Origin of the sequence: Sphingobacterium sp. SGL-16 (assembly GCF_011043515.1) — a bacterium.
Classification (GTDB): Bacteria; Bacteroidota; Bacteroidia; order Sphingobacteriales; family Sphingobacteriaceae; genus Sphingobacterium; species Sphingobacterium litopenaei.
Window position 1 is genome coordinate 1 of record NZ_JAAKGQ010000016.1, and the last position, 57,671, is coordinate 57,671.

Here is a 57,671-nt window from a genome sequence, read left to right on the forward strand (position 1 = left end):
TGCTGCACCATTCTTGCCATTTTTGCTGCACTCATAATTACCAAAAATTGTGTATTCTGAATTACCGATTACATACGGATTTTTCTGCACTCCTGCAATCAAAAAGGCTGTTTCCCGGGCAAAGAATAACGTTTTTTCTGTATGCTTTTCACAACCTGGACGCCCTCTACGAGTAACACCAGATCGCTCCACGATAGCTCACCTTTTTTAAGTGCAGATGTACCAAAAGTACCCTGTTCCAACCGTTTGTAATAGAGTACAAAGCCTCCGCGCTCCCAGTGCAGCAGTTTGATAGGATGGATACGTTTATTCTTCTAAATTCATAAGGATTAAAGTTATCTCATCATTCACTCCTATAGAACACATTGTTATATAATAATGTTTTCCATCAATAATAATAAAACATTAAAAAAATGTGGAATTCTATTATTGATGAACTCCACATTTTAATATTTACAGACTTTATAAGATAATGTACTGTATGTAATATCCTTATTGTTTAAATACCATTAACAATATGTAAATTGTCTTCCCCAGATTTTACTTTTGTAACCCAAGTAGTTTTTTAAGCTTACTGTAAAAACCGTATTTAATATTACTTTCACCATAGCCATAGCCATAGCCATAGCCATAACCGTAACCACGCTTAAAATCGACGTCATTAATTACCACAGCCATGTTTTTCAATTTACCTGATATATATAATTCTTTTGGTACATTTAATAGTCGTTTATCAAGAAAGTTTGCTCTAGCAACATATATAGTTAAATCGGAATATTCCGAGATTAAAATAGTATCTGTCACAAGACTTACAGGAGCTGTATCTACTATTATAAAATCATATTTTTCTCTTCCATATTGAATTATATCTTCGAAGTGACCATTCATTAATAACTCCGCTGGATTAGGTGCTATATAGCCTGAATAAATAATATCAAAATCATAAGGTGCAGGTTTCTTTATTATAATTTCTGATATGGGCATTTCAGGATTAATTAAATATTGAGTGATTCCAATATTAGTATGTTGTAAATGAGAAAGCCCTAAATAATCTAATACTTTAGGAGAACGGATATCTGCACCTAATAATAAAACCTTTTTACCCGACATAGCCAAAATCTTAGCTAAATTTGTGGCAATAAAAGATTTACCCTCCCCTGAAGTTGTTGACGTAACATAAATTACAGCACTTTCATCTTTCTTATTTGAAAGCATAAAAGATAAATTTGTACGCAATATACGAATTGCTTCAGCTAGTGAGGATCTATCATTATCTTTAATTATTGGGTATTCCGATGTAGGTATTTCTCCTAAAATAGGAGCATTGAAAATTAATTCAACATCTTTTCTAGATTGTACTTTATTGTCCAATATAAATCTAATATACAATATAACAAAAGGAATAATTAATCCAATTAAAATAGTGCCTAATAATGTGATTGATTTTTTAGGTGAGACCGGAATCGACGAACTATATGCTTTATCAATGATTTTCAGGTTTGCTGGGGTTGCTGCAGCTTTTATTTCTGTTTCTTCACGTTTTTGTAGTAAAAATAAATAAAGTGATTCAAAAATTTGTTGCTGTCTTGAAATATCTTTAAAATCTTTCTCTTGATTAGGTAAACTGTTAAGTTTATTAGAATACTTATTAGTCTGAGATTCAATAGATCTTACATTGGTCGAAAGGATATTTCTATAATTCTGTAATGACGTATATAGATTAGATTTAATATCCTTTATATTTTTTTCAATATTTACAACAATTGGATTATCTGGTGTCGCTGATTTCAATAAATCCTCTCTCTCTAATATTAAATCATTATACGATTTCACCGTGGATTCTATAGCTGTATTATTTAGTCCTATATTTGTTGGAATTAAAGAATTTTCATCAGATACTGTTTCTCTCATCATATCTGCAAGACGTAATTGAGTTTGTAATTCAATTAACTTCTTCTCATTTTCTGAAGCATTTTGCATATACATTTGTACCTCAGAACTCATATCTACTAAATTATTTCTATCCTTATAATCTGCTACTTTCGAATCAGAGGTAGATAAATCATTAGAAATTAATGATAATCTATTATTAATAAAATCCGAAGTGACTTTCGTTATTTTTACTTTATCCTCTGTGGCATCTAAATCATATTGTTGTACTAAGGAATTAAGTATTAAAGCTGCTTTAACTTGATTAGGGTGTTTCAATGATATATTAACAATTAAAGATTGTTTTTCCCTATTTGGAATAACCTGAATATTTGATATTAATCTATCGACAACTTTTTGGACGGGTAAAAAATCAATATCTAAATCATGATTAAAGCGTCTTGAATTATTCGGAACTAACATTATAGGTCCTATTTCTGTAAGGATATTTTTTCCAAACACATAATTATTGATAATTTGATTTTTGTCACTAACAATAATCTCATTATTCACGATTTTAATATTAAGACGATATGGAATAGAATCTAGTCTCTTATTATTAGGATCTAATAGGACTAATCTTACCGGTGATTCTTCCTCAATAAGTTCTGATTTTTTAATTGCTCCTTTTAAATTATATATAATATTTAATTTATTTTGTTCAACTACCTTTGTTAGAATTCGTCTTGATTTTATTATATCAATTTGATCGGAAACAAATGCAGACGTTGAATTACCACCTCCAGTAATTGAAGCTAGTTCTGTTAATCCTGCTAAATCCCCTGATGCTTGCTTTTCATCTTGTAATAATATTTTTGTCTCTATATTATAAATTTTAATTGCATATCTTAAATATAATAAACCAGCGGTTGTACATATTACAACTGATAATAAAAACCACTTCCAATAATATGCATACTGTTCAAATATTTGTCTAACATTCAGTTCTTTTTCTGTTTCGACATTTTTTTCAGACCCTTCAATCATTTAAATATAAATTAATTAATAAATTTACCTAGTTAAAACCGATATCATTGTTATTACCAAACTCGCTACTGATACGAAAACCGAAGTATTTTGAGTATATTTTGAAGATTGCACCCTAGCTCCATTTGGCTCTACATATATCACATCATTTTGTGCGAGATAATAAACAGGAGAATTTAAAGTATTTCTTGATGTTAAGTCTACTCTATATTCATTCTTTTTACCGTTTTGTTCCCTTATCACAAGTATATTATTTCTAATACCATTAATAGTCAAATCCCCCGCCAATCCAATAGCTTCTAATAAAGTTATTCTATCATTATTAATATTAAAGGTCCCGGGAGTTTTTACTTCTCCTAAAACTGTAATTCTAAAATTACGTAATTCCATACTAATACCAGGATTCAGAATATACTGACTAACCTCACTTTTTAAATAATCAATAGCTTCTGTCCTTGTTTTACCAGCTACTTTTACCTTACCTAATTTTGGAAAATCAATATATCCATTAACATCTATTGAATAGGTCGGGATAAAAGGGTTAGTAGATTGTAGAGTCCCACTAACACCTGCATATGACGAAATTGGGTTAAAAGGCTGCGTAGCTCTTACATCATCAGCGGTAACAGATATTGCTAATATATCCCCAGGCTGCAATTTGGGGGCATTCATTTCGTAAGTAGTTTTTAAAATTATGCTATCTGCTGGCTGAAAATAAACCAAATCCTTACGCGATGCACAAGAAATAAACAGCATATTTAAAATAAAGATTGTATATATTATTCTTTTCATATTATAGAGGTTTTTACAATATAAACTAAATCCGCAAGAACAAAAATAATCTAATTTCCAGATAGAATAAATTAAATTAATCCATTGTATAATACATTATTATTTAAATGCCAGATTAATTTGATAATCTAATTTAATATAAACTTAATAGTTTCAGCAATTCTATTTTTATCATTCTCACTTAAATTGGACCCCGAAGGTAAACATAAACCATTTTTAAATAATTTTTCGGCAGTATCATTTCCATAATACTTACAATCTATAAATACTGGTTGCATATGCATAGGTTTCCAAATAGGCCGGGATTCAATATTAAATGACAAGAGTAAGCTTCTTAAATCCTCTCTATTAAAACCAGTAATATTTTCATCAATTTTAATAGCAGTAAGCCAATGATTAGAAAAATAATCTTCATTAGGCTCACATAATAAAGATATACCATTACTGGATTTAAATAAATTTTTATAAAACAGATTATTTTCTCTTCTAGCAAAAATTCTATCTTTTAAAACCTCCATTTGACCCCGACCAATACCGGCAGAAATATTTGACATACGATAATTATAACCTACTTTAGAATGTTGATAATGGGGAGCTTCATCTCTAGCTTGGGTAGATAAAAAAACAGCCATATCTTTATCTTCTTTTCTTTTACACACTAACGCTCCTCCACCTGATGTAGTAATGATTTTATTACCATTAAAAGAAAGAATTCCAAAATCTCCAATTGTACTTGTATAACGTTTTTTATAAGAAGATCCCAATGATTCAGCGGCGTCCTCAATTATTGGAATATCATATTCCTTTGCTATTTTCATAATCTCATCCATTTTAGCTGGCATGCCATATAAATGGACAACAATAATTGCTTTAGGTACATTGTTCAATGAGTTTAAATCCTTTAACGCCTTATTAAGAGCTTCAGGACACATATTCCATGTATCTAATTCAGAGTCTATAAACACAGGTTGAGCTCCTAAATATGCAATTGGATTTGCAGATGCAGAAAATGTTAATGACTGACAAATAACAAAATCTCCTCTTTTAACTCCACATTGGATTAAAGCAAGATGTAAGGCAGCTGTACCTGAAGATAGAGCTGCTATATGTACATTTTGACCTAAAAATTGTGTTAAATCATCTTCTAATCCATTTACATTTGGACCTAGAGGAGCTACCCAATTTTCTTCAAAAGCAGAATTAATGTATTTAATTTCATTTCCACTCATATGAGGAGAAGATAACCAAATTTTATCTTTCATTTTATATATACTCTTTTTGTAACTAATTTACTTTTAACAACCGATCACATTTTGAAAACATTATACCCTCTTTATAATTACTTAGAGACTTAACATCTGTATTACCTTTTAACCATTCAATATACACAGCAGCAGTATTACTTCCTGCTTCATGAGAAAATGGATATCCCCCTCCAAAACGTGGATTAATTTCTAGAACATATAATTCATTCTTATATTCAAAAATATCACAGTCTAAATTTCCTATATGTTTCAAATTATTTCCTATAATTTTACCCACATTATTAAATCTTTCATCTATCACAGAGATTGCTTTGTCAGTTTCACCTGCTCGCATTTGTAATTTCTTTCTTACAAATGTGTCAACGTAATTACCTGAAAAATCATTTAAAATATCTACACCATATTCGGTACCCTTTAATTTTTCCTGAATTAATATAGCATGATCAATATCTTGCATACTGGCTTCTGATAAAATTGATCTCTTTATTTTTAATAATAACAACTTATATGCTAATTCTAATTCATCTAAATTTTCAGTAAATTCAATACCTATAGAGGCACTACCCCATCTAGGTTTAAGTACTATGGGAAATTTCAAATCTCCATTATTTATAGCCATTTTTGCCTTTTCGAGGTCAATAAATGTTATAGGTGATTTTATATTTATATCATTTAAAAATTTAACTGTTTTCCATTTGTCGAATGCTGTATTAATTATATGCTCATCTGATACAATTAGTTTTGCTCCTAAAGATTCAATATCTGATTTAGCTTTACTAAGAATAGGTAATTCAAGATCATTTAATGATATAATACAATTAATCTTATATTCTTTTATTAGATTAAGTATGGTTACTACATAATCTTCGCTATAAATTGGAGGAACTTGTAGAGCCACATCTGCATCAATTAAAGCTGGTGCTGAAAGTTGCATATCAGCAGCAAAAATAATTCCATTTCCATTTATAGCTTCTTTAAAATAGTTAATTAAATAATTCCGACGACCAGCGCAAGTAAAAAGTATATTCATTATTATATATTCAAGTTAATATTTACATTAAAATATTTTTGATTTTTCCAATCTTCTTTTAATAATCCAAAAATATTTCTATCTAGGTACTCACCATTTTTAAACTTATGCTTTCTTAAAGTTCCTTCATGTTTAAATCCTAATTTTAAATACAAATTATTTGCCCTGTTATTCAAAGAATTGGTATAAAGATATATTTTCCGTATGTTATAATTTGCAAAACAATAGTTAATAGTATACTCTGTAGATTTAAGACCAAACCCTTTGCCTTGATGGAAGGGATTTACCATAATATAAAATTCTATTAACCCATTTTCAAGATCAATATTTGTTAATCCTGTCATCGAAACAATTTCATCATTTTCAATGAAAACTAAATCGATTCGATTTGTATTATTTACAACCCTATTATACCAAGAATTTATATCTGTCATAGTAATAGGATAAGATATATTCATATGTTTGAAAACATCAGGATGATTAAGCCAAATATATCTTTCGGATAAGTGTTCATAGTCTAATTTTGCAACTTTCATTTTTTTAATTTTTCTTCTAAAAGGGTTTTTACAGGATTTATATTTATGTCTTTTGCAGTAAATACCTTTTTTATTGTTAATAACAGAATTTTAAAATCTAACTTAAAACTTAAATTCTCTACGTAATAGATATCAAGAGCAAATTTTTTAGACCATGAAATTGAATTCCTCCCATTAACTTGTGCCCATCCTGTTATTCCTGGTCTTACTAAATGTCTTTTCCTTTCTTGGTCACTATATAATTCTAAATATTTAACAAGAAGTGGACGAGGACCTATCAAGCTCATATCCCCTTTAAGAACATTTATTAATTGGGGTATCTCATCTAAAGATGTTTTACGAATAATATTTCCTACAGCGGTTAAACGAAGTTCATCTGGTAAATAATTTCCGGACTCATCTTTTCGGTCATTCATTGTTTTGAATTTAATAATTTCAAATATTACATCGTTTTTTCCTGGACGTTTTTGGTAGAAAAATGGTTTTCCATTATTACTTATAAATAAAGCTACAGTTATTAAAATGAAAACTGGAGATAAAACTAGTAATCCAAGAAAAGCACATATAATGTCAAAACTCCTTTTAAGATATTTCTTGTACATTTATCTTATATTTAATTAATTAAATAGATCTTTCACTTGACTCTAAAACTTTTACTAGCTCTTTGCACAATATAGATTTATCGAATAGTGTTTCTGCTATTCTCCTCGCATTTTTACCCATAAACTTTACATGCTCCGGATTATTCTTTAAGTATTTAACTGAATTTACAAATGTAAGCGGATTATTAGGATCGACATACATTCCACATTCATAATTTTCAATAATATCTTTTGTCCAACCATCGCTATTAACAATTGAAGGTTTACCTGCCGATAGACTATCAAATAGTTTATTTGGGGAATTTGTTTTTAATATTGGAACATTTGAAAATGTACAAATCGAAACATCACAATTATTAACTAATTTTGATATAATTTCCATAGGTTGTCTTTCTAGAACACTCAACCTTACATTTTTCAATAACAGGCTTAATTCTATTAATTTATTTTTCATGACCCCCTCTCCTACAAAAACAAATTCCAAATCAGATATGTTTTCTTGATCGAGTAATTGAATTCCTTTCATCAAGTAATCAATTCCATTAGCAAATCCCATTGTACCAAAATATATTAGCTTAAATGTATGATTACCGAGGCCGAAGGCTTTATTAAAAGAATAATCTATATCTCTCATATAAAATTGATCAATTTTAGCCATATTAGGAATCATAGAAGTTTTACTTTTATTAATATAATTTGTAACCCCTTCTTGCATTCCAGGAGATAATGTTATAACATGTTCAGCTTCATTATACACCTTTTTTTCAAACCATTTTAAAAATTTGATAAACATTTTATTTTTTATAAATCCCAATTGGATAGGTGCTTCAGGCCAAAGATCTCTTACTTCAAATATATATTTAGTGCCCTTTAATTTTTTTCTTATTAAAGCGGGAACAGCAACTGTTAAAGGTGTTGAAGAAGAAAAAACTAAATCAATTTTTTTTTCAACCAATGCTATATATGAAGAAAAAACCATGAATTTAAAGAAAGACCACATCCTTTCCTTTGGTCCCATGGAATTAGTATATTTATTTCTTATAGATATTACTTTTATTCCATCAATTTTATTTGTTGAGATTAGCTTTTTCTGTTGATTTCCAAGAGCAACATTAGCATGACAAATTACTGTGACATTGTGACCATTTCTGATTAATTCTTTTGAAACCCAATAAGATCTAGTACTTCCAGGCTCATCTGGCGTTTTAAAATATTGTTGAATATAAAGTATGTTCATTTTTCTAAATTCTGATAATATAATTTAATATATGAATGAGCTATTGCATTCCAGTTATGGTTTTTCGCAATTAAATCTGTTTCAAAATATTTCTTTGAATTAATTAATTTTAAAATTTTACTTTGAATCTCTTTTAATGAACTATCATTAATTTTCTCCCCTATTGACTCGTCATAAAAACCATCAATTCCCTCATGAGCAGTATATAAAATAGGTAATCCTTGTAATAATGCTTCTATATAAACTAAACCAAATGTCTCGGCTTTAGAAGGCATTAAAAAAAAATCTGACTCACTATAGTATTTCCGCAATTGATTTAAGTTATTTATCTTGCCAATATATATTATATTATTATCCTTTTCTATCATTTTTAGCACTGCAGGCATATGATTACCACCACCACCAATTAAAGTAAGTGATAATTTATTTTTCGTTTTGATGTTTAGAACTTGTATAGATTTAATTAATTTCAATATATTTTTTCCAGCAGTAAATTTACCTACATAGAGCATTTTGATATTATTTTTATCTCTGATAATTTTTCTTTTAGAAACTCTATTATCTATCCAAAATTTATCAACCCCATTAGGTATTACATTGATTTTTTCAGTCAAGAAATTTATATGGGATTTAAGAACACTACTATGTTTAATACGATCTTTATAAGCTATAGAGATAGGAACTATTTGTTTTGAATTGAGTAATATCTGCTTTCCATAATTTCTTAGATTAAACATATACTTAAGAAACACGTTTAAATCAGTGTTTCTAATATTTGTTATATAAGGAATTTTATATATTTTGTTCAATTCATAAGCAACACCTCCATCACTAAACCAAGTATGTGCATGAATAAGGTCAATTTGACTTAAATCAATTGTATTTTCAATATCTTTTACAATTTTCCTTATCTTCTTCTTATAATATATTCTATCAATATAAGGAGATAAAATAAATCTATAATAGATTTTCGAATTTGAAATATTAAATTCCAAATTATTCCTATCTTTTAGTTTTATATCTCTTATAGGCGTATATACAATTTGACAAATGCCTAAATTATCTATTTCTTTAAATAAGTTCTTATAAACTGTTGAGCCAGAAAAATCATTAGTTATATGTAAAATGGTCATATAATTATAAGGATAACAAATTATTCATTAATATAAGCTTCTGATTATTACGCTTTAAGAGTTTTTCATTTTTAATAAAATTCATAAAAATAGTTTTAGATTCATCGCAATACTTGCTTAATTTAACCCATCCGTCTCCCACGATATTTCCTGAACCTAAGCGTTTTTTATTTGTAGTACCATCGACGTTTTCACGAAAGGAGTTAGAATGCTTATTATAAATATATTCTAAAGTCTTGCAAAATTTAACTATATCAGTTCTTTTCCAATTATTATTTCTTAACTCATGTGCTAATATTACATAAGAGATAACATGGTTAGCGTGGGCGGCATCTTGAATTTTATTTATATTAATTTTTTCAGCATCTGTATTTCTTACATCGTTGTAAGTACTATTCCATACATATCTATTATTAATAACTTTTAAATTTCTTTTAAGCAAAATATCGTATTCCGAAACCAAGGTTAAACATTGACTTTTAACTTGGGGATCGGGAGTAATTAAATATAATACTTGAGCAATTCCAGCCCAATGAGATCCCATATGTGTCCTGCTTCTTAAAAAAGTACGATTATACTTCCTGTGAGCCAAGTAACTTCTTTCGCGCCATTTTGTCCATATATTTTGTTCGATAAAATTTAAAGTATTTCTCCACCAATCATAATTATTTTTTGATTTTGAAATCCAATTATTTGATTTAATTATATACAGAAATTCAGTTACATAAAAGAAGACATAACTCTCAAAAAGAGGAACTTCCATAAAAAGAGTATTATTGTTTGCAGAGTTTACAGAAGTTGCCACCCACCCTAAGTATGAATCTTTTAAATTAAATTTATTATTCAAAATATATTTCGATTGTTGTGACGTCTTAATTAGATTATCAATTAATTTTATTTGTAAATTGATAATATCATCATCATTATTACTTTTTTTTAATAAAGAATTTAAACTACCTATATAGTTTCTCAATTCCATAAAATTATATGAATTTCCTGATAATGATAATTCTATAGCTTTTGAATATTGATTTTGATCAAATAATAAATTTTGACAATAAGTTTTAGCAGGTAAAAATAAAATACCTAATAAAAATATCCAACTAGTATACCTAGTGATGAAAAAATGTTTAAAATTTTTCATTTTATACTCCTAGATATTCCTTGACCCTTATTGGATTTACGGAGTTTTAAAAAACTAGAAACTGGATTAATTAAATAGTTAATCATATGAGTAGAGGAGATAAAAGATAAAATAACAAAAATAAATAATGAGAAAACAATTAAAACATACAATTCAACAGATAACTTAAAAATATCTATCATTTTCTGCATTCCAATAATGAAAAACCCATGTAATAAATAGAAAACTATTGTCTTAGATCCAAGCCTAGCTAAAAAGTCAAATGTTGGTAAAAGATTTAATATTGAAATACCGACAATTGTTGCTCCAAATAAATATATTACTCGAAAACTAAAAGATAACCAAATGTTATCAAAAGTTATGAAGTAAGAATGAGCCCCTGAAAACACTAGAGACAGGTCCATATTATGATTAATAAAGATTAAAACAACGAATAATAAAATAATAGTGGAAATAATTTTATTATATGACCTAATATAGTATAATTGCTTTTCATTAATATAATATCCAAGAATAAAAAAAGGAAGAAAAACAAAGGATCTTGATAAGGATAATTCATATCCAACATTGGTAAATCCAACTAACAAGCATAATATAATGGAAATAATAACTATGTAGATTGAGAATTTCTTAGGTAGATAAAAAACTATTGTCTTCCAGAATATTAAACTTAACAAATACCATAAAATCCAATTAGGTGTATATAAATAACTTATTTGAAATTTTGAATAATATAATTTAGGGATTAAATATAATATTTGAAAAAATATCAAGGATTCAAGTATACTAAATAAACTTTTTCTAAACTTATAAAAGTCTTTGCTTTTTGAAAAATAACCTGAAATAAAAACAAATAAAGGCATATGAAATAAATATATTATATTGCGCATCATTTGGTTTCCATTATTTGATTCACGATAAGGACCAATTACGTGGCCAAGAATTACTAAAAAAATTAATAAAGCCTTAGCAGAATCCAAAAAATTATCCCTTTGATAAGTCATTGATTAAAGATTAACTTCCCCTTAGATTAAAGAAATTATAAGTATATATAATAATCACACCACTCCAAAACATTGGTAATCCATATATAGTTTTAAATATTGGCGCCAAGAGAGTTGCAAATATCAACCAAAAAAATATATTCCTATTATTTGAAGAAAAATTTTTGATAGATGTATAACAAGAATATAATACAAGAATTATTATGCTTAATAATGATAATATACCCGTCTCTGATAAAACATTTAAATATCCGCTATGGGCATCTTTACCTACATATTTAACAAAGTTATCTGGTCCGATACCAAAAAAAATGTTATTCTGAAAATATTCAAAACCTTTATTATATAAATATGCTCTATAAGCTGTCGAGCCCTCATCATTATCCACTTGATTTTGGGTTCTATTCAAAAAATTCTCAATAAATACCTCTGATTGAATCATTTTATAAAACACAAATCCTAATACAATACTTACAACTAAAGCTCCAAGATATTTATATTTAAAAGAAGAATATGAAAGTGTTCCGAATCCAATCAGTAATATTGTCAATAAAATAAAACCTTGTCTAGTATAGGAACTTAAAACAAACCAAAAGGAGAAAAATATACAAATAAATGCTAGATATAGAGAAAATTTATTTTTATATACAGAATAATAAATAAGGATATATGAATTAGCGAAAACAACCCCATTTGTAATTCTGTTTAACCCAGGGGGTAAATCATCAATACCATATCTCAATGCTGTGTTTTGAAAAGCAAAAAAACTATATTTTTGAATACAATAAATAAATAATATTAAAACTAATAAAAAGCTAAATAAGGCTAAATAGTGATAAAATTCATAAAGTATCTGTTTATTTTCTATAATAGATATTAAAATAAGTATTATAATAAACAAAAAAATCCAACTTGTTACCCGGCTAACTTCAGTCATATTATAAATTGCACTTAAAAGTACAGCAACTGTTACCAATATAAGACTTATTATTATTGGCTTAATATATTTTGGAATGGAAATATATGAATTCTGTAAGCCTACTTTAAGAACAAATCCTAAAATAACAAAGAAAAAACCTACTTTTGTAGTAGAGAATGATCCAATAATTGGGAAGTCTAAAAGAAAAAGAGAAACTCCGAATGCTGACAAACATGCTATTATTTTCATTCTTTCTAGTTTATCTGTTATAATATAAGGCTATTTTCTTAGCAGCCATATTCCAATTATTATCATTTCTAAACTTATTAAAATTTTCAGCAGCAATTTCATTGCCTACACTTTCAATAAATTTTTCAATAGACTCAACTACATACCCTATTTTATAATATTTTATTATATCAGGCAAAATTCCGTAATTCTCCGTTATAATAGGTATATTATATTCAGCAGCTTCAAATATTGAATAAGATATTGAATAATCATCAATAACTCTATAATAATAATTAGCAAAATCTAAAATTATTTTGGGGTCAATATAATGTTTAGTTGGAATATTAAAAATATATTTACTCTCATTAACGGGATGCCCTACTACAACACCATACCATCTATAAATATTATCTATATTATTTAATTTTAAAATAAAAGAATTTATGAGTTTAAAATGTGTTGCTTTATCAGCAGGAGAACCAATACAAAATAAAAATTTAACATTTTTACCTTTTTTTTGATGTAACCAATCTCTTAATTGATTATTGATTTTTTCATCAGAGACAAATTTTTCTGATAATTTACCAGAAATATATCCCAATGATAGAAAATCAATATTTTCTACCTTTAATGTTTGTTTTGCAAATGGTACTAATAATTTATTTGTAGTAAATATTTGGTTCGCATTTCTTAATACATTTTGTCGTCTTAATTTAGTAATTTTCGGATAAAAGCTAGTTGTTTCCTTATCTACATTATGGCATAACCACCAAATTTGGATATTAAGCAATTTACAAAAGTTTATGAGAATTATTTCCGAAATATATCGTAAATAAGCTAAAACTAATGAATTGCTATCATTTATATATCTAAAAACAAAATATTTAACTTTCTTTCCTAAAAATACTTGTTTTAAAAGATATAGCGGTGCTCCAATAGGATGACCAATTACTGCTGTAGAATCTATACCTAACATTTTTAATTCCTTATGAAGACATAGAAATTTAGTATCATTATGTTGAAAAATAATCATTCTATTAGATGGAATCAAAATTTTTATTTATATTATTTTGAGTACTTATCCAGTCTGGTTTACCAATATGCCAATCCTGCCCATAAATATTTTCTATATATTTCTGGGACTCTGCAGGTCCATTAAGATGGGTATTCTCAAATTTAATCGGCGCTAAATTTTTATAATAATTCAAAGGTATTGCTTGAACTTTTAATGTACCTTCCTGACTAGAACTTTTCAAGTTACTTAAACTGTCAATTAAACTATATAATAACCCTTTAGGAATATTATTCAAAATTGTACTTATAAAACCAAGTGTAAATCTATTTATAGATGAAGAATTAGGACTCTCTTCTTTTAAAATGATATTATCAAATTTTATAGTATATAAAAATTTATCACCATAATTTAACTTAGTATAGTAAAATTCAGATGGTAACGAATAGCCATTTTTTAAAATTGTTTTTATCATTTTTGAAATTGGATGAACAGATGCCTCTCGCTCATCAAATTTTTTTAAAAATTTCACAACTTTTTCTATAAAACTTTTTTTCCCCCTATTAAAAGATACATAAGCTGTATTATCTTTAATATGATACGTATGTATATCTATAGTATATGCACCTATTAATAAATCTTTGTGTAATAGTTTAATTCTATCTTTAGAAGAAGTGTTAACATGAAATCCCATTTCCTTAAATCTCTTTAATAAAAAATCTTTATTTGAAAGAAAATCATGGTTCCACATTCCTACATCAAACTCAGAATCCCAGGGAATAAAGCCACTTTCTCTTACAGCTCCTAACATTGTACCGTATTCTATCCAATAATCAATCTTAAGATTACTAAATAAATCTACTATTAAATTAAAATGTTGGATGGCTTTACCTTTATTTTCAGCTATATTGATTTTATAATTTTGAATTTTGTACATACTATTTCACTTTATCAGTTAAAACGGTCCTCAAAAGAGTACTTGAGGTTGATTCCGTATAAGGAAAATACACTATTTCAGTTCCGACGCTACTAAAAATCTTTTCTATTTCATTCCATTTATCAGAACCTTTCCAATCACTTCCTACAAACATTTTGTGAAATTTATACCGTTTCCACGCCGCAAATTTATCCATATGTTCTTGTATTACAACCTCATCAACAACTGATAAATTATTAATTATTTGCATTCTTTCTGATAAAGGTATAATTGGGATTTTACCCTTACGTTTTAATGATAATTCATCGGTAGTAACTCCAACAATTAAATAGTCACACTGTTCTTTTGCTTTTTTAAGTAAATTTAAATGGCCTATATGAAATAAATCATAAACCCCAGTGGTATATCCAATAATCGGTAACTTTTTAGAGGAAATATTATTCAGATAATTTAAAACTTTAATTTCTAACCCCTCTTCCTCAATATAGTTTGTTATATCAACTGGGTTTGGCCAATAAACATCAGTATATATATTATTTAAAAATCTTTTTTCATTGCAATAGCGGGGAATTACGTGGAAATGGACTTGTTTATCAACAAGCATTAACGCTAGATAATTAATTTTATCAAATGAAAAAGCTTGATTAAGAATATCTTCTGTCTTCTTAAAAACTAAAGATAATTCTCTAGTCTCAGTTTCACTTAATTCACTTAAATTTTCACAATTACGTTTTAAGGATATTAATAAAGTACCTAAAGTAATCTGTTTCGGCCTAACGCTAAGGGTCCAATATTTAAAATTCAGTATTTCTAATTCTTTTATTCTAAATTTATTTAAAAAATTCATGTTCAATAATTTTGAGTAATAACATTCTGAAAAATAAAAATGCTTAATCTTTATTTTTAAATAATTTGATTTTCGACATATTATTCCAAAGAAATTTTCTGTCCAAAGAGTTCAAACCTGTATAGAAACTTACAATTAAAATAACTATAAACGATACTAATCCTAATAAAATAAGCCATACCCAATTAGTTATTAATATTAATTCACCTATTTTGTAGGTAACAAAATATAAGGAAACAATCGCAACTAACATTCTTATTATCCTTAGGTTAAAGGATAACTTATCTTGTAAAATGTTTGCAACAATTATCGGATAAGCAATAGACATAATTAATCTTCCACAAATAAGTGCAATTCCTAAACCTAAAATTTCATACTTTTTTATTAAAAAGTATGACAAACCAATTGTTATTAAAGCTGAAAATGCTCCATAAACAACTTTTCTCTTTATATTTAATGAAATGTTAATTAAGATCCCATCGTTATAGGTAAACATATATTGTACTGTAATTATTATTAATAATAAATTTACAAGCTGACCTCCAAAATGCCCTTCACCAATCCATAAGTAAATAAATGATTGATTAAATAGTAAACCCAAACATCCCATTACGCAACAGAATAACCATGTTAAGGAAAATACTTGACTTTTTACAATTTTTAATTTATCAAATTCTTTATTACCGTATAATTTACCAATTCCAGGTAAGGTGCTACTTATAACTTGGCTCACTATATCCTTAATAGTATTTGGAAGGTACATAGTAAGTACATATTGAGAAACTAAAATTGGGGATGCTAAGGCTCCTAATAAAACTTTGTCACTATTTGTCATGACCATCTGGATAGTTGACCAAGCCATAAACCAACCACTTGTTTTCATAAACGCTTTAGATTGCTTTATTTTAAATCTATTAATTCCAAACCAGGAAACATTTTTTTTAATTACAATCCATAACGACAAACCTATAAAAATTGTCGAGATAAGGTAAACAGTGGCTAAACCAACTAAACCATACCCAAGAATAACAGCTATTACACTTAATCCACCACTTAGTACAGTTATACTTGCTCTTAACCCCATTCTTTTAAAAGAAAGGTTCATGCCCTTTAATAAAGCTTCAAGCACGCCCACAAATTTGTTAATGATAAATGCAATTATTAAAATTATAAAAGTGCATCGAACCATTAATATATTATCAGATTTATTCAACCCTACCAAAACTGGCAAATACCACAAAATTGCTGATGCAATCAACAAAATTATTGGCAACATTAATAATACTAAAAAGAAAGTTGTTGTAAGATAATCTCGTAACTCATCTTCACTAACACTTTCACGATCTCTTGCAACAGCCCAGGTAAGTATTGTAGATGCTCTCAAATCAACAATATTACTATAATTCGTAATCTGTGTCAACATTTGCCAAATTCCAAAAAACTCACCTCCTAAACCTTTTACTATAAATGGATTTACTATAAAAGAACTAAATGCTCTCGACCCATAATCAATAAATGATGTTACAGTATTTAAATAAGCTCTTTGTCTGAGATTTTCCTTTTTCTGTTCCAATTTTTTATAGATAAAATTTTACTAACTCTAGATATAAATATTTTACAATCTGTTATCTACCTTACCACTTAAAACACCTTTAACATCATAAATCACTGAGATTTCTTTTTTCAAACTTTCTAAATTCAATTTTTTAAACTCATTATGTGCAACGCCTAAAACTATTGCATCAAATTTTTGAGAAGGCAATTCCATAATTGATTCTACTCCGTACTCATGATTAACTTCTGCTGGATTAGCCCATGGATCAAATGTAGTTACTTTTACCCCATATTCTTCCAAGGCGGCAATTACATCTACAATTTTAGTATTACGTACATCTGGACAATTCTCTTTAAAAGTCACACCTAACATTAATACTTCAGCACCATTCACGTTAATACCCTTTTTAATCATAGTTTTAACAACTTGAGAAGCGACATATTCACCCATAGAATCATTTAAACGACGACCTGCTAAGATAATTTCTGGATGATAACCATGTTCTTGCGCTTTTTGAGCTAAATAGTATGGATCAACTCCTATACAGTGTCCACCTACTAATCCTGGCTTAAAGGGTAAGAAGTTCCATTTAGTTCCTGCTGCCTCTAGTACATCATGTGTATTAATACCTAGAATATTAAAAATCTTTGCTAACTCATTAACAAAAGCAATATTAATATCACGCTGAGAGTTTTCAATTACTTTCGCTGCTTCAGCCACTTTAATAGTTGAAGCTAAGTGAGTACCTGCTGTAATTACCGATTTATAAACTTCGTCTACTTCTTTTCCTATTTCTATAGTTGAACCTGAAGTTATTTTTAGAATTTTCTCAACTGTATGTTCCTTATCTCCAGGATTGATACGCTCAGGTGAATAGCCTGCAAAAAAATCAATATTAAATTTTAAGCCCGAAATATGTTCTAAAACTGGAATACATTCTTCTTCCGTAACCCCCGGATATACTGTAGATTCATATACAACTATATCTCCTTTTTTTAATACTTTTCCAACGGTTTCAGAAGCCTTGTATAATGGAGTAAGATCTGGTCTATTATTTTTATCAACAGGTGTTGGTACAGTTACTATATAAAAATTAGCTTCTTCTATATCTGCTATCTGATTTGAACAATATAAACCAATTGTATTTGTTGGAAAAGGATTTTCCTTAACTAATACGGCTTCTAAAATATTATCCTCAACTTCTAATGTTAAATCTTTACCTGCACGCAATTCATCAATACGTTTTTCATTAATATCAAACCCTAATACAGGATATTTTGTAGCAAATAAACGTGCTAAAGGTAATCCTACATATCCTAAGCCAATAACTGCAATTTTTTTCATATGGTTCTTATAATCTATTATTAGTTATATTATTTCAAATTTTCCCAATACCATTTTACAGACTCTTTCAATCCTTCACGGATCACATGTGAAGGTTCATAGCCTAATAAGGTTCGTGCTTTATCTACAGACGCTAAAGAATGAGGAATATCCCCTTGTCTATTAGGACCATAAACTATTTCAACATTAGAAATAGAGTCGTCATATTCAGATAGAAACTCTTTTAGATAGCCTACCAATTGATTTAAAGTTGTTCTGTCACCAACAGCCGTATTATATACTGTATTAACTGCTTTGGGGTTAGTAGTTGTTAGGGCAAGTTCATTCATTTGAATAACGTTATCAATATATGTAAAATCTCGAGAGAAATCCCCAGCACCATTTATAACAGGGCTTTCATGATTCATAAATTTCTTCACGAATAAAGGAATGACAGCTGCATATGCGCCATTTGGATCTTGGCGACGTCCAAAAACATTAAAATAACGAAGTCCAATAGTTTCTATTCCATATGTTTTCGAAAAAATATCGGCATACAGTTCATTCACATATTTGGTAATAGCATATGGTGAAAGAGGCTTACCAATAATATCTTCTACTTTTGGTAAGGATTCGGAATCACCGTAAGTGGAAGAAGAAGCCGCATATATAAAGCGTTTAACTCCCGCATCTCTTGCTGCTACAAGCATATTTAAGAAACCTGTTACATTTACATCATTGGATGTTTGAGGATCTTTAATAGAACGAGGAACTGAACCTAAAGCCGCCTGATGTAATACATAATCCATACCTTCGACAGCAATTTTACAATCACTCATATAGCGAATATCACCTTCAATCAAAGTAAAATTAGGATTATTAAAATGTTGAGAAATATTGTTGCGATGGCCGGTAGAAAAATTATCTAATACAACTACTTGGTGTCCACTTATTAAGAAATGCTCAGTAAGGTTAGAACCAATAAAGCCAGCTCCTCCTGTTATTAATATCTTACTCATTCTTTATTTTCTTTAAAAATTTTTAATCCGTTCCAAATAAATCTCTAGTATATACTTTTTCATAAATCTCAGCTAGCTCAGGAGCCTTTCTATTGGAAACAATCACATCACATTCTTCCTTAAATAATTCTAAATCATGACATACCTTAGAACCAAAGAATGTATCTTCCTTCAATACAGGTTCATACACTACTACTTCAATACCTTTAGCTTTAATCCGCTTCATTATACCTTGTATAGCTGATGCTCTAAAATTATCTGATCCAGATTTCATTATTAGGCGGTAAATCCCAACCTTTTTAGGATTTTTAGCTAAAATAGAATCTGCAATAAAATCTTTACGGGTTCTATTTGCATCTACAATAGCTTTAATCAAATTATTTGGAACAGCATCATAGTTAGCTAATAATTGTTTAGTATCTTTCGGCAAACAGTAACCACCATATCCAAATGACGGATTATTATAATGAGACCCAATACGAGGATCCAGTCCCACACCTTCAATAATTTGTTTACTATCTAAATTAAAAATTTGAGCATAACTATCTAATTCATTAAAATAAGCGACACGCATTGCTAAATAAGTATTTGAAAATAATTTAATTGCCTCCGCTTCGGTTGAATTTGTATATAATATTGGTATATCTTTTTTAATAGCCCCTTGTTTTAACAATTCTGCAAAAACAATAGCTCTTTCACTTTGCTCTCCGATAATAATTCGTGAAGGATAAAGATTATCATATAAAGCTTTACCTTCTCTCAAGAACTCCGGCGAGAAAATAATATTATTAAATTGCAATGATTTTTTTAATCCTTCTACAAAACCCACAGGAACTGTTGACTTAATTACTATAATAGCTTCAGGATTATATTCTTTTGCCTCTAAAATAACTGTTTCAACACTGTGTGTATTAAAGTAGTTAGTTTTAGGATCATAATCGGTAGGAGTGGCTACAATGACAAATTTAGCATTTCGATATGCCTCTTTTTTATCTAATGTAGCTTTAAAATTCAATTTTTTATTTTTTAAAAATTCCGTAATCTCCGTGTCCTCAATAGGCGATTTATTATTATTCAACATTTGAACTTTTTCTGGAACAATATCCAAAGCAAAAACTTCATTATGCTGAGCTAATAAAATTGCATTAGATAATCCAACATATCCAGTTCCAACTATTGTAATTTTCATATGATTTATTTACCGATGTGGTTTTTATATTTATTATTAGTCTATAAGCACTTTTTAAGATCGACAAAATTACGTCTTTTTTGGTAGATTTTAACTAACATCTAGATTATTTACTACTATTACTTATTTATAGTGATTTTTTTATGAAATTTTAATTAAATAATCGCCATAACCACTTTTTATTAAAGGCTCTGCTAATTTTACCAATTGATATCGATCAATATAACCCATCCTATAGGCAACTTCTTCTATTGCACCTATTTTCATGCCTGTTCTCTCTTCAATAACTTGTACAAATTGCCCTGCTTGCATCAAAGATTGAATCGTTCCTGTATCTAACCAAGCAGTTCCACGATCAAAAACACCAACTTTAAGTTTTCCACGTTTTAGATATTCCTTATTTACATCTGTGATTTCCAATTCTCCACGAAGTGATGGTTTTATATTCTTCGCAATATCAACAACATCATTATCGTAGAAATACAAACCTGGAACAGCAAAATTTGATTTTGGTTGCTTAGGCTTCTCCTCGATGGAATTTACATTATTATTTTCATCAAATTCAACAACCCCATATCGTTCGGGATCATTAACCTGATAGGCGAACACCATTCCTCCCTCTGGATCTGCACAGGATTGTAATAATTTTGACATCCCTGATCCATAAAATATATTATCTCCCAAAATCAAGGCTACTTTATCATCTCTTATAAATTCTTCACCAAGAACAAATGCTTGTGCTAATCCATCTGGTGAATGTTGCTCCTTGTAATAAAACTTGCAGCCAATTTGAGAACCATCACCTAATAATTTCTGAAAATTTGGTAAATCATCGGGAGTAGATATAATTAATATCTCATTAATTCCGGCTAACATCAATGTAGACAAAGGATAGTAAATCATAGGCTTGTCATACACAGGCATTAATTGCTTTGACACGGCTAGTGTCAAGGGATGTAAACGAGTACCGGATCCTCCGGCAAGAATAATTCCTTTCATCTATAGATTTATTATAGTGAGATCTTATTTAACATTTCTATCAGACTATCTTTCCAATAAGGTATTTTAATAGCGTAAGTATTTTTTATTTTGGATTTATTCAAAAGAGAAAATTTTGGTCGCTTAGCAGGTGTTGGATAAGCAGATGTCGGAATAGCGTGAATAGTGCACTGTAATTTCTTAATTTCTTTTATAGCTACCGCAAAATCAAACCATGAAATTTCTCCTTCATTGCTATAATGATAAACACCAGCCCTCCACGACCCACAGTCTATTATTCCAACAATTAATCGTGCTAAATCTAATGCATATGTAGGTGAACCAATTTGATCATTTATCACCGTAATTTCATCTCTTTCGTTCATAAGACGTAACATGGTCTTAACAAAGTTATTGCCGTGTGTAGAATAAACCCATGCGGTACGAATGATGATGGATTGTGGACAATATCTCTGAATTGCTTGCTCTCCTTTTAATTTTGTCTCTCCATATACATTGATAGGACCTACTTCCGCATCTTCACATAAAGGAGAAGAAGAATTTCCATCAAACACATAGTCAGTAGAAATAGCTATAAGTTTAGCACCATATTCCTTACAATATTTGGCAATTTCTCCTGAAGCCAAATGGTTCACTTTATCCGCTAATTCTATTTCAGATTCAGCTCTATCTACCGCCGTAAAAGCTGCAACATGGATAATAAAATCAGGATTATATTTTTTTAGTACTTCTTTAATAGACGATGTATCGTCTAACGCTAATTGCTCTCTATCTAAAAAGAAGGGTATTAAATCAGCTCTTTCTTTATATAAATCTCGTAATTCAGACCCTAACTGCCCTGCAGCACCTGTTATAAGTATTTTCTTCATGAAAGCTGATTATATAAATGCTCTTGCGTCTTTATCCTTATCGGATAAAATAATCTTATCAATAGGAATTTGCCAATCAACGGCTAATGTCTTATCCAAAGGATGAACCCCATCTTCTGAAGCTTTATTATATTCATTATCACATTTATAGAAGAAAGTCGCTGTTTCAGATAATACTGCAAACCCATGTAAAAACCCTCTTGGAATAAATAATTGTCTATTGTTCTCTGATGATAATTCTACCGCAACGTGTTCTCCATATGTTGGGGAACCTTCACGAACATCTACTGCAACATCAAGAACTTTACCCTCTAAGACACGTACTAATTTAGCTTGTGCATGCTCGCCTGACTGCTGGTGTAAACCTCGTACCACTCCATAGGTTGATTTAGACTGGTTATCTTGTACAAAATTTGAATTAGCTCCAATTAATTCTTCAAATTTAGATTTGTTAAATGTTTCAAAAAAATATCCCCTACTATCTTCAAATATTGTAGGCTCTAAAATAAAGCAGCCTTTTAACTTCGTTTCTTTTACTTTCATCTCTTCGGGCATTTTTACTTACTATATTGTGTCTTGTAATATTTTTGGTAGTCACCTGATGTTACATTATCTAGCCAATCTTGATTTGCTAAAAACCAATCAATTGTTTTTGATAAACCTTCTTCGAATGTAACTGAAGGTTTGTAGCCTAATTCTTGATTTATCTTTGTAGCATCAATCGCATAACGCAAATCATGTCCTGGTCTATCTTTCACAAAAGTGATTAATTGCGCAGCTGTTCCTTCTGTTCTTCCAAGCTTCTCATCGACTTGTTTACACAATTCTTTTACCAAATCAATATTTTGCCACTCATTAAAACCACCGACATTATAGCTATCCCCATTTTTCCCGTTATGGAATACAAGATCAATAGCTTTAGCGTGATCAATAACGAATAACCAATCTCTTGTAAACTTACCATCACCATAAATTGGCAAAGGCTTGTTATTTAAAATATTATGAATACAAAGCGGTATTAATTTCTCAGGAAAATGGTTAGGTCCATAATTGTTAGAACAATTTGTAATGACAACTGGTAGAGCATAAGTGTCATGATATGCTCTTACAAAGTGATCAGAAGAAGCCTTGGATGCAGAATATGGAGAATGTGGATCATATGCAGTGTTTTCTGTAAATAATCCAGTCTCCCCTAACGTACCATAAACTTCATCAGTTGATACGTGATGGAATCTTTTACCTTCAAAATTATCTTTCCAAATTTCTTTAGCCGCATTCAACAAGTTTACTGTACCAATAACATTTGTCATCACAAATGCTGTTGGATTCGTAATGGATCGATCTACGTGAGACTCAGCAGCTAAGTGAATTACCCCATCAGGTTGGTATTTTTTAAAGGTATCTAGTATCTGTGCTGCATCTGTAATATCTGCTTTAATGAAAGTATAATTTTTTCTATTCTCAATATCTTTCAAATTCTCTAAATTTCCAGCATACGTCAATGCATCCAAATTTATGATTTGGTATTCGGGATATTTAGTTACAAACTCACGCACTACATGAGAACCTATAAAGCCCGCTCCTCCTGTGATCAGTATTGTTTTATTCTTCATTCTTTTACTTAGCAATATTTTCCCAATTGGCATTATAAGAAGATCTTATCAAGTTAATATCAGAAGCAACCATTTCTTTTACAAGAGCTTCTAAATCATATTGAGGTACCCAACCTAATTTAGTTTTAGATTTAGTAGGATCTCCAATTAACAAATCTACTTCTGTAGGTCTATAATATCTTGGATCTACGCGAACTACAGTTGATCCAATTTCTAACTGGTATAATGGATTATTGCATTTTACCACTTTCGCGATTTCGTTTTCTTGCTCTCCTTCAAAAGACAATTCTACCCCTATCTCTTCAAAGGCATATCTTACAAAATCTCGAACAGATGTTGTGATTCCAGTAGCTATAACATAATCTTCCGGAGAGTCTTGTTGCAAAATACGCCACATAGCTTCTACATAATCCTTTGCATGCCCCCAATCTCTCAAAGCATTCAAATTGCCTAGATATAAACAATCCTGCTTTCCTAAAGCAATAGCAGCGGTGGCCATGGTAATTTTGCGTGTTACGAATGTCTCACCACGGCGAGGAGATTCATGATTAAAAAGAATACCATTACAAGCAAACATACCGTAAGCCTCACGGTAATTCTTAGTGATCCAAAAACCATATATTTTAGCTACTCCATATGGCGAACGCGGATAAAACGGAGAGTTTTCATCGTAAAAACCCTTTTCATTTTTATTCTCAGACATACCTCCATAGAGTTCAGAAGTAGAAGCTTGATATATTTTGGTTTTCTTTTCTAAGCCAAGAATCCTAACAGCTTCTAAAATGCGTAATGTTCCTAAGCCATCTACATTACCTACATATTCAGGGGAATCAAATGATACCTTCACATGTGACATCGCCCCTAAATTGTAAATTTCATCAGGCTGAACTTCCTGTATGATTCGAATAATATTGGTGGAATCTGTTAAATCCCCATAATGCAATTTGAAATTAACATTTTTCTCGTGCTGATCTATATATAGATGATCTATTCGTTGTGTATTAAAAGAAGAAGCTCTTCTTTTAACTCCATGAACCATATATCCTTTTTCCAACAGTAATTCGGCTAAATATGAACCATCTTGCCCTGTAATACCTGTTATTAGTGCTGTTTTCATTTTTATTTAGATTTTAACTTCTTTGAAGTTGTCTTGATTTGCTAAAAACCAATCATAAGTACGAGAAATTCCTTCTTCCAATTCTACCTGATGCTTCCATCCTAAAGCATGCATTTTCGAAATATCCATTAGCTTACGTGGTGTACCATCAGGCTTACTAGAATCCCAAATTATCTCCCCCTTATGACCAACAATTTTTTGAATAGTCACAGCTAAATCTTTTATCGATAAATCTTTACCTGTACCGACATTATATAAATATTCTGGTAGAATATTCTCTAAAGCAAAAATAACAGATGAAGCCATATCATCTACAAATAAGAATTCACGTAAGGGGGTCCCAGAGCCCCAAAGTGTCACCGAGCTATGATTATCAAGCTTAGCGTCGTGAAATTTCCGAATCATTGCAGGAAGAACATGCGAAGTTTTTAAGTCAAAATTATCATATGTTCCGTACAGATTGGTAGGCATTAAGCTTACATAATCATTTCCAAACTGTTTACGTATGGCCTCACAGGCTTTAACACCTGCAATTTTGGCAAGAGCGTAGGCATCATTAGTTGGCTCAAGACTCCCTGTTAACAAATACTCCTCTTTTAGAGGTTGAGGCGCAAGCTTAGGATAGATACAAGATGAGCCTAAAAAAATAAACTTATCTACTTTTACATCCAGCGATGACTGAATAAGGTTGTTTTGGATCTGAAGGTTTTCCATTAAAAACTGATAGGGATAAGTATTATTAGCTAAAATTCCCCCTACGCGTGCAGCCGCATCGATCACTACAGCAGGCTTAAGCTCGTGAAAAAAATCTTCCACAGCCTGTTGATTTCTCAAATCAAGCTCTTTACTGCTTCGACCTATTAAATTATTATATCCTTCAGCTTCAAGTTGACGCCATATTGCAGATCCCACCATTCCTCTGTGACCCGCTATATATATTTTAACATTTTTATTCATAATTGCAATAAACGTTAGTCAAGGAGTTTGGACTGTAGTTTATCCAGCATATTGTATATTTTCTTTACGTCCTGCGATTTCTCTTTTTGAACAATCAAAAAAGCATCTTTCGTGTATATAAATATAGTGTTTTTTAACCCTACAAATCCTGTGAAAGTTTCCGTTCCGATTACGATATTTCCATTGTCATCTTTAGGATAACCATTTTCTACCAAATAATCATATAATGCTTCGAAGGAGCCTAAATCAGACCATTCAAAAGAGGTTGGAACAACTCGGATACGTTTGGACCTTTCCATCACCGCGTAATCGACTGATATAGAAGGTATTTCCAAAGATAATTCTTCATCTAATATTCCTCCTTTAGAAATTTCCCACGCTTTCTTTGCTTTCTCATAAACTTTAGGTTCATACAGCTTTAACTCTTCTAGAAAAACAGAAGCTTGAAAACAAAACATTCCAGAATTCCACAAAAAATTACCTCTTTCCAGAAAATCTTCTGCCGTATCCAAATTTGGCTTTTCTCTAAATGATTTTACTAAATCATCTTCATATTCAATATATCCATACCCCGTTTCAGGACGAGTTGGTTTTATACCGAATGTCACGACATACCCTTCTTTAGCCTTCTCTACTCCTTTATGTATGGCATCAGCATATGCTTCATTACCAGATATCATGTGATCAGAAGGTGTGACAATAAGAATATCCTCAGGTTCTACGGCTAATGCAGCAAACGCAATTGCAGCGGCTGTATTCCTAGGCGTTGCCTCTACTATATTCTTATACGGTAATCCACAATTTACCATAGCTTTATGGCTTAAATGCGTATTATCCCTATTTCCAACAATTACAACCTTATCCGCAACGCATTGATTCCTCTGAACAGTCATTTCGAATAATGATTTTCCATCAAATAAATCTAAGTACTGCTTTGGTGATTGTTTTCTCGACAAAGGCCATAATCTACTACCCACACCACCTGTTAATAAAACATGAATTATACTCATTATATGATATTTGTTTATTTCTAATATACCCTTTTAACTCAATTCTAGAGTTAATTACAAAATCTAAAGTTAAAAAATTATACTATAACCTCGCGTCAATTTCGGACGGATTATATATTGCTTTGCAGTCAAATACTACGGATTTAATAGCTCTAATTTTGCTGAGATCAAACTCTAAAAAACACGAATGTGCTACAGCTATAATTATGCCATCGTATCGCATTTTTTCTAAGGTTTCGGGATTTTCTAATTCAATACCATACTTATTTTTAGCTAATACAGGATCTACCCATGGATCATATACAGCGGGACGGGTTCCGTATTCCAACAATTCGTTATATATTTTAATGACACTCGTATTTCTTATATCAGGACAGTTCTCTTTAAATGTAAAACCAAGTATGAGAATATTTGCTCCTTTAATATTTATACCTTTTTGAAGCATTTATTGTTTTTGAAGCCACAAATGCCCCCATCTTGTTATTCACCCTTCTACCCGAAAGTATAACTTCCAGGACATAGCCTAATTTGGAAGCTTTATGGGTTAGATAATAAGGATCTACAGATATACAATGTCCACCAACTAAACCAGGTTTGTACTTTAAGAAATTATATTTAGTACTTGCAGCATTTAAGACTTCTGTCGTATCAATTCCCATTCTATCAAAAATCAAAGCCAATTCATTGACAAATGAAATATTTAGATCTCGCTGTGCATTCTCAATAACTTTTGCTGCTTCTGCAACCTTTATCGATTCAGCTTTATAAGTTCCTGCTTTTATTATAGTTTTATACAGATTATCTATCTCTTCAGCAATTTCGGGAGTGGAACCTGCGGTTACTTTAACTACATTTTCTAAGGTATTAACCTTATCACCCGGATTAATTCTTTCTGGAGAATAACCTACAAAAAAGTCGTGGTTAAACACCAAACCAGATTCTTTTTCTAATATTGGAACACAGTCTTCTTCTGTACATCCTGGGTAAACTGTGGATTCAAAAATAACTATATCCTGAGACTTCAGCACGCTACCAACGATTTTTGAAGCGGACTGGATAAAAGACAGATCAGGAGCATTAAACTGGTCAATCGGAGTAGGAACGGTAACGATATACACATTTGCATCATGAAGATCCTTAATATGAGAGGTCACAGTATATCCTCGATCTTTTGATTGCTTGGCTAATTCCTGAACCTCCCGCAATTGATCTAGATTAGCTTCTAATGTTTTATCCACACCTTTGCGCAAATCCAAAACACGCTGTGTATCGATATCTAATCCAACAACCCTAAAATGATAAGCAAAAGCAATTGCTAACGGAAGACCTACATATCCTTGCCCTATTACAGCAATTTTTCTCATAATATTGAATAAATGTTCTGCGGATTCCTATTGAAGCTCAGCCCACAAACGTAAAATGTGGTTTATTATCAATCTTCACATTAATAATAAACCACAATATCACAAAAATACATTAAATATTTATTCAAATAGAATGATAAGCAATAAATCTGCTTTCTTACTTATTAGGAATAATTTCCACAGGAAGTTTTGCTTTGAACGGAGACTTTTTATTTTGATCTTCCATAAGGAATCCTGAAATAGTCACGTTACACTTTCCTAAATTTCTTGAACTAATAGATTTTGATTTTCTTACTCCCACTGATAGAACTACCCCTTCTTTGGGCAATGGAAGTTTGGTAGAAATGTTATTGTAATTTCTTATATGAACCTTGGAAGTGCTTAATTTTAAGTCTTCAATATAGAATGCTCTTGACTCTTTATTAATTTTTTTAATATTAAACAACAATAAGCCATAATGTCCTTTTGTCTTAATAGCTGCTGTCTGATTAAAATCCAATGATACTGTCAAATTTATATAATCCTTAAAAATTTGACGTTTTTTATATTCATAGTAAAGATAAACTCCAAGAATAAGGAGGATGAGGATAGGTATAATAATTTCTAAAGGCATGGTTTGGTAATTTTTACAAAGATACCACTAGAAAGCATATATTTTTAAAAACATTTAAAAAAAATCACAAAAACACTAATGGTTTGATAATATTAATCAAACCATTTATGCTTTATCCTTCTGCGTTCTTTTCATTTTCTTTTTGCGCTACTATTTTTCGTAAACCAGAACTTGAAAATCGATGATCACGGCTGTTAAAATACAACTCTATACCTTTTTCTTCGCAATATTTTCTACCAGTAAAGTCCCTGTCTTTATATTCGTCACCAACAATTCTCACGTCTAATTTGAAAGAACGCAAAATGTCTTCCAAATCTTGTTCAGTAGAATAAGGCACAATTTCATCTACGTATTGACAACCACGCAATTGAATATAACGCTCTACTACAGTTTGAGTAGGCGCATTCTTCTCAGGACGATCCAAAGTGGGATCCATTTGCAGACCACAAATTAAATAATCGCATTGTCTCTTTGCTTCAGCTAACATCATGATATGACCTGCATGAAGTAAATCAAATGTGGAGAATGTAATACCTACTCTTGGGCCTGGATTGTAATCTCTATGCTTATTCTCTTTTTCTTCCATTTTAGATTTATTTTTTACTTATTAGGATTATTGATTTACTAACTGATATTTTATCAACTTATCTTTTGCTGAATCTTTCAACAAAAACAATTCAGCACTAGCTCGCGCATCGGAAAGAGCATCATGGGGATTTAATTGTATTCCCATAATTTCGCAGACTACACTTAATTTAGTTTTCACGAAACCCAATTGTTTATATATCTTACTAGTGCATTCCCACTTTTCCTGTAGCCCTAAGTCTTCATATACTAGTCCTGAATGTTGCATACATCGTCTTAAAACCTTACGATCTAATTCCTCATTGTGCGCAACCATCTTTTGACCGTACACTAAAGGTAAAATTTCAGGAAAAATATCAATAAATGTAGGTGCATTAGCGGTATCCTTTGCTTTAATACCATGCACACGAGTAGTCTGCCACATATATTTATTTTCTGGAGGCTGAACTAGGCTATAAAACTCGTTTACAATCTTTCCATCCACGACACTAACCAATCCCACAGCACATACACTGTTATACTCAGATGTCGCTAGTTCAAAATCAATGGATGTGAATGTATGCATTAAACAAAATTAAAAGTAATAATCAAAACATCAAACTGTTTCCCCTTAAGTATAAAGTAAATTTTCGGACTTAATAACCATATTTGCCTTTCCACTTTTCTTTCAAGGAACTTCGGAGTTTATCTTCAGAGCTGTTCTTTCCAGGATTGTAGAGTGTTGTCCCTTCTACTCCAGAAGGCATAAATTCTTGTTCTATAAAATTGCCAGAGTAGGCATGAGCATATTTATACTCCGTTCCATAATCCAACTCTTTCATCAATTTTGTAGGAGCATTACGTAGATGTAATGGCACAGAAAGATCTCCAGTTTGTCTAACTAACGCTTGTGCTTTATTAATAGCTTCATAAGAAGCATTGCTTTTGGCTGATGAAGCCAAATACGTTACAGTTTGAGAAAGAATAATTCTTGACTCTGGCCATCCGATTACATTGACCGCTTGAAAACAGTTATTTGCTAAAAGCAAGGCATTAGGATTCGCGTTTCCAATATCTTCCGAGGCTAATATTAACAATCTTCGCGCGATGAAAGAAGGATCTTCTCCTCCCTCTATCATCCTAGCTAACCAATATACAGCAGCGTTGGGGTCCGAACCACGTATAGACTTAATGAAAGCCGATATAATATCATAGTGCTGTTCTCCCGTCTTATCATACCTAGCCATATTTTGCTGAACCTGTTTCAACACAAAATCATTGGTGATAGGTATATTATAAGGAACCGCAGCATTGACTACCAATTCCAAAACATTCAACAGCCTGCGTGCATCACCTCCGGATATTCGTAGCAATGCATCATATTCTTTAAGGATAATTTTATCATTTTTCAAAAATTCATCTTCTTTAATAGCCTTATGAACTAATCCAATTAAATCATCCTTATCCAAAGATTCCAAAACATACACTTGACAGCGGCTCAAAAGAGCCGAAATAACTTCAAAAGAAGGATTTTCTGTAGTCGCCCCGATCAATGTAACCAACCCTCGCTCTACAGCTCCAAGCAATGAATCTTGTTGACTTTTGGAAAAACGATGTATTTCGTCAATAAATAAAATGGGCTGTTCCTGATTAAAATTTTGCAGTTGTTCAGCCTTATCAATTACTTCTCGAACTTCCTTGACTCCTGATTTGATAGCACTAAGACTAAAAAATGGTCGATCCAATTCTTTAGCTATTAAAAAAGCAAGACTGGTTTTACCCACCCCCGGAGGCCCCCACAAAATCATGGAAGGCACATTTGTGCGAGATATGGCATTATACAATACTGCGTCTTCACCTAATAAATGACGTTGACCAACATAATCATTAATGCTCCGTGGTCTTAATCTTTCTGCTAAAGGAATACGTGTCGCCATTATACTATATTAAGAAATACTTCCCAAAGTTACATAAAATCATTTGGCTTGAAAGTTGACTACTTTTGCTACATTTGATAATTAGCTTACATCATAATGAGATTTTTCACGATAGCGTTTTTTACTATTATATCAACCGTTTTTTTAGCTTACGGACAGACATCCCAACAAGATACATTAGATCCTTACGGATTCGTCACAAAATATGACACCGGGTTCAACGGAATAGGGCCAAAAGTCTACATCTTGCCTCTTCCTAGAACCCTCAAAGATGAAATGATTGATACTTACAAAGAAATTCAATCCTTCCAGGACTCGATCCGATTAGGTTTTCAGTACCAAAGACTTTTATCAACATTCAAGCATACTACAAACCATCAAATTATAGGAAAAGTTCTTCCAGACACCATATCTACTCAAGAATACAGTAGATTGCTCCAACAATTTGTAGATCAAAAGAATCATGCTGTCCTCTATGCATTTTATAATAGCAAAGCAGAGAATGACCTTCACGATCACAATACGGAAGAAGCTGTAAATGCTTTGTATACGGCCTTATCCCATGCTCAAGCCGCCCGAAATGAACTGGATATAGCCATTATCCAGTCCAATTTAGCGTCAATATTCTTAATAACTAATAGATTGCAAGAGGCTTTAACTTTAGAAACCCTTTACTTAGACCATACGAACAAAACAAAAAACCTAGCGGAACAAGCTGCATCTAATACTCGGATTGCACTGATTCAAGCGTACGGAAAAGACTATAAAGCCGCGGAAAACACCGTGATTCGAAAAGCTATTCCTTTGTTCAATAAATCTAAATTTTACGAAGGTAAGATTGAAGCTTGGATAATTTTAGCAGAAATATATCGTTCTCAAAACAAACATACTGAAGCACAATGGTTTTTGATTCAAGCACGAGATTTAGCTAAAGAAAAAAGTTATAGTGAAAAACTTGCTATGATAGAATACATGTTGGGATCTTCCAAAATGATTCAAGCTAATTATAAAGTAGCAAAGAATGAGTTGGAATTTGCATGGAAACTAGCCGAAGAGAGTTCCAATAAATTCCTACAGCTTGCCATTGCTGAACAATTAGGAAGATCGTATGTTTACTTGAAAGACTATGAGCTAGCAAAGAGCTTTCTAGAACAGTATTGGATACTAAGAAACAATCTTTTTAGCAAAAATATTACATCAATACTATAAACTTTACCGCTTTTTAAAGTCAAAGGATTTAAGATTGATTTTTTTTTAACTAATTTTAGATTCTATAAAACCGAAGAGAATAAGTCAATTCGAAAAATGTTATTTCACAATACAATTTATATGTTTAAAAATTTTTTAGTCTGTTTAGCTTTTATTTCTGTAGTAGCATGTGGCTCGAAACCAAGAGTGGCTATTGAAGAAGGAGGATTAAGTCTTAAACCTTCTTTACAACATGAGATTATTGCTAAAGAAGTGGTAGGGATTTTGGAGAATTATAGCTACAAAAAAGTAGCTGCCAGCGATTCTATTTCTAATATTGTTTATGACAACTTAATAAAATCTCTTGACGAAGGAAAAAATTATTTTCTGCAGTCTGAGATCGACGAATTTGGACAATATCGTAATACTATAAGTCAAGATTTCCGCAATGGCGATTTATCGAGTGCATTTCACATTTTTAATACATACAACAAAAGAGCCTTAGAAGTTCTTCAATACGCGCTTTCTCAAGTAGATGCTCCTCACGATTTCAATAAAGAAGAAAATTACATCAACTACCGTGATAAGCAAAATTGGTTTACCTCTGACGCTGAACTTAAAGAGCAGTGGCGCAAACGTGTAAAGTTTGATTTATTGAACCTAAAGCTTACAACAGCGGAAGGAAAAGACGAAATGGCAAAGCACAAAGAAACATTAAAAAAGCGTTACAACAATTTAATTTCTCAAGCGAAGCAAACAAACTCTAATGATGCTTTTCAATTGATTATGAGTGCCTACACCAATGCAATAGATCCGCATACAACATACTATAACCCTTCATTTGCTCAAAGATTCAATGAAGATATGTCCAATACATTGGAAGGCATTGGGGCTCGTCTGCAAATGGAAAATGAAATGGTAACCATCAAAGAAATTATCGCTGGAGGTCCTGCTTTCAAAGATAAAACGCTAAAGATGGACGATCGCATCATTGGTGTGGCTCAAGGAAATGGTGAATTTGAAGATATTATTGGATGGAGATTAGATGCTGCTGTCGCTAAAATCAAAGGTCCTAAAGGAACAGTAGTACGATTGAAAATATTACCTGCAGGAGCTGAACTTTCTGCTCAGCCTACAATCGTGAAATTAACACGTGAAAAAATAGTCATCGAAGAGGAATCTGCAAAAAGATCCATTAAGACTGTTAAAGGAGATGACGGTAAAAATTATAGAGTAGGCGTGATTACACTTCCAAAGTTCTATATCGATTTTGAAGCTTACCGAAAACGCGATCCAAACTATAAAAGTACAACGCGCGATGTAAGATTGTTGTTAGACTCTCTTAACAAAGAAAATGTTGATGCAGTTGTGTTGGATTTGAGAAATAACGGAGGCGGCTCTTTGCAAGAAGCCATTGAATTAACGGGTTTATTTATTGAGAAAGGTCCTGTAGTACAAGTAAAAGATACACGTAACCAAATTGAGGTGCACCAAGACGAGGATAGCAGTGTTGCTTGGAAAGGTCCTTTTGGCGTAATTATCAACCGATACTCGGCTTCTGCATCGGAAATTTTTGCTGGAGCAATACAAGATTATGGCAGAGGTATCATTTTAGGTTCAACAAGTTATGGAAAAGGAACGGTACAATCTGCAGTAGATATGTCAAGATTCATAAGTTCCGTTAACAAACTAAAATTAAAAGCCGCGGGAGAGAAAGACGCAGATACGCCAAACGGAGCTCCTGAATTTGGACAAATCAATGTAACTATAGCTAAATTCTACAGAATTAATGGCAGCAGTACGCAGCACAAGGGCGTAGATCCCGATATCACCTTCCCTACACAGTTCACAGCAGAGAAATATGGTGAAAGTTCTGAACCTGCAGCATTACCTTGGGATCAAATTCGCTCGACCAACTACAATAAAGTAAGCGATCTTTCCTCTATTAAATCTCAACTTGCAGCTAAGCACGAAAATAGAATGAAAAATTCTGCTGAATATAAGTTCTTATTGGAAGATATTGAAGAATTCACAAAAGCAATGAATACTACTTCTACAATTAACTTGAATGAAGGGAAGTTGAAAAAGGAAAGAGAAGACAATAAAACAAAAAATAGAACTCGTTTAAACAAGTTATTGGAATTGCACAATATGCCGCTTTGGAAAGAAGGGCAACCCCAACCGAAAGTGGAATTTGATTTTATCTTGGATGAAAGTTTAAATGTGATGAAGGATTTTATTAAACTAAAAAATTCTTAAAAATACTTTTATAAAAAGCAAAAGGTGGATCTAGTAAAAAGAATCCACCTTTTTGCTTTTTAAACAACATAAGACATATGTTTATTAAATAATTACCATATCATTCTGTAAAACTTGAAGCATTATAATTTTTATTAATCCAATTCACCATTTCAATCAAATAGGCTTTCATTTTCCTTGCAGTAGAAAATTCGACTGTGGAAGACTTCTTTTGCAGACTTTCGGAGGATATAAAATTTACGCTGGGAGTTTTGAAATATTTAGCGAAAAAGGAAAATGTCTTCCCAACATTTTCCTTGGGAATTAAATTAACTTCCATTAAAAGTTTAATCAATAGTCCAAATTGTGCCACTGGTATATTAAACATAACTTTATCATTAGCTTCTAAAAGTTTCGCATCCATTATTTCACTACGTCTAACATCCAGTTTTTGATTAAGAGATTCTTTTTTGTCTTTAAAAAATATCAGGAGCTGGTCAATAATAGTAGGAGAATTTAAGTCCAAACAATTTTTTTGTAATGGTACTAAGCAATACAATTGCTCTTGAAAACTTATTATATTTTCTATTTGTTTGTGTAAACTAGAATCTTCAAGCATCTGTTGATTTGATTTATTGATATAATATTCCAAATACCTTTTACTATTAAATCCATATTGGAATAAAACCCATTCTAATGACTCAGTCGTTAATTCAGGAGCTTTTGAAAGTTTTTTAAGAAGGATATTAATATATCTTAACTCATTTCGAATTCGACTGTTACTTTGTAACACTGAAAAAAGAGAATCTTGAACCACTCTAATTAATTGGGGCTCCACATCCTTTAAACCTGGCGCATCTTTAAGAGATATTATTTGCTGCTTAAGCTTTGGCTTGATAGTATAATAGCTATAATTTGATAGTGGTACAATTTCTATCAATTTCTTATCGTATAATAAAAGCATATCTATTAGTTTATCAATAGACTCCAGAATTTTTATGTAATTTACCCTTAATTGAGAAATTCCTGGTTTATAATATTTTAAAGCATAATGCAGTGAAGCATATATTCTATTACTTAAGTCAATAAATTTTAAAAATTCAGTTTGGGCATTTTTAAAATTAAAGACAATCAAATAAATAAAAATAGATTTCACATCTTTCATATTCTCATTCAAGAATTCAATACAATCCCGTTGGATTTTAAAAAGATTATTATGAAAATTTAGCTGACAAAATGCGTTTTCTATATTAACTATAAGCTGTGATAATATTTTAGAATTATTTACTGGAGTTGTTAAATTCATAATTTTAAGTTTAGAGATTATTTGCTGCATTTATAACATTATAGTAATAAATAGTATATTACTGTATGTAACACTATTCATACTGTTTTATAGGGGTGTATATTATGATGACCAGAATCTTATTAGTGATTTATTTTCTGACCTATTATTCGAAACTTTAATTAGAGTTGCTACTACCTTTGAACAGCCTTTTTACATTTTTTAAAAATGTTCTTCCAATTGGAATTTTATGATCTAATTTTTTTAATTTGATTATAGAAAGATTAAATTCCTCTACATAATTTAAATTGATCAGATAGCTTTTATGTACGCGAATGAAATATGCTGGTAATTGATTAATTAATGAATCCATGCTTATATTCCCTTGTTTAGTAGTCCCATCATTAAAAAAGAAAGAAATTGTTTTATCTTCAATAGAAGCATATACCATATTTTCAACGTCTAATATAAAGTATGAACCATCTCTTTTACTAGTGGGTATAGATACTACTCTATTTATCCTTTCAGTATGATTATTCTTATATTCAAATTCTAATAAAGCTCTATCAATAGTTTTATTAAATATCTCTGGAGAAGTAATCTTTGGCAAATAGCCAGACTGAATTAAAGAAGTCTCGTAAGCAAAATGATTATGATTGGAACAAACAATTACAATGGGTTTCACCTTAATAGCATTCACGAGTTCCACACCATTTAATCCTGGCATATCAATATCTAAAAATAAGATATCTACAGACTCTTTAAGAAGTCTATCTAATGCTTGTATAGGATCATTTTCAATCCATACACACACCAGTTCTGACCTATCATTAACAAACAATTCTATAAACCTCATTTCAATTGGATTATCATCCACAAAAGCTACTGTATATTTTTTCTCAATCATTATTTTTTATTTTAATGTCAATTGAAAATATATTTTCCTCTTCTTTAAATACTACATTATAGTTTTTATTATATCGGAATATGCGTTTCTTGATTGCATATAATCCGAATTTAGTACTTGGCTTCTTTATTCTTTCGCGTGGATGAAATATGTTTGAGACACATATCTGTATTACATCAGGGTGATGTTGCACTTTGATATGGAAAGGTTCATCTTCACTCCAATCAGTATATTTATTTGCATTTTCTATAGCACTTAATACTAGCAATGAAGGTATTTTAATTGTACTACTAAATTGTCTATCTTGAAAAACTTTCACCTTTGAATCACCATAATTCCATTTTAAAATATTAAGAAAATTTTCAACCTGCTTCCATTCTTCTTGTAATGCTATCAATTGATCATTTTTATCGTCCTTATACAATATAAAAGCGATTATATCCGTTAATTTAATCAAGATTTGAATTACAGCATGCCCCTGACCAAAAATAGATTTGCAAAGAGCTGAAGTAAAAATACTCTTGAAAAAATGAGGATTCACTCGAGATAACATAATCCGGTATTCCAAATCATCAATAACGCTTTTATCTTGAAATCTCCTTTTTCTAAAAAACTTATATGAAGAAACAGACAATGAAATCAATGAGACAGTGACACAACTCCTTGAAATATTCTTGTTGAATTGGATATTATCCGGCGCTACTTCATAGGAAAATAATATTATATTATATTCCGGAAGTTTACGATATATTATGTGATACAGTAAATCAGTAATATTATAAAATAGCAGCAATAATATAAATAAACATATAACTTTTACTCCTCTTGAGCCTGTTATGATACCATAAATTAGTTCTTCATTGATTATAAAATAAACTATCGTAATAATACTAACAATAAGCACATTATAAATATTAATGGCTAACTGATATATCAATAAATTAAAAAATAAAATGACTAAAAAAAAAGTTAAGGCTATAATAAAGTGAAATCTATAAGCGTTCATAAATATCACAACTTAAATTAAATATTATCAAATTAGTAAATCATGAACTATTTTTTTTCTTTATAACAAAAAAAATATAATTTTTTTTATCAAGCAAAAAATCCCGATTATCAATTTCAACTTTTACTAAACCATCATTTTTACTTGTCATTGCAGCAGATGGCAGTTTTAAACTTGCAAGATTTATAGCTCCTACAAGATGCAGGTATGACCAACACTCCCAATGTTCAATATTGTCTTTTATTCTTAATTCTAAAAGAGTAAATAAATGTTGAAGTGACCTATTAATATATTGATCTTTAGATTCCTCAGGTTTAGCGGTTATGGAAGATTTAAAATCCAATTTAATGTATTGTTCAATCTCCACATTAATAATTGGATATATAGGGGCAGAAAAATAATAAGATATTAAGGCTATACCCTTTCTTACAAGAATTTTATTCGAAAAAAAATTTAAGGAAATAACTTCAGATCCATTAATCTTAGCTGATTTGGAACTAACAAAACCGTCGGCAAATATTAAAATATGCCTATTTGTTTTCAAACTTTCACGAATTTTAAGAATTACAGTTCTATCTTCTGCCTCTAAAAAATTTGGTATTAAATTCCGTGGTAAATCCTTAGACAAGGTTCTAAAGAAATTTTCAAATTTAGTTTTAATGTGCTTTGACACTAAAACATCAAAACAAATTTTTTTCTTAGCTAGATATTCTATTACTTGCAAATGATAGCCTAAATGAAATAATACAATGATACCTGGTTTATAATTTTGGAAAGAATTTATCAAAGAAGATCTTATTTCTTTATTGAGCTTAGGGCCATGGTATTTCTTCCAATTTTGATATATTTCTGAATGACTTTCTAGTGCAATATCTGGAACAAAGTAATGTAAATTTGCACTAAACAATGCTTGCTTCAAATCTTCTAGAGCATACATAATATCTATTATTAATTGTAATAATATTAACCACCTTAATTAATTTTCATTGATTAAGGTGGTAAAAAGAAATTATTAACCTATAAGAACCATATAGGACATTTGTCAGCTGGATCAGTTTCAACAGGGTTACCTAATAATGGTAAAATTTCTGAAAAATCAATTTTATTAATTTCAAAATCTAATGGTGATACTAAAGCACTTATGTTTTTCATAATTAAAAAAGTTTAATATTTCGCGTGTTCAAACATTGCAGAGTTGAACATCTCAGACTCTTGTCGACAGAGATTATTGGTACCAATAACACAAAATTCCAAACAGAAAATTACATATGGTGAAAATATTCGTAAAGGGTTAATTTGAGCCGTAAATCACATAATTTAAGAACAGATGCAGTTTACGCCACATCTTTAAATTTTTATTGTTATTGGCGCTTGCATATGGTAATACACACTTTTATTTTGGTTGTATTTCGATAATACCTGATTATTGCTTGAAAAAGAATTTTGATGAATCGACTTTTTGATTATTTTAAATCATATAGCAATATTTCACCAGAATTGATTGCCTTTTTAACAACCTATGGGAAAATTAAGGAGTATAATAAAGATTACTACTATCTCTTAGCTAAAGAAAAAAAGGAAAAATTCTTGTTCATATTAGAAGGATTAGTAGCTATAATTACCTATCAAGACAAAAAAGAAAATATCGAGAGAGTATATTGCGATAAATTCTATTTCACAGGTACAAAACATGTATTTTCAAACTCATCTGAAAATTTTTCGATTAAGTTCTTAAGAAGAACACATGTATATGAAATATCCAATCAAAATTTCATTACAGCTATAAATCATTTTTCTGAATTAAAGGACATATATCTAATAATTAAGGAACATGAAATTCAACATAATAGAAATACTATAAGTATTTTGAATTCCTCTCCTTTGCACCGTTTATTGCAATTATCGATAAAACAACCAATACTAAATAATATATTAACCGTTAACGAAAAAGTATCTTACCTTAATTTCACCTCATTACGGCAATATTACACTGCCTTGAATTATTATTTGAAATATCATAGCTAAGTTTTAATTCTCCTTTATTGGAAATCCAATAGTAATAAAATCGTTTGAATATTGAGAAGACTATTTATAAAATAGTCTTTTTTTTAAATTAATTTATTTCCTCTTAGAATATTTTTTCAGATCAAATAGTCTTTAATTTAGCTTACAAGCTTAATGATTCTTATTCCTCAATTAATCTGAAAGGCTATGAAAACATTTAATAACATTTACTTCCTTACTTTAATATTATTATTAATTCTCTGGATACCAGTATCTATAAGTAAAATTTTTGATTTTGAAAATTTCAGAATAAGTATATTAAATCAACCATTCAATAAGAATATAGCCCATATTGTCATTTATACTCTTCCTAGCTTAGAAATTTTTGTAGTTGTACTATTATTAATTAAAAGAACTCGTTTAATAGGACTACTATTATCAGGATTCCTGCTAAGTATTTTTACAGGTTATATTGGTCTTGCGCTACTAGATACTTGGAAGAAAATGCCTTGCGGTTGTGGACTTATCATATCAACTTTAAACTGGAAAGAGCATTTTTTGATCAACATATTTTTTCTATGTATAAATATTTTCAGTCTAATTCACGGATATAATACAAGAAAATTTCCAACATCCTCAATAACTTAAAAACTGAATTTGAAAGCCAAACTTTGATTTCAGATAATTAAGGTAAGGGGCAGAGCCAGCCAAAGTGCTTATAAACAGCTAATTTTCTATAGTACCAATCTATAAAAAATTTAAGCTGGAAATTAAATAATAAGGACCAATAATTACTTATCGGTCCCATTCATCAATTAAAACTAATTCCTTAAAAGGAAAATGTTTCAACAAATTAAAGTTATGAAAAAAAGCAAATCTTTTGCATTACCAATGGTAGCCATGGTAATTGCAGCATTTAGCATCTCATTTATGTCTTTTAAATCATCAAATAACCAATCTTATGACTGGTATAATGTTTCATTTAATCCTTCTACATCTCAGCATGATGTTGGCAGTTCAACTACAGCTCCTGGACCATCCGATGATTGTAATATTGGATTAACTGGTGATATGTGTAAAATTGCAGTTCCACAAGGCGTTACTCCTCCTTCTCAAGTAGAAAATGATCCTGATGAATTAATTAAACAACAAGCTTTTCAAAGAGAAGAATAATTTTCTCACATAAAGGTTAGGGCGATTTGCCCTAACTCTTTATCTTTCGACTTGTTTATAACCATTTAGTATAACTTCATCATCTGGTAATGGATAAATATACTTTTGACTTTTTGGAAGAAGTTTATACGAAATTCCTTCAATCTTTCGGGTTATTGTTGTTTCAAATTCAGGCTCAAGATTAAGCCTTCTTAAATCCTGCCACCTCACACCCCTAAATACTAATTCCTTTTTTCGCTCCTGGAGGATAAAATTTAATAATGCGGACTTTTCAAGAGAACTTATATCTTTAATAGTGCTATTTGCGTAACGATTGCTTAAAAATACATTCATAATTTCTTTAGCTCTTATTATATCATTTTCTCTTACGCTACTCTCAGCTAAAATTAAATATACTTCCGAAAGGGTAACAAATCCATGGAGATCTACGTTCCCATTATAGGAACCTCTAAAGGTCGTATCCACGCCATTAGTACTTGTAAAAAACCTAGCTTTGCGAAGGTCATTCACTTCATAGCTCCTAAGAAGTACTGAATCAACTATCAATCTGCTCTGTGCAATAACACTGTTATAAAACATTACATCATATAACAGTACCTCGGGATTTGTAGACCCGAAAATGTCAAAAGTGTACTCTTTCACGGGTTTTACAGGAACCTGATTAAAATCCAATAATTGGGATTGCATTGTTAAGACCTTTTGTGCATACTCCTTAGCTTTGACATACTCCTGCATTTGTAAGTAAATCCTACTTAATAGTGCTCTTAAAGCAATTTTCGATGGCCTAGACTTAAAATAGACACCAAATATTATTGGCTTTTCCTCTTTTAATAAATTTTCAGCCTCCAAAAGATTCACTACAATCTGATTATATGTCTGTAGCAAGGTTGACTGCCCTACTTTCTGGTCAATATCAGATTCAAGGCGTAAGGGAAGACCTATGCGGCCCTCTAAATTTTGCTTATCATAGACAGCGCAAAAAAACTGTGCCAGCTGATAAAAACTATAGCTACGCCAGAATAGAGCCTGGCCTCTCAAATCGTTATAACCCTGGATATCATGTATATCATTCTTATTACGTTCCAATCCCTCCAATACGATGTTGCAATATAGTATCTTCTCATACATCCTATTCCAAATATCGCTCTGACTTCCCTGAAAAATATCTGCCTGCCAGTTATAGGCATTTTTTACCCAGGGGGAGCTAAGAGCATTCCAAGTCTCATCTTTAAGATAAAAATCTCCAGCTCCGATTTCTCCTAGCAGATAGGCTGAATTAAGGTTTATCACAGCCGAGTTATCCATTAAGGCTTGAAAATCCTCCAGGCTTTGAGGTACCACATTTTTCATATCGCGCTTAAGTGATAAAAAATCTTTAGTACAACTCACTAAAAACACTATGCCTACTATTAATAATAATAATTTTCTCATGTTTAAAAGGTTAATTGTAAAGTAAATGAATAAGTCCTCTGCGGAGGATATAACGAATACGCGTAAGATGGATCTACATTTATATTAGCCTTCTTCCACAGTATTCCAAGATCACGAGCGTTAAGCATTACACTCAGTGATTCCATTCCCAAACGCTGGTTAAACTTTGTATCTCGGAGCCTATATCCTATATTTATATCATGTAGGCGGATATGTGAGGCGGATTGGTAATGTATCTGAGAGCTCTGATAGATCAAATCGCGGTTAGCAATGATAGAAGAAGGTAACGATGGCACTGATGTTTTCATCTCATCACCGGCCTGTTGCCAACGTTCTTGAAACTCCTGATGACCTTTAGCATTATTCAAGAGATCTTGATAGTTCAGCGAACTTTTCTTAAATACATGACCTGCGCTCATAAGGATATTGAAGCTCAACTGAAAAGCTTTATAAGTTAGGGTATTGCGCATTGAACCGCTATAAGGAGCTACTGAAACTCCTACACGTATTAGATCATCAGGTGTTAAGCTGTTCAGATATCCTGTATAATCTTTATTTAATACACCATCTTTACCTACTACTAGTGGTGAGCCGTCATCTGATGAGAGACCCTGCCAGGGTAATGCATAAAGCTGATCAAGAGATTCCCCAACGACAGCATTCGTATTTACTCCTAAAAAATTTGTAATAATTGGTTTACTCTCTAGCATATAATCTGTTACTTTATTTTTTGTGTAATTAAAGATCCAATCGGTCTGCCATCCCACCTTTCCCTGCGTATTAATTGTTTTCAAATCTAGGTCAACACCTCTAGTATTTATGGATGCATAATTGAGCCTATTGGTCATATTATACACCACTCCATTCTTATATATTCCAGTTGATCCAGCAACAATGTTATTCCCTATAAGATCACTTGCTATCTTTCTATACCATTCTACACTTCCAGATACTCTGCCCCTGAAAATGCTAAAATCTACAGCAGCATTCAAATTCGAAACCTTCTCCCAACGTAATAAGGGGTTGCCTATATTTTGAAGTTTACCGCTATGCTGCTGGGTATATGTATCTACCATGTAGCTTACAATAGGATAAACACTCTCCCTTTGGTTTACATTACCATTATACCCATAACTTAATCGAAAGCGTAAACGGTCCATCCATTTAGCGTTAAAAAATTCCTCCTCACTTACAAGCCAAGCACTACCAAGAGACCAAAGTGGAACACCCCGTTGATTAGCTTTTACCCCAAACAGATTCGATCCATCCCATCTGGTACTGGCAGAAAGCGTATATTTCTGAGTATAACTATAAGAAACATTGCTATAATAGGACAGAAAACGGTCTGTTACATCACTGAAGTTGCTTCCAGCTTGAGGTACACGCTGGCTGTTACGAGGACGCGCAGGATAAAGTTTGCTATAATCAAAGAGCGTGGTTCCGGTTATCGTATATTTATCGTAACCATATACTCTATATCCTGGTGTAGATTGCTGATTTACTTGTCTTATTTCTGCTCCTGCAATTCCATTAAGAGTATGGTTACCCCATTCCCTATTATAATCCGCTTGAATTCGTCCCTGATGCCAATGGCTACTGCCCACTGACCCCTCACGTATACCTCCGAGAGGTATTATCCTACTCATATCATTTTGGGTAAATGTATTAACCAAATCTCTAACAAAATATGAATCCGGACTATAGTAGTTTTCCCTTTCGCTTACACTTGTCTGATATTGATATTTAAAACCTAGGCGTAAACCTTGTAATATTTTTAGATTAGCTCCTGTATGTATACGTATTGTATTGCTTCCCCCTGAAATATCATTAATACCTATTTCATCTAAAGGACGAAAACTCCAATCAAGTAATCCCAGTTCCGGTGCACTTTCTATATATGCACTTCTATATTTTCTGGGAACAGCAAGTGCAGTACCATTTTCATCCTTTAGCCTTAGATACGGATATGGAAACTGTGAAGAATAGCTTTCCATAGGAACAATATCGCTTATTCCTAAACCATTACTAGAGGTTCCGTCCTTTGTATAGTTAACCGATGCATGTAATTCTAGCCACTTAGATGGCTGATAAGTATCATTCAAACTCAAGGTCAACCGAGAATACCCATTAGCTCGTATATGAGATCGGTTATCGTCATAGCCCGACGAAAAGTAATAGGTGTGCCCAGTGGAACCTCCACTTATGTTTACCTGCATCTGCCGGTTCAATCCCAATTGATACAGATTATCAAGAGCCTCTTTACGTATATCCTGCTTTTGAAGGATATCGAGCTTCTGCTGAAGATCTTCGGAACTAAGCTTACCATCCCGATGCTGAATAAGGAGCTCCACACCAGGGCTTAGCAGAGTCCAATTATTCTCAACCATCATCTTTTTATCAAAGCGGAATTTCTCTACCTCAAGCGTACTTTCAGCATTTAGAAAATCTGGATTATAGAAAAGATCAGGTCGCACTGTACCAAGCACACTCCCTAAAGCGTTAATGCTAAGTTTCTTATCCGCTTTACCTCTCTTAGTGCGGATTACAATCACTCCATTGCCCGCTCGTGCCCCCCATATAGAGGCTGCAGCTGCGTCTTTTAGTATTGTAATATCCTCCACATCATTCGGATTGATACTCGATATATCGCCATCAAAAGGAAATTCATCGACAATAATTAGAGGATTGGAATTCGACTGTATAGTTGCTAGTCCCCTCACGCGTAGTGAGGCCTGCTTACTACCTTCTTTATTAGCTGTACCTCGTATGAAATTAATACCATTCGCTACTCCTTCGAGCCTATCCAAAATATTTATACTAGGCTCCCTTTGAAGTAACTTATTTCCAATGTGTGAAAAACTTCCCGTAGAACGTTCTTTTGGAATATTGTAATATCCCGTGCTGACTACTACTTCATCAATTTGGTGGTGTAGCTCCTGTAGCTCTATTTTAAGTGTATCTTGTGGGGATATTACTCCAAACCACTTCAGATCAGAATAACCTGGCGCACTAAAAATAAGTGTATCATTTAAATTATGATCTATTTTAAATTGACCATCCCCATTAGTATAGTGTATTGTTAATGCTTTTGAATCATGTATTTTTACTCCTTTAAGTGCCTCAGTACCTCCTTTAGCACTAACTTTTCCTTTAATTGTAATTTGCTGGCTAAACCCAGTAAGTGTCAATAACACTACTACTATTACTAATATATATCTGTACATTTTTTTTCTCATTTTTCTTGATGCATTAGTTCTTGGGTTTTATCTTTTAAAACAATCATCTCTAAAGGGATTTCCCTCAAGACAATTTCAAGACCATATCTTTTAAGGGCTCCATTGAGCTGATCGATACTTTCTATTCGTTTGATTTCTAATAGTAAATCTATCTTGTGCTTTATCCCAGTTTCATCTGTTACTGGATAAGGGTCACCTTTTTTATCCAAAACATTGGAAACTGAGGACAGCAATGCTCTCATATATTGATTTTTTAATATAATCTTACCATCAGTTACTTCAAATGATGGTCTGCCTCCTACGGTAGTAATGTCCTTATAGGTTTCTGTTTTTTGAAGTACATAGGCACGTGTAACTCTATTTTCTATTTTAACCTCTATACTCTTCTCTAGTAGCATAAAATTTCTTAAATCTGATTTCATGATTTCTAAGGCATCACGCTGAGGAATTTTTCGTGGTAGTATAAGATTATAGCAGTAAAGGTTACTGTCCATCCAATTGTGGTAAGCAACATCATCCTGATAGTCACCGCTGGAGCGTTTTAAGTTTCGGGCAGTAATAGTGTTCTTCAAAGAATCAGAACATTCAAAAACTATCCGATTTTCCTTTCTAAGTGCTAAGGGAAGATCATATAAAAAGCTTCTAGTAAGCATCATGGCAAGCGTTACATTATACATCAGTACATTATTGGCCCCTCTATCAAAAGAAATACCCCCAATATCTGCTTGTATTCTTTTCATAAATAAAGAGCGGTAAAGAAGCCGCTCTGTAGTTCCTCCATTACCACCAATCAGCATAGGCTTCTGTAAATCCACGTTTACATAATCAATCTTATTTCTGAGTTGAACTTTACCAGTCGAGGTAAGCTCTGTAAGGTTTTCACCTGTAGTATTTATACCATCTGTGATTGCAAATATCCTATCACCCATTATCCAAACCTGATGAGGAAGGCTTCGGTAAGGAAAATATTTGGATAGATCAGAGTCATCATAACCCGAGAGAAGACTTATTCCTTTAGCATTAAGAAATGTTTTGACCTTTTCTGCATTTTCATTAGAGACTGGAAGAATCTGCACATCTTTAGAATATATATGTTGCAACGAATCCAATTTGTATAAGGATTTGATGCACGGACCACACCAGGTAGCCCAAAAATCAAGAATAAGCAATTTTTTATTTCTAAAATACTTAAGTGTTATCTCTGCCGATTGACTATTTACTACCTTGATTGGCAGATCCCATAGCTGCTGAGGAATTGTATCACCTATTTTAAGTGCCTGTGGAGTATACGTTTGCTTAGGTTGGGAATAAATGGGCAAACTCAGAAAGAATAATATTAACAGCATGACTAAACCAAGAAGCATATCATGGGCAAATGGAAATTTTCCTTTGGAAAACTTTAGCAATTCTCTCTTAGATTTTATCTCATTAGCTAACTTTATACCTTGATTGCGATTTGCAAGGGAAAGCTGATGTTCATAGATTTTATTCGAAAGGTACTGACCATAGGAGTCCTGTTCATCCTGTTGTTGTTCCTTTTTCCTTTTGTCAGATTTTTTGGAAAATAAAATCCCAGAAATAATAGAAATTTTAGATTTCTTAATAGCACTCGAGCTTCTCGTTTTAGAATTTCCTTTAGAAGAATTCGTGTTATTATTATCTTTTGGGGCCCTAATAGAAAAAATGAATATCAGTATATCAGCAAGAAATTTTATTAGGTATAAATACAGTCGTGTTAAGGACATACGAAGTCCTGGCTTGTAAAAATTCTTCATTTTTCAAGTATTATAAGTAAGTAAAAGTTAACTTATTATATAAATGACAATATCTAGCAGGTATCTTATAAAGCCTGAGGTACCGCCTAATTATATAAGCATGCTAACATTAAAAAAGAAAATTGATTGCCGAATAAGTGGTTTGTATAATTGGTCAATAGCTTTTTTACTACTTGAAACAAGTAGAATTCAAACACAAACTCGGTAAATAAAGACAGAATATGTCTTAAGGAGGATCCAGAACTATTCCGGAGCTGAGATAATTAATTTGTAAAGTTGCTTTTTCATAACTCGCCTTTATTTATAAATGGAGAGTCTCAGAAGGGGATAAAAAACTATAGCATGAGCTCATATCCACCGTACAGCTAGGTTCCGACGCCTTTCAGAAACGGATTTACGATAGTAGCCCATGCGTTATAGTGTGCATAAAAATACACAAAAATATTGCATGGGCATTAAAACTACCGTCTCGTTCTGAATCAAATTGTCGGAATTTGCTGTCGAGACCTTTTTAATGTCCACTATATACTTATATATCAAATATATAAAATTTAATAATTTATACCAAATTTGGAATAACATTTTTTGTTTTTATATTCTCTTTTTGTTTAATGGCGGAACAATACATTGACAGAGAGAATCTCCTTATTATTAGAGAAAAATTATGGCAAATTGCTAATCAAAAACATATTACCTTAGAGGATATAGTTGATAGAACAGGATTTAGCTATAGTCAAGTTTATAGAATAATTAGAGGCACCAATAATATTTCTGTTTCTGGATTATTAGAGGTGTGTAGAGCATTAGAGGTTCAACCAAAAGAAATATTTTCTTTCACATTAAATATACCAAACTATTTACCAACCAGAAAAAACAGAAAATAATACTTTCAATTTCCTTAAGTTGTCGTATTTATTATTTGTTGTATATCATAAGGTTTTGTTTTAATGGCCATTGGATATTATTTAGCTGTAGGCCATATAAAGCAAAGATTTTATTAATCCTCACTCTATTATTTTAATCACAGAGCAGATTATTCTTTATATAATATAAATGTATAATAGGAAGGAGTCAATATCTTATGCAGTGCCAAGTATTTCCTTCTAAACACTAACATGCCATTCTTTATTAATCCAGGAGTCAAATTCCTTCGGAATTTCAACAGGTATAGGGCACAGCAATCTTATCCAATTAAATTAGAATAGATATAAAAATACTACTAGAGGGTAATATGAAATGTTTTTCTTTAGAAATAACTGTCGAAGGGTATTAACAGCTTTTGAACGAGCAAAATAAACAGTATTTGCAGTCGTTTGTAGTTCTTGACAAGCCTCAGTCGTAGTTTTCCCTTCTAAAACTGTAAGGCGAAAGATATCCGCTTGTTGCTTAGGTAACTTCTCTAATGCTTCTCCAAGTAAGGTTATTAGCTCAATATGAATTATCTTAGTTAAAATATCAGCATCAGGATTGGCTAAGATATTTTCTTCTTCAATTTGCTGATGAACATAACGTTCTCTAACAGCTTTTCCATGATCAAGGCAACTATTACGTACAACAATATATAGAAAACTTTTTAACTCTTCAATAGTATAAAAATCTGCACGATGCTTCCAAAGCTTAACAAAAGAATCAGAAATTATTTCTGGAATTGAGTCTTTATCACGTACTAGCTTATAGGCAAAAAAGTGAAGATTATGACTGTATAAGTCCATAAAATATGATAAAGCAGATTCCTTTCCTAACCTAAGGTTAGTCAAATTTTCTTCCGTTTTTAACATTGGTAGGATTTATAATGGTTATAATAAATATAGTGATAATCACATATTTAAGGAAATAATTTAACATTTACTCTATGCGTTAAATCATTTCCAAATCATAATTGATTAAATAATAATTTTTAAATTAAAGGGTGCACTAATACACCCATGATTTATTAAATATTATAATTATAATGATTTAAAAGCCCAGAAATAAGCAGTACCCCAAGCACCAGTTCCAGCAGGAGCGTAAGAAAGCATCATCTCACTACCATTAAGAACTAGTATATCATATTCATATACTGGAATACCACCTTCGTCAGGTGATTTTCCGCACAACATTGTAACACCCTTTGTAGTAAGTTTACCTTTAGCCCATACTGATCCGTCATCCAAGAGAACTTGCTTGTTCATTTCAAATTTGTACGTACCCTTTTCAATATCACCGTTTGATTTAACCTTGTGTAGTTCAGCGTTTGCCAGATGAAATATCATTTTAGCCCCCACACCTTCATTTGCTGCTTGCCCCTCAATATCGGTTACCTGTAAAGTCCACCAAGCAGGTGCGACATTACCTTTATATCCTCCATTCCCCCACACAGCAGGCTTATCTGTATCCCATACCCATGATTTTTCTGATCCTCCGGTCAAGTATCCCCATTCTAAAGGAACTTCAAATGTGAGCTCATCGATTTCTACTGTTAATGACTTACTTATTGTTGTACCGTCTGGATTGCGCCCAGTGAATATTATTTCATTTTGCCCTGTTGCCACCATTAAAACTGTATCAGTCATCTTTTGAGACACACCTACCCCAAAATTCCATGATGATAATACGGGGCTGTTGTTGACCAGAACAACTTTATTACTTTTTTTGCCATTAACCACTAAAGGTGTAGCACTAATATTTAAATCCTCGGCAGTAATTGATGAACCTAAGTCCAACCGTTCTTCTAGTGGATCACAACCTAGAACAAAAAGTGCGAGTAAACTAAAAAGGAAAAGTATTTTACGATTTTTCATGTTTCAAAATTTAAATTACCAACCAGTATATTCATGTGTAGGTTCGCCCCAACCCTTATTTTGTGTTAATACACCATTGGATAAGGCAATTTGAGAAGTTGGAATAGGCCAAAAGCCACCAGTAGCTTCATATCTTACTTTATATCCTCCTCCAAAACCTTTCATCTGCGTATCTATATTTTTATTTTTTATTGCAACACCTTCCTGACTTGCCAAAGCATTAGCAGCATCATGCCAACGCATTAGATCAAAATAGCGAAGGCCCTCAAAAGATAACTCCCATCGTCTCTCACGTTTAAGCGCTTGTAGGGAATAATTAATAGCAGGCAAATCAACTCTAGCACGAACTCGATTAAGATTGGTAGCTGTTTCACTTAACTCTGAATGCATCAATAATACATCAGCAAAGCGAATCAAAACTAAATCTTGCGTGTGAGCAAGTTGATAATCAGCTTGAGCTCCATCAGCAAGAATAGCATAAGATGGAATAAGAGCACCATTATCATAAGCAGTAATAGCTATATATTTTTTTTGCCAAAATCCGGTTTCCTCCATCTGGCTATCAGCTCCATATATATATCCATCTAAATCAGTATCTGCATTAATAATTGACCCTTCACGACGTATATCATTTGGTTCAGCCGCTTTCCAATCATTCCACAGCTTAGTATTTACCGGACCTGCTCCCCATCCTTGTCCAAAAGGGAACGTGTTAGCTTGACCATTATTGGAGCGTAGGCTTGAATGTAGATTTAATTGATTAGTATAACCCAAAATATAGGTATTCCCCCAATCAGCTAGAGTTCCAAATTTAACAGCAAAGACTGTCTCTTTATGCCCTTCACCTTCATATTGTAAGTTATTATTCATGGAATAAGCATAATTTGGCTTTGTAAATTTATTAGAATATGGCCAAAGATTACGGAAGTCATCCACAAGACCATGACCGCTGTTACTAATACAATCTTCCAGCCATTGTATAACCTGAGCCTTTGTTATACTTCCTCCATCACTAAGTGGTAATTCCGATTTATTATAATAGCCCGTATAAAACAAAAATACGCGAGCGATCAAGGCTTGAGCAGCCCATTTTGTAGCATGCCCTGAAACTACAGTGTTGTATGGGGTATTAGGCATTATCTCAATGGCTGTTTTAAGATCTTGAGCAATAACTGCATAAGTTTCTTCGCTTGAGGCTTTTGGTACATTGCTTACAGTTGAAGATGTTACTAGTGGTACTTCCCCAAACATTTGAGATAATTCAAAATAATACAGCGCTCGTAAGAAATGCACTTCACCCAAAGTTTGATTATACTCATTCTCAGATGTCCAACCCGTAACCTGGTTTAAAGTTTCTAACGCCGTGTTTGCACGAAAAATACCTTGATATCGTGCCGTCCAAAAAGTTAAAAATCGATCAGGCTGTGTATTCATTAAATGATCAAGACCTTGCATATCACGGTCATTTTCACCCCCTCCTCCAAACCTGTCATCTGAAGCGAGTTCTGCCATATAAAAATGGGTATTCTGTACGTTTGAGATTGCAGCATTAAGGCTATTGTATATACCAGTAAGCATAGACTGTGCGTCAGCTACTGTAACTGGGAAATTACCAGTATTTTTTTTATCAAAACTTTCCGTATCTAAGAAGTTATCGCAAGAGGTTAGGCTTGCGGCAAATAACATAAATAAAAATGCTTTTTTCATGTCTCTTTAAAATTTAAGGTTTAGACCAAACATAACTGTTCGTGGTTGTGGGTAGAAACCCAAATCAATTCCAGATACCCATGAGGCATCATATCCATATCCTATTTCTGGATCCATTCCACTGTAATTGGTAAATGTTACTAAATTCTGTACGGTCGCATAAAATCTGGCCTGTGAAAAAGGAGCTTTATTCCACAAGCGTTTGATGTCGTAACCTAAAGTAATATTTTGGATTTTCACAAAATCCCCATCTTCAATATAAATATCTGATATATTCAAGGTATTTGGGTGTGCACCATTGGTAAGTCTAGGGTATCGATTACTAGTACCCTCACCATGCCAGCGTTGGAAAATCTCTGTTGTATAATTTTGTAATGGACTATCGGCGAATGAACGGTAAGATTTTGCTATTTGGTGCCCAAAAGATCCTATGGCAGTTAAATTTAAATCAAACCCTTTATAACCAAAATTGAAATTCATTCCCCCACTAAAATCAGGATGTGGGTTACCTATAATCGTTTTATCCAAATCGGTGATTTCTCCATCTCCATTGGTATCTACGAAAATTACATCTCCGGGTTGTGATGAGGGTAATACACCATGCCCCTGTTGCCTTAGCTCGTCAATTTGCTGTTGATTCTGAAAAATACCTGCTGTTTGGAAACCATAAAAATATCCTATTGGAAAATCAACTTGTGCCCTGTACATTTCATTTGTAGACTGACTTAACACATTAGGCTCACCATGAATTATACCTTCAGAATTAGCTATTCTTAATACTTTATTTTTATTGAATGCTCCATTAATTCCTACACCATAACTAAATTCTCCTGCATTATCAGACCAATTTAATCCAAACTCTACACCTTTATTTTCTACATCTCCACCGTTGATATACGGAGCACTTGTTCCATAAATTGCTAGTACAGGAGCCTGAACCAACCAGTCTTTGGTGGTTTTCTTATACCAATCGAATACTACATTTAATTTGTTATTAACAAATCGTGAATCAAAACCAATGTTAATTTGTTCGGATGTTTCCCAAGTTATATCTGGGTTAGGTAATATATCTGGATAAGCTCCACGAATAAGTGTAGTTTTGTTATCGCCAAAATAATACCCATTTTGTTGATTAATAGCAATGGTTGCTAAATATTGAAAGGGGTTTATACTCGCATTACCATTTTGTCCCCATGATGCCCTCAATTTGAAGAAATCAATTGTGCTATTATCCTGAAGGAATGACTCATTAGAAATAATCCATCCAGCTGACGCCGATGGAAAATATCCCCAACGATTACCTCTAGCAAAATTAGATGATCCATCCGCACGTAAGGTAAAGGAAGCCATATAAGTTTCTTTAATATTATAGTTAGCACGACCAAAAAAAGATGATAATCTTCCGGCTGGCCACTGAATACCTCCTACTGCAGGAATGAAATTTTCATACCCTTGACCGTTACCTACAAATGCTTTATCCCATTGCCCTGGGAATGATGAATTTGATGTTGTTACGCTTAAATCTTCACCAAGACCACCCTTTTCTATCGATTGTCCAATCACTACATCCAGTTGATGCTCATTTATGGGTTGAAAACCATAACTAAGGGTATTTTCCAATACCCAGTTATATCCTAGGCTTTGATTTTGTGAAATATCATCTATAGGATTAGTAAGGGTAGTAGATAGCTGATATGTTGGGGTATATTGGCGATATGATGATGCACTCATACGATAGCCAAAATTGGTTCTCCATTTTAATCCTTCAATAGGCTGCACTTCTAGATAAGCGTTTGCCGAGAGACTGTGACTTTTTGAAAGATTTTGACCTCTTCTATAATACATTTCTGCGGCAGGATTTGCTGTAGCGCCATCAAATATCCAACCATCATTTACTTTATCCAATTGATCATAAAAATTTCCTTCATTATCGTAATTTGGTAATAACGGATTACCCACTAACATATTATGAACATCATTCCAATATATGTTACCAATACCTATCCCCGATCGACTGCTATAGGCATAATTTACATTTTCACCAAATTTGATTATGTCAAAATTTTCATTTTTATACAAGATATGTTCAGAGTTAATACGTGCGGTATGGCGCTGAAAATCTGGCTCGACCGGCACTCCCATTATACCTTCTCTATTAGATAATGAGTAACCAATTGAAAATTTGGATTGATCATTCCCTCCCATCATATTAAGAGATAAATTTTGTAAAAGGGCATTTTCATTACTAATTTCTTTCAACCAATTAGTTCCATTCCAGCTACCATCTTGAATTTCTTGATATTGCTTAGGAATAAGCGTAGCCCAGTCATAAGGTTCTGCCCCTTCATTGAATCTACGTTCATCCTGAATTATCATGTATTCTTTGGCAGTTAAAAGAGAAGGCAGTTTGTATGCATTTTGAAAACCTATATAATTGTCTAAATGCACTTGAGTTCGACCAGATTTACCTTGTTTTGTTGTAATAAGTACTACACCATTGGCAGCACGAGATCCATATATGGCTGCAGAAGCTGCATCTTTGAGAATATCAATACTTTCTATATCTGAAGGATTGAGCATATCAATGCTTCCACCAGGAATTCCATCTATTACATATAAAGGCGATGAGTTACCGATAGTACCTAATCCACGAATAGTAACTTTAAAACTTTCCCCAGGCATACCTGAATTCTGCGTTATCTGGACTCCTGGAGACTGACTTTGTAAACTTTCAAGAATACTAGGTGTGCTCAATTTAGTTAAATCCTCACCTTTCACTTGAATAGTAGAACCAGTTGTTAATTTCTTTTTAAGTGTTCCATAACCTACTACAACTACCTCTTCCATACTATCATTGGTTTGCACTAAGGTAATTTCTACAGTAGTTTGATTGGTGATATTCAATTCAGCATTTTCATATCCAAGGTATCGTACTTGAAGTCGTGCAGGTGAAGAATTTAATTCTATACTAAAATTACCCTGATTATCGGAAGTTACACCTATGGTAGTACCTAAAATTAAGACACTTGCACCAGCTATTGGAGTGCCTTGTTTGTCTATTATGCGTCCTTTTAATGTTCGTGTTTGATGACCGGTTTTTAAATTATTTATCTTAACATCGCTTTTTAAAGTTTTAGATCTTTTTAAGATAAGCGTGCCCTCAACTATCTCCCAATCTATTGATTTGGGCGTTAACAGTTTATCTAGTGCTTTATCCAGAGGTGCGTTTATAATATCTGCACTTAGCATTGTCTTTGACAAATCTTTGCCATTGAGTAGAAAAGGAATACCCTGCTGTTGTTGGATGGATTGCATAACTTTAATAAGCGGGGTATTTTTCGCTCTTATCGTAATGTTTTGGGCATATCCATGGAAAGCCGATACCTGAAAGCAGCATAGTAAAATGAACATTACTGTCATCTTAAACGGTAGCAGCCAAGTTGATAAAGATTTGTAAAAACCTTTACACGTAAAATTCTGAGTAATAGGTGTCATCATGTTTAGTTATCAATTTCTGGTTAATTTTTGTTTAATATTTTTGCAATTCCATAACTGCTTTTTACGGTTTTCTATATGTCTGAGTACTTGCAGAGAATAGTAATTTTGATAGTTTGTATGATAGGTACATTATTTTAAAACATATAAATGATGCTGATTAGCATGCTTCTTAATTTGGAATTTCACACCACTTCTTTCTAATAAGTTCAACACTTCACTCAGTTTTTTATTGCGGGCTATTTCCCCATAGAAGTGCATATCATCGCGGTTTTTAAGATCATGGATCTCAATATCATACCATCGGCTTATGTTACTTAGCACTTCAGCGAGTTCTGTTTCATTAAAGAGAAATTTATCTTTAGTCCAAGCTATATAGGTTGCTGCATCTACAACTTTCTTGTGAATAATTCCCGAAATATTACTCGCCTGTTCATTGGGTTTTAATTTTATTTGCATTTTTCCACTAGAAACTGTAACCCCACCTTCCATAAGAGTGCAAATTGTTGATTCTTCGTCCGGATAAGCACGAATATTAAATTGAGTACCCGTAACATTGACCATCTGTTGATTAGTCTGTAAAATGAATGGAACTTTTTTTCCTCCTTGAAACTTTTTTGCTATATCAAAATATCCCTCACCTGATAGATGTACCTGACGAGAATTTGTAGGAAATGCCAATGGATAAGATAATGTAGACATTGCATTAAGTATTACTCGGCTTCCATCAGGTAAAATCACATTGTATGTACTGCCTTTTGGAACATGGATTGTAGCATTCAGTTTGGTGAGTTCTTTTTCATCAAGAGAAGTAATTTTTGTGCCATCAGTATAATTGATTTCTTGTCCAATCTTGACACCTAGTTTATCATTTCGAAGTATAACCTTCTGGCCATTTGATAATATTAAAGTGGTTTTATTAATAGCCGGAGCTAAATCTAATTCACTTATCGTAAGGTTATATTCTTTAGTAGTGTCTTGATACACAAAAAATACACCTAGGAATACAAAAATTACAGCTGCTATGCTTATGGCAAATCGTAGGCTTCGAATAGAAAAACGATTTTGAAAAATATCATTTTTTGATGTATAATTTTCAGGATGCTGTATTCGCAATAAAGTTTGATTTTTAATTTGTTGAAGAGTCTGTTCATCCAACAATTGTCGAGCAGTTAACCATTCCTCATATTCTTTAATTATAGTATCACCCTGCAACAAATCTTCAACAAATTCTTTAAGGATAGGATCGAGTTGCATAAATTTTTCTAACCGCTCCTGATCAGCTGGAATAATCGATCCATCAATATACTTTTTTAGCAAAACTGCTAATTCCGAAGATGTTGACATATTGTTTATAATGGTTATACTGTATAAACGATAATTATAAAATAACCTTAGCAGAAAAATAATTTTTTTGGATTCACTTATTGAATGTGGGATATATTATACTGGTAAATAGTATAATTTAATACTATCATTATCTGGACATATGCCTCAATAATCTCTCGAATTTATTTTTCTTATTGACCCTCACCAACCTATAAAATAACAACAAAAACGATTTCTGTACTATTGAGTGAATTCTATGATTTTTTTTGTATAAAACAGAGGCTAAAGGTTCCCCAAAAAAAAATACATTTTTAACAATCTTAAAATTGGGACTTCAAAGACGATATAATCAAAAGATATGCATGATATTTTCACCGCTAAAT

At 31.8% G+C, this 57,671-nt stretch carries 52 protein-coding genes; 6 read left to right on the forward strand and 46 right to left on the reverse strand.

Annotated features, from left to right (window positions below; all coding sequences use genetic code 11):
• The 33 genes from G5B32_RS17085 to G5B32_RS07525 form a co-directional block, all read right to left on the reverse strand.
• A partial coding sequence (locus tag G5B32_RS17085; RefSeq protein ID WP_206366828.1) for a hypothetical protein occupies nucleotides 1-192 on the reverse strand: 192 nt, incomplete at its 3' end.
• Nucleotides 99-302, reverse strand: a complete 204-nt coding sequence (gene tnpB, locus G5B32_RS17665; protein ID WP_165290961.1) for an IS66 family insertion sequence element accessory protein TnpB — start codon at nucleotides 300-302, stop codon at nucleotides 99-101. The genes tnpB and G5B32_RS17085, both read right to left, overlap by 94 nt.
• Nucleotides 303-540: 238 nt before the next feature.
• Entirely contained in the window at nucleotides 541-2,916 is a 2,376-nt protein-coding gene (locus G5B32_RS07380) for a GumC family protein (protein ID WP_165290908.1), read from the reverse strand.
• 24 nt (nucleotides 2,917-2,940) lie between these two features.
• Complete coding sequence (locus G5B32_RS07385) at nucleotides 2,941-3,708, reverse strand: polysaccharide biosynthesis/export family protein (RefSeq protein WP_165290909.1); 768 nt, start codon at nucleotides 3,706-3,708, stop codon at nucleotides 2,941-2,943.
• Nucleotides 3,709-3,836: 128 nt separating this feature from the next.
• Nucleotides 3,837-4,970, reverse strand: a complete 1,134-nt coding sequence (locus G5B32_RS07390; protein WP_165290910.1) for a DegT/DnrJ/EryC1/StrS family aminotransferase — start codon at nucleotides 4,968-4,970, stop codon at nucleotides 3,837-3,839.
• A gap of 22 nt (nucleotides 4,971-4,992) precedes the next feature.
• On the reverse strand, nucleotides 4,993-6,003 hold the full coding sequence (locus G5B32_RS07395; RefSeq protein WP_165290911.1) for an ATP-grasp domain-containing protein: 1,011 nt from the start codon (nucleotides 6,001-6,003) through the stop codon (nucleotides 4,993-4,995).
• Nucleotides 6,004-6,005: 2 nt separating this feature from the next.
• Nucleotides 6,006-6,539: a GNAT family N-acetyltransferase gene (locus G5B32_RS07400; protein WP_165290912.1), complete on the reverse strand. Its 534-nt coding sequence runs from the start codon at nucleotides 6,537-6,539 to the stop codon at nucleotides 6,006-6,008.
• Nucleotides 6,536-7,141 (reverse strand): sugar transferase, encoded by a 606-nt coding sequence (locus tag G5B32_RS07405; protein WP_165290913.1) that lies wholly within the window; start codon nucleotides 7,139-7,141, stop codon nucleotides 6,536-6,538. The genes G5B32_RS07400 and G5B32_RS07405 overlap by 4 nt, the downstream gene beginning before the upstream one ends.
• A gap of 19 nt (nucleotides 7,142-7,160) precedes the next feature.
• The gene (locus tag G5B32_RS07410) at nucleotides 7,161-8,378 is read right to left on the reverse strand and encodes a glycosyltransferase family 4 protein (protein ID WP_165290914.1); all 1,218 of its coding nucleotides are present in this window, start codon (nucleotides 8,376-8,378) and stop codon (nucleotides 7,161-7,163) included.
• Nucleotides 8,375-9,511 (reverse strand): glycosyltransferase family 4 protein, encoded by a 1,137-nt coding sequence (locus G5B32_RS07415; RefSeq protein WP_165290915.1) that lies wholly within the window; start codon nucleotides 9,509-9,511, stop codon nucleotides 8,375-8,377. Before G5B32_RS07415 ends, G5B32_RS07410 begins: the two co-directional genes overlap by 4 nt.
• A 4-nt stretch (nucleotides 9,512-9,515) precedes the next feature.
• Complete coding sequence (locus tag G5B32_RS07420; protein ID WP_165290916.1) at nucleotides 9,516-10,655, reverse strand: hypothetical protein; 1,140 nt, start codon at nucleotides 10,653-10,655, stop codon at nucleotides 9,516-9,518.
• Nucleotides 10,652-11,659, reverse strand: a complete 1,008-nt coding sequence (locus G5B32_RS17670; RefSeq protein WP_165290917.1) for an acyltransferase family protein — start codon at nucleotides 11,657-11,659, stop codon at nucleotides 10,652-10,654. The genes G5B32_RS07420 and G5B32_RS17670 overlap by 4 nt, the downstream gene beginning before the upstream one ends.
• 10 nt (nucleotides 11,660-11,669) lie before the next feature.
• Nucleotides 11,670-12,827 carry an O-antigen ligase family protein gene (locus G5B32_RS07430; RefSeq protein WP_165290918.1) on the reverse strand — a complete coding sequence of 386 codons (1,158 nt, stop codon included), beginning with the start codon at nucleotides 12,825-12,827 and terminating at the stop codon, nucleotides 11,670-11,672.
• Between the two features lie 10 nt (nucleotides 12,828-12,837).
• Nucleotides 12,838-13,785, reverse strand: a complete 948-nt coding sequence (locus G5B32_RS07435; protein ID WP_165290919.1) for a glycosyltransferase — start codon at nucleotides 13,783-13,785, stop codon at nucleotides 12,838-12,840.
• A 61-nt stretch (nucleotides 13,786-13,846) separates the two neighbouring features.
• A complete protein-coding gene (locus G5B32_RS07440; protein WP_165290920.1) occupies nucleotides 13,847-14,758 on the reverse strand; it encodes a LicD family protein in 912 nt (303 codons plus the stop codon).
• A 1-nt stretch (nucleotide 14,759) separates the two neighbouring features.
• Complete coding sequence (locus G5B32_RS07445) at nucleotides 14,760-15,605, reverse strand: adenylyltransferase/cytidyltransferase family protein (RefSeq protein WP_206366829.1); 846 nt, start codon at nucleotides 15,603-15,605, stop codon at nucleotides 14,760-14,762.
• 43 nt (nucleotides 15,606-15,648) lie between these two features.
• Nucleotides 15,649-17,178, reverse strand: a complete 1,530-nt coding sequence (locus G5B32_RS07450) for an oligosaccharide flippase family protein (protein ID WP_165290921.1) — start codon at nucleotides 17,176-17,178, stop codon at nucleotides 15,649-15,651.
• A gap of 42 nt (nucleotides 17,179-17,220) precedes the next feature.
• Nucleotides 17,221-18,504 carry a nucleotide sugar dehydrogenase gene (locus tag G5B32_RS07455; RefSeq protein ID WP_165290922.1) on the reverse strand — a complete coding sequence of 428 codons (1,284 nt, stop codon included), beginning with the start codon at nucleotides 18,502-18,504 and terminating at the stop codon, nucleotides 17,221-17,223.
• 29 nt (nucleotides 18,505-18,533) lie between these two features.
• Nucleotides 18,534-19,502, reverse strand: a complete 969-nt coding sequence (locus tag G5B32_RS07460; protein ID WP_165290923.1) for an SDR family oxidoreductase — start codon at nucleotides 19,500-19,502, stop codon at nucleotides 18,534-18,536.
• 22 nt (nucleotides 19,503-19,524) lie between these two features.
• The gene (locus tag G5B32_RS07465; protein WP_165290924.1) at nucleotides 19,525-20,691 is read right to left on the reverse strand and encodes a nucleotide sugar dehydrogenase; all 1,167 of its coding nucleotides are present in this window, start codon (nucleotides 20,689-20,691) and stop codon (nucleotides 19,525-19,527) included.
• A gap of 141 nt (nucleotides 20,692-20,832) precedes the next feature.
• Complete coding sequence (gene rfbA / locus G5B32_RS07470; RefSeq protein ID WP_165290925.1) at nucleotides 20,833-21,690, reverse strand: glucose-1-phosphate thymidylyltransferase RfbA; 858 nt, start codon at nucleotides 21,688-21,690, stop codon at nucleotides 20,833-20,835.
• Between the two features lie 11 nt (nucleotides 21,691-21,701).
• Nucleotides 21,702-22,559, reverse strand: coding sequence for a dTDP-4-dehydrorhamnose reductase (gene rfbD, locus G5B32_RS07475; protein WP_165290926.1), 858 nt, complete (start codon nucleotides 22,557-22,559; stop codon nucleotides 21,702-21,704).
• A 9-nt stretch (nucleotides 22,560-22,568) separates the two neighbouring features.
• Nucleotides 22,569-23,102 (reverse strand): dTDP-4-dehydrorhamnose 3,5-epimerase, encoded by a 534-nt coding sequence (gene rfbC / locus G5B32_RS07480; protein WP_165290927.1) that lies wholly within the window; start codon nucleotides 23,100-23,102, stop codon nucleotides 22,569-22,571.
• Nucleotides 23,103-23,116: 14 nt separating this feature from the next.
• Nucleotides 23,117-24,172 (reverse strand): dTDP-glucose 4,6-dehydratase, encoded by a 1,056-nt coding sequence (gene rfbB / locus G5B32_RS07485; protein ID WP_165290928.1) that lies wholly within the window; start codon nucleotides 24,170-24,172, stop codon nucleotides 23,117-23,119.
• A gap of 4 nt (nucleotides 24,173-24,176) precedes the next feature.
• A complete protein-coding gene (gmd, locus tag G5B32_RS07490) occupies nucleotides 24,177-25,289 on the reverse strand; it encodes a GDP-mannose 4,6-dehydratase (RefSeq protein WP_165290929.1) in 1,113 nt (370 codons plus the stop codon).
• 6 nt (nucleotides 25,290-25,295) lie between these two features.
• Nucleotides 25,296-26,246, reverse strand: coding sequence for a GDP-L-fucose synthase family protein (locus tag G5B32_RS07495; protein ID WP_165290930.1), 951 nt, complete (start codon nucleotides 26,244-26,246; stop codon nucleotides 25,296-25,298).
• Between the two features lie 14 nt (nucleotides 26,247-26,260).
• Nucleotides 26,261-27,256: a mannose-1-phosphate guanylyltransferase gene (locus G5B32_RS07500; RefSeq protein WP_165290931.1), complete on the reverse strand. Its 996-nt coding sequence runs from the start codon at nucleotides 27,254-27,256 to the stop codon at nucleotides 26,261-26,263.
• Nucleotides 27,257-27,338: 82 nt separating this feature from the next.
• On the reverse strand, nucleotides 27,339-27,701 hold the full coding sequence (locus tag G5B32_RS17550; protein WP_317166096.1) for a UDP binding domain-containing protein: 363 nt from the start codon (nucleotides 27,699-27,701) through the stop codon (nucleotides 27,339-27,341).
• A complete protein-coding gene (locus tag G5B32_RS07505; RefSeq protein WP_317166097.1) occupies nucleotides 27,676-28,620 on the reverse strand; it encodes a nucleotide sugar dehydrogenase in 945 nt (314 codons plus the stop codon). The genes G5B32_RS17550 and G5B32_RS07505 overlap by 26 nt, the downstream gene beginning before the upstream one ends.
• 157 nt (nucleotides 28,621-28,777) lie before the next feature.
• Nucleotides 28,778-29,233 (reverse strand): hypothetical protein, encoded by a 456-nt coding sequence (locus tag G5B32_RS07510; protein ID WP_165290932.1) that lies wholly within the window; start codon nucleotides 29,231-29,233, stop codon nucleotides 28,778-28,780.
• A gap of 112 nt (nucleotides 29,234-29,345) precedes the next feature.
• Nucleotides 29,346-29,819 carry an adenylyltransferase/cytidyltransferase family protein gene (locus G5B32_RS07515; protein ID WP_165290933.1) on the reverse strand — a complete coding sequence of 158 codons (474 nt, stop codon included), beginning with the start codon at nucleotides 29,817-29,819 and terminating at the stop codon, nucleotides 29,346-29,348.
• Nucleotides 29,820-29,846: 27 nt separating this feature from the next.
• On the reverse strand, nucleotides 29,847-30,383 hold the full coding sequence (locus tag G5B32_RS07520) for an exonuclease domain-containing protein (RefSeq protein WP_165290934.1): 537 nt from the start codon (nucleotides 30,381-30,383) through the stop codon (nucleotides 29,847-29,849).
• A gap of 70 nt (nucleotides 30,384-30,453) precedes the next feature.
• On the reverse strand, nucleotides 30,454-31,734 hold the full coding sequence (locus G5B32_RS07525; protein ID WP_165290935.1) for a replication-associated recombination protein A: 1,281 nt from the start codon (nucleotides 31,732-31,734) through the stop codon (nucleotides 30,454-30,456).
• Between the two features lie 96 nt (nucleotides 31,735-31,830).
• On the opposite strand from G5B32_RS07525, the gene G5B32_RS07530 reads away from it, so the two are divergent.
• Nucleotides 31,831-32,943, forward strand: coding sequence for a tetratricopeptide repeat protein (locus G5B32_RS07530; RefSeq protein ID WP_165290936.1), 1,113 nt, complete (start codon nucleotides 31,831-31,833; stop codon nucleotides 32,941-32,943).
• Between the two features lie 120 nt (nucleotides 32,944-33,063).
• Entirely contained in the window at nucleotides 33,064-35,181 is a 2,118-nt protein-coding gene (locus G5B32_RS07535) for a carboxy terminal-processing peptidase (RefSeq protein ID WP_240899019.1), read from the forward strand.
• Between the two features lie 100 nt (nucleotides 35,182-35,281).
• On the opposite strand, the gene G5B32_RS07540 is transcribed toward G5B32_RS07535, so the two are convergent.
• The 5 genes from G5B32_RS07540 to G5B32_RS17460 form a co-directional block, all read right to left on the reverse strand.
• Entirely contained in the window at nucleotides 35,282-36,466 is a 1,185-nt protein-coding gene (locus G5B32_RS07540) for a hypothetical protein (RefSeq protein ID WP_165290938.1), read from the reverse strand.
• A gap of 157 nt (nucleotides 36,467-36,623) precedes the next feature.
• The gene (locus tag G5B32_RS07545) at nucleotides 36,624-37,352 is read right to left on the reverse strand and encodes a LytR/AlgR family response regulator transcription factor (RefSeq protein WP_165290939.1); all 729 of its coding nucleotides are present in this window, start codon (nucleotides 37,350-37,352) and stop codon (nucleotides 36,624-36,626) included.
• Complete coding sequence (locus G5B32_RS07550; protein WP_165290940.1) at nucleotides 37,345-38,358, reverse strand: histidine kinase; 1,014 nt, start codon at nucleotides 38,356-38,358, stop codon at nucleotides 37,345-37,347. The genes G5B32_RS07545 and G5B32_RS07550 overlap by 8 nt, the downstream gene beginning before the upstream one ends.
• A gap of 40 nt (nucleotides 38,359-38,398) precedes the next feature.
• Complete coding sequence (locus tag G5B32_RS07555) at nucleotides 38,399-39,295, reverse strand: hypothetical protein (protein ID WP_165290941.1); 897 nt, start codon at nucleotides 39,293-39,295, stop codon at nucleotides 38,399-38,401.
• A gap of 80 nt (nucleotides 39,296-39,375) precedes the next feature.
• Nucleotides 39,376-39,510: a hypothetical protein gene (locus G5B32_RS17460; protein WP_262886430.1), complete on the reverse strand. Its 135-nt coding sequence runs from the start codon at nucleotides 39,508-39,510 to the stop codon at nucleotides 39,376-39,378.
• A 294-nt stretch (nucleotides 39,511-39,804) separates the two neighbouring features.
• Here G5B32_RS17460 and G5B32_RS07560 point away from each other — a divergent pair, with 294 nt between their 5' ends.
• From G5B32_RS07560 to G5B32_RS07565, 3 genes are all read left to right on the forward strand, one after another.
• A complete protein-coding gene (locus G5B32_RS07560) occupies nucleotides 39,805-40,383 on the forward strand; it encodes a hypothetical protein (RefSeq protein ID WP_165290942.1) in 579 nt (192 codons plus the stop codon).
• A gap of 186 nt (nucleotides 40,384-40,569) precedes the next feature.
• Entirely contained in the window at nucleotides 40,570-41,010 is a 441-nt protein-coding gene (locus tag G5B32_RS17675) for a MauE/DoxX family redox-associated membrane protein (protein WP_190302197.1), read from the forward strand.
• Between the two features lie 213 nt (nucleotides 41,011-41,223).
• On the forward strand, nucleotides 41,224-41,535 hold the full coding sequence (locus G5B32_RS07565; protein WP_165290943.1) for a hypothetical protein: 312 nt from the start codon (nucleotides 41,224-41,226) through the stop codon (nucleotides 41,533-41,535).
• 39 nt (nucleotides 41,536-41,574) lie between these two features.
• On the opposite strand, the gene G5B32_RS07570 is transcribed toward G5B32_RS07565, so the two are convergent.
• The 3 genes from G5B32_RS07570 to G5B32_RS07580 are packed head-to-tail and all read right to left on the reverse strand — an operon-like array spanning nucleotide 41,575 to nucleotide 47,977.
• Nucleotides 41,575-42,966 (reverse strand): RagB/SusD family nutrient uptake outer membrane protein, encoded by a 1,392-nt coding sequence (locus G5B32_RS07570; protein ID WP_165290944.1) that lies wholly within the window; start codon nucleotides 42,964-42,966, stop codon nucleotides 41,575-41,577.
• Between the two features lie 2 nt (nucleotides 42,967-42,968).
• Entirely contained in the window at nucleotides 42,969-46,190 is a 3,222-nt protein-coding gene (locus tag G5B32_RS07575; protein WP_165290945.1) for a SusC/RagA family TonB-linked outer membrane protein, read from the reverse strand.
• A gap of 8 nt (nucleotides 46,191-46,198) precedes the next feature.
• Entirely contained in the window at nucleotides 46,199-47,977 is a 1,779-nt protein-coding gene (locus G5B32_RS07580) for a TlpA family protein disulfide reductase (protein WP_165290946.1), read from the reverse strand.
• Nucleotides 47,978-48,588: 611 nt separating this feature from the next.
• Here G5B32_RS07580 and G5B32_RS07585 point away from each other — a divergent pair.
• Entirely contained in the window at nucleotides 48,589-48,861 is a 273-nt protein-coding gene (locus G5B32_RS07585; RefSeq protein ID WP_165290947.1) for a helix-turn-helix domain-containing protein, read from the forward strand.
• 312 nt (nucleotides 48,862-49,173) lie between these two features.
• On the opposite strand, the gene G5B32_RS07590 is transcribed toward G5B32_RS07585, so the two are convergent.
• The 5 genes from G5B32_RS07590 to G5B32_RS07610 form a co-directional block, all read right to left on the reverse strand.
• Nucleotides 49,174-49,755 (reverse strand): RNA polymerase sigma factor, encoded by a 582-nt coding sequence (locus G5B32_RS07590; protein WP_165290948.1) that lies wholly within the window; start codon nucleotides 49,753-49,755, stop codon nucleotides 49,174-49,176.
• A 168-nt stretch (nucleotides 49,756-49,923) separates the two neighbouring features.
• Nucleotides 49,924-50,757 (reverse strand): hypothetical protein, encoded by an 834-nt coding sequence (locus G5B32_RS07595; RefSeq protein WP_165290949.1) that lies wholly within the window; start codon nucleotides 50,755-50,757, stop codon nucleotides 49,924-49,926.
• A 15-nt stretch (nucleotides 50,758-50,772) separates the two neighbouring features.
• Nucleotides 50,773-52,464 carry a RagB/SusD family nutrient uptake outer membrane protein gene (locus G5B32_RS07600; RefSeq protein WP_206366830.1) on the reverse strand — a complete coding sequence of 564 codons (1,692 nt, stop codon included), beginning with the start codon at nucleotides 52,462-52,464 and terminating at the stop codon, nucleotides 50,773-50,775.
• A gap of 6 nt (nucleotides 52,465-52,470) precedes the next feature.
• Nucleotides 52,471-55,875, reverse strand: a complete 3,405-nt coding sequence (locus tag G5B32_RS07605; RefSeq protein ID WP_240899020.1) for a SusC/RagA family TonB-linked outer membrane protein — start codon at nucleotides 55,873-55,875, stop codon at nucleotides 52,471-52,473.
• 216 nt (nucleotides 55,876-56,091) lie between these two features.
• Nucleotides 56,092-57,306, reverse strand: coding sequence for a FecR family protein (locus G5B32_RS07610; RefSeq protein WP_165290950.1), 1,215 nt, complete (start codon nucleotides 57,304-57,306; stop codon nucleotides 56,092-56,094).
• Nucleotides 57,307-57,671: the final 365 nt, after the last annotated feature.

What these genes read in the sequence shown, in the direction of transcription:
- G5B32_RS07380 (WP_165290908.1), bottom strand. Translation starts at nt 2,916, where the DNA reads ATGATTGAAGGGTCTGAAAAAAATGTCGAAACAGAAAAAGAACTGAAT.
- G5B32_RS07385 (WP_165290909.1), bottom strand. Translation starts at nt 3,708, where the DNA reads ATGAAAAGAATAATATATACAATCTTTATTTTAAATATGCTGTTTATT.
- G5B32_RS07390 (WP_165290910.1), bottom strand. Translation starts at nt 4,970, where the DNA reads ATGAAAGATAAAATTTGGTTATCTTCTCCTCATATGAGTGGAAATGAA.
- G5B32_RS07395 (WP_165290911.1), bottom strand. Translation starts at nt 6,003, where the DNA reads ATGAATATACTTTTTACTTGCGCTGGTCGTCGGAATTATTTAATTAAC.
- G5B32_RS07400 (WP_165290912.1), bottom strand. Translation starts at nt 6,539, where the DNA reads ATGAAAGTTGCAAAATTAGACTATGAACACTTATCCGAAAGATATATT.
- G5B32_RS07405 (WP_165290913.1), bottom strand. Translation starts at nt 7,141, where the DNA reads ATGTACAAGAAATATCTTAAAAGGAGTTTTGACATTATATGTGCTTTT.
- G5B32_RS07410 (WP_165290914.1), bottom strand. Translation starts at nt 8,378, where the DNA reads ATGAACATACTTTATATTCAACAATATTTTAAAACGCCAGATGAGCCT.
- G5B32_RS07415 (WP_165290915.1), bottom strand. Translation starts at nt 9,511, where the DNA reads ATGACCATTTTACATATAACTAATGATTTTTCTGGCTCAACAGTTTAT.
- G5B32_RS07420 (WP_165290916.1), bottom strand. Translation starts at nt 10,655, where the DNA reads ATGAAAAATTTTAAACATTTTTTCATCACTAGGTATACTAGTTGGATA.
- G5B32_RS17670 (WP_165290917.1), bottom strand. Translation starts at nt 11,659, where the DNA reads ATGACTTATCAAAGGGATAATTTTTTGGATTCTGCTAAGGCTTTATTA.
- G5B32_RS07430 (WP_165290918.1), bottom strand. Translation starts at nt 12,827, where the DNA reads ATGAAAATAATAGCATGTTTGTCAGCATTCGGAGTTTCTCTTTTTCTT.
- G5B32_RS07435 (WP_165290919.1), bottom strand. Translation starts at nt 13,785, where the DNA reads ATGTTAGGTATAGATTCTACAGCAGTAATTGGTCATCCTATTGGAGCA.
- G5B32_RS07440 (WP_165290920.1), bottom strand. Translation starts at nt 14,758, where the DNA reads ATGTACAAAATTCAAAATTATAAAATCAATATAGCTGAAAATAAAGGT.
- G5B32_RS07445 (WP_206366829.1), bottom strand. Translation starts at nt 15,605, where the DNA reads ATGAATTTTTTAAATAAATTTAGAATAAAAGAATTAGAAATACTGAAT.
- G5B32_RS07455 (WP_165290922.1), bottom strand. Translation starts at nt 18,504, where the DNA reads ATGAAAAAAATTGCAGTTATTGGCTTAGGATATGTAGGATTACCTTTA.
- G5B32_RS07460 (WP_165290923.1), bottom strand. Translation starts at nt 19,502, where the DNA reads ATGAGTAAGATATTAATAACAGGAGGAGCTGGCTTTATTGGTTCTAAC.
- G5B32_RS07465 (WP_165290924.1), bottom strand. Translation starts at nt 20,691, where the DNA reads ATGAAAATTACAATAGTTGGAACTGGATATGTTGGATTATCTAATGCA.
- rfbA (WP_165290925.1), bottom strand. Translation starts at nt 21,690, where the DNA reads ATGAAAGGAATTATTCTTGCCGGAGGATCCGGTACTCGTTTACATCCC.
- rfbD (WP_165290926.1), bottom strand. Translation starts at nt 22,559, where the DNA reads ATGAAGAAAATACTTATAACAGGTGCTGCAGGGCAGTTAGGGTCTGAA.
- rfbC (WP_165290927.1), bottom strand. Translation starts at nt 23,102, where the DNA reads ATGAAAGTAAAAGAAACGAAGTTAAAAGGCTGCTTTATTTTAGAGCCT.
- rfbB (WP_165290928.1), bottom strand. Translation starts at nt 24,172, where the DNA reads ATGAAGAATAAAACAATACTGATCACAGGAGGAGCGGGCTTTATAGGT.
- gmd (WP_165290929.1), bottom strand. Translation starts at nt 25,289, where the DNA reads ATGAAAACAGCACTAATAACAGGTATTACAGGGCAAGATGGTTCATAT.
- G5B32_RS07495 (WP_165290930.1), bottom strand. Translation starts at nt 26,246, where the DNA reads ATGAATAAAAATGTTAAAATATATATAGCGGGTCACAGAGGAATGGTG.
- G5B32_RS07500 (WP_165290931.1), bottom strand. Translation starts at nt 27,256, where the DNA reads ATGAGTATAATTCATGTTTTATTAACAGGTGGTGTGGGTAGTAGATTA.
- G5B32_RS17550 (WP_317166096.1), bottom strand. Translation starts at nt 27,701, where the DNA reads ATGCTTCAAAAAGGTATAAATATTAAAGGAGCAAATATTCTCATACTT.
- G5B32_RS07505 (WP_317166097.1), bottom strand. Translation starts at nt 28,620, where the DNA reads ATGAGAAAAATTGCTGTAATAGGGCAAGGATATGTAGGTCTTCCGTTA.
- G5B32_RS07510 (WP_165290932.1), bottom strand. Translation starts at nt 29,233, where the DNA reads ATGCCTTTAGAAATTATTATACCTATCCTCATCCTCCTTATTCTTGGA.
- G5B32_RS07515 (WP_165290933.1), bottom strand. Translation starts at nt 29,819, where the DNA reads ATGGAAGAAAAAGAGAATAAGCATAGAGATTACAATCCAGGCCCAAGA.
- G5B32_RS07520 (WP_165290934.1), bottom strand. Translation starts at nt 30,383, where the DNA reads ATGCATACATTCACATCCATTGATTTTGAACTAGCGACATCTGAGTAT.
- G5B32_RS07525 (WP_165290935.1), bottom strand. Translation starts at nt 31,734, where the DNA reads ATGGCGACACGTATTCCTTTAGCAGAAAGATTAAGACCACGGAGCATT.
- G5B32_RS07530 (WP_165290936.1), top strand. Translation starts at nt 31,831, where the DNA reads ATGAGATTTTTCACGATAGCGTTTTTTACTATTATATCAACCGTTTTT.
- G5B32_RS07535 (WP_240899019.1), top strand. Translation starts at nt 33,064, where the DNA reads ATGTTTAAAAATTTTTTAGTCTGTTTAGCTTTTATTTCTGTAGTAGCA.
- G5B32_RS07540 (WP_165290938.1), bottom strand. Translation starts at nt 36,466, where the DNA reads ATGAATTTAACAACTCCAGTAAATAATTCTAAAATATTATCACAGCTT.
- G5B32_RS07545 (WP_165290939.1), bottom strand. Translation starts at nt 37,352, where the DNA reads ATGATTGAGAAAAAATATACAGTAGCTTTTGTGGATGATAATCCAATT.
- G5B32_RS07550 (WP_165290940.1), bottom strand. Translation starts at nt 38,358, where the DNA reads ATGAACGCTTATAGATTTCACTTTATTATAGCCTTAACTTTTTTTTTA.
- G5B32_RS07555 (WP_165290941.1), bottom strand. Translation starts at nt 39,295, where the DNA reads ATGTATGCTCTAGAAGATTTGAAGCAAGCATTGTTTAGTGCAAATTTA.
- G5B32_RS17460 (WP_262886430.1), bottom strand. Translation starts at nt 39,510, where the DNA reads ATGAAAAACATAAGTGCTTTAGTATCACCATTAGATTTTGAAATTAAT.
- G5B32_RS07560 (WP_165290942.1), top strand. Translation starts at nt 39,805, where the DNA reads ATGAATCGACTTTTTGATTATTTTAAATCATATAGCAATATTTCACCA.
- G5B32_RS17675 (WP_190302197.1), top strand. Translation starts at nt 40,570, where the DNA reads ATGAAAACATTTAATAACATTTACTTCCTTACTTTAATATTATTATTA.
- G5B32_RS07565 (WP_165290943.1), top strand. Translation starts at nt 41,224, where the DNA reads ATGAAAAAAAGCAAATCTTTTGCATTACCAATGGTAGCCATGGTAATT.
- G5B32_RS07570 (WP_165290944.1), bottom strand. Translation starts at nt 42,966, where the DNA reads ATGAGAAAATTATTATTATTAATAGTAGGCATAGTGTTTTTAGTGAGT.
- G5B32_RS07575 (WP_165290945.1), bottom strand. Translation starts at nt 46,190, where the DNA reads ATGTACAGATATATATTAGTAATAGTAGTAGTGTTATTGACACTTACT.
- G5B32_RS07580 (WP_165290946.1), bottom strand. Translation starts at nt 47,977, where the DNA reads ATGAAGAATTTTTACAAGCCAGGACTTCGTATGTCCTTAACACGACTG.
- G5B32_RS07585 (WP_165290947.1), top strand. Translation starts at nt 48,589, where the DNA reads ATGGCGGAACAATACATTGACAGAGAGAATCTCCTTATTATTAGAGAA.
- G5B32_RS07590 (WP_165290948.1), bottom strand. Translation starts at nt 49,755, where the DNA reads ATGTTAAAAACGGAAGAAAATTTGACTAACCTTAGGTTAGGAAAGGAA.
- G5B32_RS07595 (WP_165290949.1), bottom strand. Translation starts at nt 50,757, where the DNA reads ATGAAAAATCGTAAAATACTTTTCCTTTTTAGTTTACTCGCACTTTTT.
- G5B32_RS07600 (WP_206366830.1), bottom strand. Translation starts at nt 52,464, where the DNA reads ATGAAAAAAGCATTTTTATTTATGTTATTTGCCGCAAGCCTAACCTCT.
- G5B32_RS07605 (WP_240899020.1), bottom strand. Translation starts at nt 55,875, where the DNA reads ATGTTCATTTTACTATGCTGCTTTCAGGTATCGGCTTTCCATGGATAT.
- G5B32_RS07610 (WP_165290950.1), bottom strand. Translation starts at nt 57,306, where the DNA reads ATGTCAACATCTTCGGAATTAGCAGTTTTGCTAAAAAAGTATATTGAT.